Origin of the sequence: Paenibacillus sp. tmac-D7, assembly GCF_006519665.1 — a bacterium.
GTDB classification, from domain to species: domain Bacteria; phylum Bacillota; class Bacilli; order Paenibacillales; family NBRC-103111; genus Paenibacillus_G; species Paenibacillus_G validus.
On the sequence record NZ_VIDW01000035.1, the window covers coordinates 1 to 48,256 of the forward strand.

Sequence of the window (48,256 nt, forward strand, 5' to 3'; positions counted from 1 at the left end):
CGACATGGACGGCGACGGACGCGCCGACCTCGTCGTCGGCGGCCTGGAAGGCGACCTGCGCGTCTACGTGCAGCAGACGGACGCCGCAGGCGCCATGACGTGGCGCGATGCCGGCGTCGTGGAAGGCGCGACCGTGAATCAGCTGGGCAACCATGCGCTTGTCGGCGGCCATAACGCCGTTCCGCTGTGGGCGGATCTGAACGGCGACGGCTTGGACGACCTGGTCGTCGGGCAGCTCGAATTCAGCGCCCCTTATCCCATCGACGAGCCCGGCTTTCCTTACAAGGAACAGCTCGCCGAGTTTATTCACTATAGTGCGGAACATCGACTGGAGTTGTACCCGCATCTTTTCTTTCACCAATATACAAGCGACGCGCAGGAGAAGCAGGAAATCGCCCTGCACCGGCAGGCGTTCGACAAGCTCGGCATCCCGTGGAAACAGACCGGCACGAACCAGCATACGTGGCGCATCAACAACCCGGCGCGAACGCAGACGTTTACGAACGAACGGGAAGCGGACATTTGGTTTAACTTCGGCTTCAAGCCTTCGTTCATCAAAGCCGATCCGCGGCTCGGCGTCGAATACAACTGGGGGCTGCCCTTCCTGATGACCGACTCCGGCGGCGCGCCGGATCTGAAGCAGCCGATGATGCTCTACACGCCGGCGCCCGTGCTGCGGACAGACCCGAACACGTCGACGAAAGACTTGTTCGAAGCCTATGTCGCGAACGACATGCCGATCGATTATTTCGAGCATATCGAGTACCATTTTCCGCTGCGCGTGAACGAGCTGCTGGAATTCGTTCAATATTTGGACGAGCTGCGCACAGCGCATAACTATAATTTTATGACGGAACCGCAAATGGCCCGTACGTTCATGAACGCGATGACGACCGATGTGAAACTGCACCGCTCCTGGATGGACGCCGTGACCCTGCGGTTGAACAGGATGCTCGGCCTGCCGGCCGACCCGCGGTTCACGGCTACGCCGGACACAGCTTCCGTACCTGAACAGGCGGCGGAATACCGCGGCACGCTCGGCCTCGTCGTCGAGCCGGGCAGCGCGTACACCGGCCGGCAGCCGACGACGCACGCCGACGTGCGCGATCTGCGCGGCGGCAAACTCTACTTCGGCGCGCCGGGGCCGACGGAAGTGCGCTTCGTCAAGCCGGACACGGCCGCGGCGGACACCGCGCCTCTGCACATGCAGCGCGTGAACGTGCCGTACGTGCTGAAAGCGGCCCCGGGCCGCTGGACGCTGCGGCTCGACGCGGCAGGCATGCAGCAGGTGAAGCTGCAAAGCGCGAAGCCGCTTGTCATCGAAGGGCCGGATGCGGACGTTCGGCATGACGCAGCAGACGGCACATACACGGTCACGCATTACGGCGACCCTGTAGAGCTGACGATTACTTGGAGCGAGCCGTAGTCCGGCGCTTGATCGGTCGCCCGCTCCAAGGACCGGTAAATCGGCGCATCCATAGCGCATCATGGTTCGATCATTCAACAATCGACTGTTGACGTTCCAACGTTCCAACGTCCCTGTTTCGTTAAAGCTACAATTCTTGAGGAGGCTTCCCCATGCAAGAACTGCTTGAAGAGCTGGAATCGCATATCAAAAGCCGCTACGACATCGCCGATGACGACGACGACTTCACGGTTGACGTTCATCTGTTCGACTACGGCTTTATCGATTCCATCGGCGCGACCGCGTTGATCGCGCATATTGAGAAGACGTACGGCATCCAAGTGACGCCGCAAGATCTCATGCTGCATCCTATGAACACTGTTCGGGAAATCGCATCGTTCATTCATCTCAAGAAGGCGAGGTAACTCAAGGTGGAATGTATCGTATCCCTGGAGGGCCTTGCCCCCAGCCAACACGGACAAGTGAAATACGCTGCTTCGTTCATTGACGAGACGATCTCGGACATTCGGCTCGAAGGCACGACCCTTCGCATCGTACACGAATCTCCGAAAGGCAACGGCGCGATCGAAGATCGCGTCCGCAAGCTGATCGACCGTTTCTCTCAAGGGGACTTCGGCTTTAAGGAAAATATTCTTTTCGAACACAAAACCGTTACCCCGTACGAGCAGGATATTATCGCCGAGCTCGCCGCCAAGAAGATCATCAAGGTGCTGGAGCCGGGCCTGTTCATCTTCCGCGAGCCGTTCTCGAGCTTGATGCGCTTCTTCGACTACAGCTTCGTGTCCAAGATCGCCAGCCGCTTCGAAGGCGTCACCACGGAAGAATATCCGGCCGTCATTCACGCCGACTCGCTGAACAAAACGAACCATTTCACTTCGTTCCCGGAGCACATTCATTTTCTGACTCACCTGCGGGAGGATTTGGACATCATCGAAGCGTTCTCCCAAGCGGTCCGCGACAACGGCGGTTGGCAGCACGACGCGCCGCTGGATCTGAACGCCAACATGCCGAAGCCGAAGTTTACAATGAACCCTTCGACATGCTACCACTGCTACGAAGGGCTGCAGAACGAGACGCTCGATGGCGATGGCGTCGTGGTCACGGCAATCTCCAAATGCCATCGCTTCGAATCGCGCAACCATACCGATTTCGGGCGTTTGCTCGACTTCAGCATGCGCGAGATCATCTTCGTCGGCAAACCGGAGTTCGTGAAGGAGAACCGACTTCGCGCTATCGAATATTTGAAAGAGCTGGCCGTCGAATGGAACGTGGACAGCGTGATGGAAATCGCCAACGACCCGTTCTTCACGAACGATTTCCAGGTAAAGGCTTCGTTCCAACGCAATCAAGAGATGAAATACGAGCTCAGACTGACCATTCCGCATATTAAGAAATCGATCGCCTGCAGCTCGGTCAATTTCCACAGCAATACGTTCGGCAACGCCTTTAATATCAAAACGGGCAAGCGTCCCGCCGTCACCGGCTGCGTCGGCTTCGGTATCGAGCGGTGGACGTTCGCTTTCCTGGCCCAATACGGACTGGACGAGTCTGAGTGGCCGGCTGCGTTCCGCGAGCAATATCACGCTTGGCAGCTAAAATCGGTCTAACGCGTTATGATGTCAAAGACATTCGCCCTGTTACGCAAAAACAGCTTCGTGCTGCTGCTGCTCGCCGCTTTCGTGCTGTCGGATCTCCTGATCTCGTATTGGGATCCGATGGTGACGTCGCGGCGTTTTTACAAAAACGACTTTACCAAGACTTTATATCATCACGGGTGGCAGAATCACGGACCGGTCTTCTACGGCAATTCGGCGGTCACCGGCGCTTACATCGAGCAAGATTCCAGATCCAAGCTGATCGAGATGGGCTTGTCCTATGGCAAGCTGACCGATCTGAAGGCGATTCTCGAGCAAGGACGCTTTCACGTCGAAGACCAGCTTGTCATCGGGATTGACGTTCATACGATGCTCGATATTTTGGAGACGGACCCGACCTACCCGTGGTTCAAACCGTGGTACCAGCCGTACGTCTACGCATACCGCGATTACTTCCGCGACTCGGGCACGGAGGCCGTCCGGCAGCTCTACAAGGGCATCACCCGGCTCGACGCCGCCGAACTGACCCGCTACGAGCCCCGCTGGATTGACAAAGAGCTGTACTTCGGCCGCATCGAAGCGGACAAGCTGAAGGCCAAGGAGGCCGATTACGACCGCCGGTTCGGCTGGGTCTCGCAGCACGAGTACAAGGACAATCTGGCGGCGCTCGATTGGATCATCCGGTATGCCCAATCCCAAAGCTTGCCGCTGCGGGTCGTCTGGATGCCTTGGAATCGCGATTACGCGCTGCCCCGTTACATGCCGGGACTGCAGCAGGACGTTAACGCCCGCTTGCAGGCGGCCGGCGTTCCGACGCTCGATCTGCTGACCGCGTACGATCCGAAATATATGCACGACTTGGTTCACTTGAGCCGTCAAGAAGGCGCGCCCGTGTTTACGAAGGAGGTGGACGCGTGGCTCGATTCGCTCGCCAAATCATCGAAGTGATTGTGTACTTGGCCATGCTCGTCTTGGTGCTCGTTTATTTTACCGGCAAAGGGCTGTTCATCTACGAAGGTTTCTAACCGAGGGGGCGGCAGTCCAAGCTTCCGGTCTGCAACCAGCGCCTTCCCGAAATGCACGCAGCCGCGCCCCGCGCGCTTGGAGGATTATACATGTGGTACTTGAATATGAACGCCGTGATCGCCATCATCGGCATGGTGCTGGTGCTTGCGCTCACCCGCCGCTGGCCGGGCAACAAGCGATACTTGCTGCTGGCGTTCAATCTATGCTTTCTGTTCGTTTTTAGCCAGAAGCTGTTCGTCTTCTATCTCGTTTACACCGCCTTGAATTACTTGGCGTTTCTTTGGCTGTGCCGGACCACGAGATGGCGTCGTACCATGTTCGTGCTGCTCATCGCAGCCAACGTAGCAGCCGTCTGCTCGCTCCGGCTGTTCGGCATGGAGCTGTTCACGCATCCGCTGTTCGACGCCGTCATAGCCCTCGGACTGATTTACAACGTGCTGAAGGTGGTCGACGCCCTTTACTTTGCGTACTTCATCGGGAAAGAAGCCCGTACTAAGGCGCTGGACTATTTTAACTATATTTTGTTCATTCCGACCTTCACGTCCGGCCCGATCTTGAAATTCCGCGATTTCATGGCCGATACGAAACAGCCCTATCAGGTGGACGCAGCGCAAACCGAGGAGAACGTCAAGCGCATCATCTTGGGGATGTTCAAAAAGATCGTGCTGGTCACCTGGATGACTGACGTGTTCAATCACGTGTCGGCGCAGGAGCTGCACACACACCAATCGCTGTTCTTGATGGTGTGGTTCTACGCGCTCATCTTCTTCGACTTCTCGGGGTACTCGGATATCGCCGTCGGCTTCGGGCGACTGATGGGCTACAACATCCCGGAGAACTTCAAGAAGCCGTTCCAATCGCCTACGCTCACGCAGTATTGGCGCAACTGGCACGCCACGCTGGGCGACTGGTTCCGTGATCACATCTTCATGTTCGTCTCGCGCCAAACGCCGACCAAATGGACCGCAGCCGGTCTCTCCCTGCTCGTCATGGTGCTGATCGGCCTGTGGCACGGGTTCAGCTGGCTGTACGTACTGTGGGGCGTCTACCACGGGCTGCTGCTGGGGCTGGAAAACTTGCTCGGCTACACGACCGTCAACAAACGCAAAGTATCGCGCGCCTACTTCTACGGTCGCTGTGCGTTGACGCAGCTGTTCGTGACGGCCGCCGTCATCGTCTACAGCGGCAATAGCGAAGCCGTCTATAAGATTTACCGCGGCTTGGCAAACTGGCCGTGGTAACCCCGTCCAGGCACGATACGCCAATAAAAAGCAGCGTCTTCCGGAACCGTCAACCGCGCGCTGCTTTTTATTCTTTTTTCCCTACTCTTATATTTAATCCCCGTTTAACTGGCGTCGGACTGCCGCACTTGGCGCTCCTGCCGCTCTTGCCGCTCCGGTCTTTCAATTAAGTCTAACCCGGCAGATTGCACCGCGCATTGAACTTGATTTCCATTCAATTGAAGCATCAGTTCGCCAACCGGCTGGTATACGCTATTGCCATCCATCTTATGAATATGTACGCTGCCGGACTTGAGATTAATGTTCAACGACAGCTGGTCGGGCAGCTCCACTAAACAATGAAACTTTTTAAAGCTGTTTGGGAAACGTAGCCACGTGCCTGTAACAGTTTCTACGATTTGTGTGTCCTTCATTCTTATTATACGAACCACCCTCTCTTTAAAAAGTGTGATGATCTAAGCTGCCCTTTGCGAAGACATTTTCCATTATAAGTCAAAGCTGTTACAAAGTAACGGGAACACTGTCGAGCGTTTTGTCGAAACCGAAAATCTTTCGAAAAAGTTTTCGATAGCGGTTTTGAAGCCTGTCTTCCTTCACTTTCTTCATTTGTTGAAGATCATCATTTGATGCTGGCAGGAGGGATTCACTTCCGTAAGATCCATTTAAGAATGATTTTCATTCTCTTTTAGACAAAATTTTCACCATTCATCGACATGTAGGCGGTCTGTTTGTGTTTAGTCACTTTTACAGCACCTTAACAGCTTCCAAAACTACGTGCTGTTCTGGCAATCCGTTTCCGTTGCAGGTATCGTCATGGCGCTGATCGGCGGACAAAGACCGATAGCCGTTCTTACTTTTGGGTACACTGTTAGGGATAATCGCCATCCTGTCTGATAGAACCGGATGGCTTGCCTTGTTCACGAAAACTGACACTTTAAGACCAGGCCGACTAATGGTATAATTCTGGTTGAATTGTTGTTTGTACACGCGTACATTTAGATTTCCATCATTCGGAGGTGTCTTATGAAGTTAGGGGTTTTTACGGTCTTGTTTCAACAAAAACCGCTGGAGGAAGCGCTCGATCTGATCGCCGCGCAAGGACTTGAAGCGGTCGAAATCGGCACCGGCGCTTGGCCGGGCAATTCACACTGCGATCCGGACGTTCTGCTCTCGGACGATAGCAAGCTGAAAGCATTCAAGCATGCAGTTGAGTCCCGCGGACTAACGATTAGCGCGCTGAGCTGTCACGGAAACCCGCTGCACCCGCAGAAAGCCGTCGCCAAAGATTACCATGATACGATTATCAAAACGGTCGACCTCGCGCAGCGGCTCGAAGTGCCGGTCGTCAACACATTCTCCGGTTGTCCCGGCGACTCCGAGGACGCGAAATATCCGAACTGGCCGGTCGCCCCTTGGCCGCCTGAATTTCAAGAGATTTTGGATTGGCAATGGACCAACAAGGTGATTCCGTACTGGACGGAAACGGGGAAATACGCTTCCGACCGCGGCATCAAATTCGGCTTGGAGCTGCACGGAGGCTTTTCCGTACATACACCGGCTACCTTGCTTCGTCTGCGTGAAGCGGCAGGCGACGTCATCGGCGCCAACCTTGATCCGAGCCATATGTGGTGGCAGGGTATAGATCCGGTACAGGCGGTGCAAATTCTCGGCCGCGCCGGAGCGATTCACCACTTCCATGCGAAAGATACGACGATTGATCCGATCAACGTTAATCGCTACGGCTTAACTGATATGCAGCCTTACACGAATATGCTCGACCGCGCTTGGCAGTTCCGCACCGTCGGGTATGGCCATGATATCAAAACCTGGGCTGACATCATCAGCGCTTTGCGCCTCGTCGGTTACGACTATGTCGTCAGCATCGAGCATGAAGACGGCCTGATGTCCGTTGAAGAAGGCTTCACCAAAGCGGTCCAAAACTTGCAGCAAGTGCTGATCAAAGAACCGCTCGGCCAAATGTGGTGGGTGTAAGCAGCAGAAAACAAGGGGCTGTCCCAAAGCCATGAACATGGCTGAGGGATACCCCTTGTTTTACTTTTTAAACAAATAGCCAAGCTCCAAGAGAAGCCGAGTCAGCCTTGGCTGTGTTTGAAATTTTCGAGGATGCCTACAAGAAAGAGGCTGCCCTTAAGCAGATTTCTGCTTTTGGGACAGCCTCTTGTTGGGTTTCGCGCTTATTTGAATGGAATCGGGGGCCTTACATCCCCATCCAGCCTTTGATCATGATAAAATCCATGAATCCAAAGACTAGCAGCGCCACTACTCCGAAACCGATGGCAAATAGATTTTTCTTAGGGGCTGCCAGCTGCCGGAGCACACCGATGGCGATAATGATCGTAATCAGAAGTACGAACGGATCGAACCAAGTAAATGTGCTTGCGGTTTTTGCTGCCTCTTCAGCCAAAAACATGGAGAGACCTCCTTCTATATACAGAAATGCTTATACTAATCTTAGCTTGACTCGCTGCGAGTTGCAAGCGAATTATCCGGAACGATATTTCCAAAGCTGCGAATTCCATAGATATGTAACAAGATTGTCAACATTTTCTGAAGGCCCGCCGGGTCGATCAAAGTATAATACAAACCCGCATTAATTATAATAAATCGTTATAGCGTTGTTCATCGCAAACGATTTACTCGACCTCTTAAAAGTGTTACTATAAGTGTAGTTTATTTTTCACACCAGTTTGATCGGAATTATTTCCACACGTCAAGGAGGAGCATACACCATGGCCTATGAAGCTATTTGGGCGGCCGATACGTCCAAATTAAACAAAATGGAACTCGTAAAGTTGGAGAAAGACGGTCTTGACGTCATCCGCACTATCATCGAAAAATACGCTCACGAGGGTTACAGCTCGATTACCCCGGATGATATGAATCTGTTTAAATGGGCTGGCGTCTATGAGCAAAAGCCGAAAGACGGTCACTTCATGATGCGTGTCCGCGTGCCTTCCGGTATCATGACAACCGCTCAAGCACGTGCTATGGCGGACATCGCCAGAGATTACGGCCGCAACCTGGTGGACGTTACGACTCGTCAAGCCATTCAATTCCACTGGCTGACTGTCGAGCAGCTGCCGGACATTTTCAACCGTCTGGAAAAAGTCGGCCTCTATTCTTATGAAGCATGCGGTGACTGCCCGCGTACCATTGTCGGCAACCCGCTGGCCGGTATCGACAAAGACGAGCTGTTCGACACAACGGCGCTGGTTAACGAAGTCAACGATTTCTTCTTGTTGAACCGTGATTTCTCAAATCTGCCGCGCAAATATAAAATGTCCATTTCTTCTAATATTTATAACTCCGGCCATGCCGAAATTCAATGCTTGGCATTTACACCGGCATCCAAAGTGATTGACGGTCAAGAAGTGCTTGGCTTCCATGCATGGGTTGGCGGCGGTTTGTCCGCGAAGCCTCACCTTGCGAAAAAACTTGACTTGTTCGTTCGTCCAGAGGAAGTATTGAAAGTCGCGATCGGCGTCACAACGATCTTCCGTGATTACGGTTACCGCGAGAAGCGCCATCATGCCCGTCTGAAATTCCTCGTAGCCGATTGGGGTCCAGAGAAATTCAAAGAAAAGCTGGTTGAAGTCATCGGCGAAATGCCTTCGCTTGGCGAAGATCGAGTCGTTGGCTGGACAGCAGCCTATTTCGATGGCGTGCACAAGCAAAAACAAGAAGGCTTGAACTATATCGGCCTTAGCGTTCCGGTTGGCCGCTTGAGCGGCGATGAGTTATCCGAATTGGCCGAAATCGCCGATACTTACGGCGACGGACATATCCGGACAACCGTATCGCAAAACATCATTATTTCAGGAGTTAAGGACGAGAACGTCGATAAAGCGTTGGCTGCCAAAGTTCTGGAGCGCTTGACGCCGAACCCGAAACACTTCATGAGCCGCACGGTATCCTGTACGGGCAACGAGTTCTGTAATTTGGCCGTCGTTGAGACGAAAGAGCGGGCTCGTGCCGTTGCCGAATATTTGGACAAAAATGTTGAACTCGATGAAGAAGTGCGCATTCACTTCATCGGCTGCCCGAACGCATGCGGTCAGAAGCACATCGCCGATATCGGTTTGCAGGGCGCTTTGGTGAAGACGCCGGAAGGCATGGTCGATGCATTCGATCTATCGGTTGGCGGTATTCTTGGACCTGGCGCAAAATTCAACGAGACGTTGAAAGGCCGCGTGAAAGGCGATCAAGTAGGTCCGGTTCTGGAACAATTAATCCTGTTCTTCAAAGAAAACCGCGGTCCGGAAGAATCGTTCCATCAATTCGTCGGTCGTGTCGGCGTTCAAGCCTTCCAAGAAAAATTGACTTCGATTCTTGCCGAAATCGCATACGTATAATACCGTTAGTTAAAAAGCACGGGTTTGCTTCTTAGGAAGCGAGCCCGTGCTTTTTCTTAAGATGTGGATACCTTGTCCAGACGATCTCCGTCCGCGCGGAACAACCATGTTCCAGCCTTCGAGAGAAGCGAATAAAGGACGGATCGCCCGGCTGTTGCCGTTCAATCCGTCCCTTCCACAGACAGGTGGCTTTGCTAAACCGCTGCATCCTCCAACGCCTTCAGACGTTTGAAGTAATCCTCGGATCGGGCCTTATCCCGCTCAAGGATCGGCTTTAAGTACTTGCCGGTATAAGAGCCCTCTACTTTCACGATATCCTCCGGCGTTCCCGTAGCGACAATCATGCCGCCGCGGCTTCCGCCTTCCGGTCCCAAGTCAATGATGTAGTCGGCGGTCTTGATCACATCCAGGTTATGTTCGATGACCAATACGGAGTCTCCGTTCTCTACCAACCGGTGCAGCACTTTCAACAAACGGTCGATATCGTCGATATGCAGGCCGGTCGTCGGTTCATCCAAGATGTAGATCGTCTTCCCTGTGCTGCGGCGATACAGTTCCGCCGCCAGCTTGACGCGCTGTGCTTCACCGCCGGAGAGTGTCGTCGCCGGTTGTCCCAAGTTCATATAGCCGAGACCCACATCAAGCAGCGTCTGCAGCTTGCGATGAATGCGCGGGATGTTTTTGAAAAACTCGCAGGCGTCTTCAATGGTCATCTCGAGCACTTCCGCAATGCTCTTCCCTTTATATTTCACTTCGAGCGTCTCGCGGTTGTAACGTTTGCCCTTACAAATCTCGCAAGGCACGTATACATCCGGCAGGAAGTGCATCTCGATTTTGATGATGCCGTCGCCTCGACAAGCTTCGCAGCGCCCGCCCTTCACGTTAAAGCTGAAACGGCCCTTCTTATAACCCCGCACCTTCGCTTCGGTTGTATTCGAGTACACATCGCGAATATCGTCGAATACGCCCGTATACGTGGCCGGGTTAGAACGTGGAGTACGCCCGATCGGCGATTGATCGATGTCGATGACTTTGTCGACATGCTCCAGGCCTCTAAATTCCTTATATTCGCCGGGCTTTACCTTTGCCCCGTTCAGTTCTTTGGCAAGCGTCTTATACAGGAGCTCGTTAATTAGTGTACTCTTGCCCGAGCCGGAAACTCCCGTCACACAGCTGAACACGCCGAGCGGAAATTTCACGTTCACGCCGCGCAGGTTGTTCTCTTTGGCTCCGCGGATTTCGAGCCACTTGTCGCCCGGCTTACGGCGCTCTGCCGCGATCGGGATGAACTTACGACCGCTCAAGTATTGACCGGTGAGCGAATTCGCATCTTCCATAACTTCCTGCGGCGTGCCTTGGGCGATCACCATCCCGCCGTGTATACCCGCGCCAGGACCGATATCGATGATATAATCAGCCGCCAGCATCGTATCCTCGTCATGCTCGACGACGATCAACGTATTGCCGAGGTCGCGCATATGCTCGAGCGTCTGAATCAGGCGGTCATTGTCGCGCTGGTGAAGCCCGATGCTCGGCTCATCCAGAATGTATAGTACACCCATCAGGCTGGAACCGATTTGCGTCGCCAGCCTGATCCGCTGCGCCTCGCCTCCTGACAACGTGCCCGCCGCCCGGTTCATGGCTAAATAATCCAACCCTACGTTAACCAGAAACCCGAGACGCGATTTAATTTCTTTGAGAATCAAATGCGCGATCGTCATCTCCCGTTCGTTCAAGGTCAGCGAATCGAACCATTCATGCGCCTCCCCGATCGACAACGAAGTGACGTGCGCGATGTTCTTGCCGTTGATCGTTACGGCGAGCGTCTCCGGCTTTAAACGGTGCCCTTTACACTTGGCACAAGGCTTGGCGCTCATATACTGCTCGATGTGCTCGCGAATGCCTTCGGAGAACGTCTCGCGATAACGGCGCTCCAAGTTATTCACGATGCCTTCGAAGGCGACCATCGCTTCCTTCTTATGCCCGAAGTCGTTCTCGTATTTGAACTTCACTTTCTCGCCGCCCGTACCGTTCAGCAGCTTCTGCATCTGCTCTTTCGTCAGCTCCGATACCGGCACGTTCTGCGGGATGTTATAGTGCTCGCATACCGCGGCCAGAAACTGAGGGTAGTAGTTCGACGTGCTGCCCGCCCAAGCTTCGAATGCACCGTCTTCAATCGTGAGCTTCGGGTTCGGAACGAGCAGGTCCGGGTCAACGATCATCTTCTGTCCGAGACCGTCGCACTCCGGACAAGCCCCGAACGGACTGTTGAAGGAAAACATCCGCGGCGCCAGCTCCTCGATGCTGAATCCGCATTCGGGGCAAGCCAGGTTTTGGCTGAACAACAGTTCTTCCTTCTCCATGACGTCTACGATCACTCGACCGTCCGCCAGCTTCAACGCGGTCTCCAGCGAGTCCGCCAAGCGCGTCTGAACGTCGTCCTTCACGACGATCCGGTCGACAACCACTTCAATGTTATGCTTTTTGTTCTTCTCAAGCTCGATCGTTTCGGACAAGTCGCGAATTTCGCCATTCACGCGGACCCGGACAAAGCCCTGCTTCTGAATGTCGGCGAGCAGCTTCGAATGCTCGCCCTTCCGGCCCGACACGAGCGGCGCCAAAATTTGCAGTCTCGTCCGCTCCGGGTACTCCATAATCCGGTCAACCATCTGCTCAACGGTTTGCGACGTAATCTCGATACCGTGCTGCGGACAATGCGGACGCCCTACACGTGCGAACAGCAAGCGCAGGTAATCATAAATTTCCGTCACCGTACCGACGGTTGAACGAGGGTTGCGGCTCGTCGTCTTCTGATCGATCGATATTGCCGGCGACAAGCCTTCGATCGAATCGACATCCGGTTTATCCATTTGACCAAGAAACTGCCGCGCATAGGCCGAGAGCGATTCGACATACCGCCGCTGCCCTTCGGCGTAGATCGTATCGAAGGCCAAGGACGATTTGCCGGAACCGCTCAAGCCCGTCAGCACGACGAATTTGTCGCGCGGGATGGTGACATCGATATTTTTCAAATTGTGGGCTCTGGCGCCCTTGATGACGATATTGTCTCTGGCCACTCGTTCTCCCATCCTCTCTTTCGTTACAGCTCGGCCTTCATCTCCAGAATGGCGTCGCGCAGCTCTGCGGCACGTTCAAACTGCAGGTTTTTGGCGGCTTCCTTCATCTCTTGCTCCAATCTTTCGATCAACGACATACGGTCTTTCTTCGACATCTTGGCTCCCTTGACGTCCGCCAAGTAGTCGGCCTTCTGCTCCGCAACCTTTGTCGCTTCGATGACGTCGCGCACTTTCTTCTGTATCGTCTGCGGCGTAATGCCGTGTTTTTCGTTGTAAGCCATTTGAATGGCGCGGCGCCGGTTCGTCTCGGTAATCGCTTTGTTCATCGAATCGGTCATTTTGTCGCCGTACATGATGACCCGGCCGTTCGCATTACGAGCCGCGCGCCCGATCGTCTGGATGAGCGAGCGCTCCGCGCGCAAGAAACCTTCCTTGTCGGCGTCGAGAATCGCCACCAACGAGACTTCGGGCAAGTCGAGACCTTCCCGCAGCAGGTTGATCCCGACCAGCACATGGAAGACGCCTAAACGCAGGTCGCGCAAAATTTGCATTCGTTCGAACGTCTTGATTTCCGAGTGCAAATACCGCACTTTGACGCCGATCTCTTTAAAATAGTCCGTCAAATCCTCGGACATCTTCTTCGTCAGCGTCGTCACGAGCACCCGCTCGTCCTTCTTGATGCGATCCTGGATTTCTCCGAGCAGATCGTCGATTTGTCCCTTCGTCGGCCGCACCTCGATGATCGGATCGAGCAATCCAGTCGGGCGAATGATTTGTTCCACCATCTGTGGACACTTCTCGATCTCATACGGGCCTGGCGTCGCGGAGATATACACGATCTGGTTGATTTTCTTCTCGAATTCCTCAAAGCGCAGCGGACGGTTATCCAGCGCCGACGGCAGACGGAAGCCGTGCTCGACCAGCACTTCTTTCCTGGCGCGGTCGCCGTTGTACATCGCCCGGATTTGCGGCAGCGTCACATGCGACTCGTCGATCATGATCAGCATGTCGTCCGGGAAATAGTCGAACAGCGTGTAAGGAGTCGCTCCGCGTTCGCGGAACGTCAGCGGTCCGGAGTAGTTCTCGATCCCCGAACAGAAGCCCATCTCCTGCATCATCTCGATATCATAACGGGTGCGTTGTTCCAACCGCTGCGCCTCCAGGAGCTTGCCCTGTCCGCGCAGCTCGGCCAGCCGCTCCTCCAGCTCCCGCTCAATGTTCACGAGCGCCACCTTCATCGTATCCTCGTGGGTCACGAAGTGGGAGGCCGGGAAAATCGCAATATGGTCGCGTTCGCCAATGATTTCGCCGGTCAGCACATCGATTTCCGTAATCCGTTCGATCTCGTCGCCGAACAGCTCGACGCGCACCGCCTGTTCCCCCCGCGAAGCCGGGAAGATTTCGATCACGTCGCCGCGGACGCGGAACGTGCCGCGGATAAAGTTCATATCGTTGCGCTGGTACTGGATGTCGATCAGCCGGTGCAAAATGTCGTTGCGCGAACGCTCCATTCCGACCCGCAGCGACAGCAGCAAATTGCGGTACTCCATCGGCGATCCGAGGCCGTAGATGCACGACACGCTCGCCACTACGATGACGTCGCGGCGTTCGAACAACGAGCTGGTCGCCGAGTGGCGGAGCTTATCGATCTCGTCGTTAATGCTCGAATCCTTCTCGATGAACGTATCCGAGGAAGGAATGTACGCTTCCGGCTGGTAATAATCGTAATAGCTTACGAAATATTCCACCGCATTATGTGGAAAAAACTCCTTCAGCTCACTGCACAACTGCGCGGCCAAGGTTTTGTTATGCGCGATCAGCAGCGTCGGACGGTTCAGTTGAGCAATGACATGCGCGGCTGTAAACGTCTTCCCCGTTCCCGTCGCACCTAGCAGCGTCTGGTGCTTCTGTCCCGAGCGGATGCTCGATACCAGCATCTCGATCGCGTTCGGCTGATCCCCTTGAGGCGTATAGTCCGATACGAGCTGGAACTTCTTATCGCTTATGGTTACTTCGCTCATCTCATCACCCATTCATGAAAAGAGTGGAAATCTTCTAAAGTTTCGGTTACCGGATTCCGATAAAAAGGTAGGCCATCTATGTGCGTAGCTTCGACTCCGTTCGACTGCGTTCCTGTAATAGGAATATTTGTTCCCATACATTATACCTTTTTTCCGTTTCTGTTGCAAACGAACCCATTCGTCTTCCGTTCATTCCGAACGGATATTCCAATGACAAGCGACAGGTGACTGCCGTTATTCATATTTGAATCTCTAGGGGTGTAACGAAAGTGGATTTGATGACAATCATCGGGATCATCATCGGTATTGGAGGATTAATTGGCGGTTATATGATGGATGGCGGACATATTTCCGCGCTCTTCGTCCCAAGCTCCATGCTGATTATAGCGGGCGGCACGATCGGCGCCGTGCTTGTCAGCTTTCCGTTAAAACAAATTAAAGATATTGGCAAGGCGCTGAACATGGCCTTTCGCGAGAAGAAACAAGACCCGGGGCAAGTTATCGAGGAGCTCGTCGATATGGCGACCGTAGCCAGACGCGAAGGCGTCCTCGCTCTGGAGCAGCGTGCTCAAGAGAATGAGAATCCGTTCCTGCGGGACGGCTTGATGATGGTGGTCGACGGGACCGATCCCGAACTGACCCGCCAAATTTTGGAGCTGGAGATCGACGCTCTTGAAAATCACCACGAAGGCTGGGCCAAAATGTTCGAAGCCGCCGGCGGTTACGCCCCTACTATGGGGATCATCGGTACGGTAATGGGCTTGATTCATGTGCTCGGCAATTTGGATGACCCGGGAAGCTTGGGACCGGCAATCGCAGTCGCCTTTACGGCCACCTTGTACGGCGTAGGTTCCGCCAACCTCATTTTGCTGCCAATTGCAAACAAAATCAAAGTTCGCAGCGCGGAGCAGGTCGCCGAAATGGAATTGATGCTGGAAGGGATACTAGCTCTGCAAGCGGGTGAAAATCCGCAATTGATTAAGAAAAAGTTGAGTTCTTTCCTCCTTCAAGATCACATTAAAGGCGAGAGCGCAGGTGAACCCGGTGGCGAGGAATAGGAGAAAGAAGCAGGCCGCGCCTCCCAATCACGAGCGCTGGCTGCTCAGCTACGCGGACTTTATTACACTCGTCCTGATTTTCTTCATCATCATGTATGCCATGAGCAAGATCGATGTTCAGAAATACGAAGTGCTGGCGAAAGCGTTGAAAATGGAATTCATGAAAGCCGATACGATTATGCCGCAGGGCCAAGGCATCATGGGTGCCGCAAACCCGTCCACGGGCGGCGAGGACAACAAGACAGAGCAGGAACAGAATGATAACGCGGAGACCGGGAAGGAAGAACAGCAGCAGCGGGAAAAACAGCTGGAAGACCTGCTTCAGAAAGTGCAGGCCTACATTCAGGAAAACAGCCTGCAAGCGCAAATATCCGCGGCAAATACGCCTCGCGGCGTAGCGGTCACCTTGAACAACTTGTTCCTATTCGATCTCGGGAAAGCCGACCTGAAGCCGGGAGCCTTGCCGATCTTGAACCAATTGGCAAGCTTGTTTCCTACTCTGCACGCGGTCATCAGTATTGAAGGACATACGGATGATTTGCCGCTGTCGACCGGCTCCGTGTATAAAGACAACTGGGGATTATCGCAAGCGCGTTCGTTGTCTGTCCTGCGCTACTTCGTCTATACCGCGCAGCTAGATCCGAAGAAGTTCGTCTCGACGTCTTATGCCGATACCCGGCCGGTGGCCGAAAACAACAGCGATGAGAATCGCGCGAAAAACCGCCGCGTTGAGATCGTTGTTCTAAGGTAACGCCATCTATGCAACGAGCCTGGGGCTTTCGCCTCAGGCTCGTTGTGCAACCCGACGTTCGGGCGTTGGGCTGGTATCCGCATGGGCCGATCACGAAATCCCTATTCCGTGCCGAAATGTCCGGATTGTCGTGACGCCTGCCCCTTACATGCTCTTCGAATTTTTTTCATTGCGGAGTAATCCGATCAAACGGCGGCTCAAGTATGCCCAAATCGATACCTGCTTCTCCTCCACATAGTACAGCACATCTTGGTCGGGAGCGAGTATAATGCCGAGCTGATGATGCTCCCCCGAGTAAAGCGCCCGTTTCAAGAAGCGGTTCTCCAGCGCCCCATCGAGCACTTCCAATCGGCAGAACGCCGGATTCAACTGCATCGCCTGATGCAGCGCCTGCTTGCTGCGAACCGGAACCCCGTTCACCTTGCTGACGATCTCACCGGCTTTAAGGCCGAGCTCCTCGGCCGGACTGCCCGGCAGCACGGCTAATATTTTCAGCCCTTTGTCCGTGTGTACATAAATCGGGCGGCGGCGGCCTTCATCCCAACGGCTATACACAATCATCGCCTCATGGAGCAAAATCGCAAATAAGCTTGCCGTGAACGTTAGCACCGGCAGCCATGCGCTTAAAGCGGCCAGCCCCAGTAAAATTAGCGCATACAAGATCAGTAAATTGGAACCGATCCTCGCCTTGTCCTTCGGCAATCGCGAGATTGTCATCTCCGTAAATCCGATCATGACGGGAAACCCCACAATCGTCCAGCCGTTCTGCCACAGCTCGCCCCCAAGCAGCGGCGTCCACGGAAGCAAAGGCCCGCCCGCCGCTTGCTGCAGCGGGACGACGAGAAACAGCGCCATCGGCCAAAAGCCCTGCAGCTGGTAACCGCCGACGATTCTTCCGCGCTTCCCCTCGACAAACATCGGCATGCCGAGCCGCGTTCCTTGCTTCCTTACGTAGATCGCCTCGGCCAAATGCAAGATAGCAACGAGCGCCAGCATGGCCGGTATGTCCAGCGCGAAGAGCGGTTTCGTCAGCCAAGCCCAGTCATCCGACTGCCTCACACCCGGGATCGCCGACAGCACCACCTGAAGCATTCCGATGACACCGACCGCATACGCCCAGCATAAGTATCTGACGCGCACGATAACGAGCAGCAGCGAGACGATCCATAACAGCAAGACCGCCTCCTGTTGAACCGTTGCTCCGATACCTGCCATCAATACCGAGACGCATAACCCCCCGACCCATCCCCATAACACGATTCGCCACGTCTCCGGCAGGAGAGCGTGCAGCTTCGTAGAGAACAGCCTGCGTTCCATCGCGATTTGTCTGCGGTATTGCAAAATAATAAAGAGGATGCCCACATAATAAAAAGGATGCAGGAATAGCTGTACGATCGCTTGCAGCCCCTGCCACCCTAAAGCCTGAACCCAATCCATGGCGCGCTCCTTTGATCTGAATCAGAATAGTCCCTGGTCAAAAAAGAAAGAAGGTCGAATTCCGAGCGACTCGGAACCGCCTTCTTAATCATTTCGACGCAGGGCCGGCTATTTCCTGCCGCCCTCCTGAAATTGGCAGACAATCCGGTTATTTCACCGCTTGCTGCATCGCCTCGACCGCCGCCTTCAGCTGCAGATCGTTCTTCGGATCGCGGATAGCTGCAAGAATCGCTTTCTCCAGCTTGTTCGCCGTCTCCTTATCAACCTCGCCGGTTACCGGCAAGCCGTTTGACCGCTGGAACGTTTTGACCGCTTGCGCCGTCTTGTCGCTGTAGTACCCGTCCGTTCGTTCCGGATTCAAGCCGAGCCCCTGCAGCATGACCTGCAAGTTTTTCACGTCTTCGTTGTTCGAATCAGGCTTCAACGTTTCTTTTTTCGTCAGAGGGGCCGCTTTGAAGTAAGCCGGCTGCTCGACGGCCAGATCGGGAGCAATACCCTTCTTGTGAATCCATGTGCCGTTCGGCGTCAACCATTTGTACACGGTCATCTTAATGTTACTGCCGTCGCCCATCTCCTGCTCGAACGTAACCTGCACCGTGCCTTTGCCGAACGTCGTTTCGCCGATCAGCTTGCTGCCGACGGAATCGTGCAAAGCGCCGGCCAATATTTCCGAGGCGCTCGCACTGCCTTTATTAATCAGCACGGAAACCGGATAATTTTTGCCTGTGCCGTTCTCCGATTTCGTTTCTTCCCGAACACCCTTACGGTTCTCGATTTGTACAATCGTCTTGCCTTTCGGTATGAACGGCTCCACGATTTCGACGACGGCCGATAGCAGACCGCCCGGATCGTTGCGCACGTCGATGATCAGGCCCTTCATTCCCTTGCTCTCCAGGGCGGCCAGCTCTTCCTTAAAGCGCGCCGACGTATTGCTCGAGAACTGCCGGATCTCGATCTTCCCGATATTGCCCGGCAGCATCTCGCCGAATACCGTCTCCACATCGATATCATCACGCACCACGATCACCTGGATCGGGTCGCTCACGCCCGCACGAGCGACTTCCAGCTTTGCCTGCGTACCTTTCGGACCGCGGATTTTCATGATCGCCTGATTCAACGTCAAGCCGTCCAACTTCTCGCCGTTGACCGAAACGATCACGTCATTGGCGTGTAAGCCCGCCTTCTCGGCCGGCGAACCTTTGATCGGAGTCACGATCGTCACTTTGCCGTCTTCCGAGGTCACCTCCGCTCCAATCCCCTGGAAGGAAGAGGTGATATTCTCGTCGAATTGCTTCGCTTCGTTCTGATCCATGTACACCGTGAACGGGTCTTCCAGCGTTGCCAGCATGCCGTTGATGGCGCCATTCACGATTTTCTCGTGATCGACCTCGTTCAAGTACTTGCCGTTGATCAGCTGATACGTCGTCGCCAGTTTGTTAATATCCTTGCTGGTTAAGCCGGACTTCGCATCCGCAGCAGCCGCTCCGTTCCCGTTCTTCACCGCGGCGAAGATCGACGGGTTCACAATTGTCAGCGTCATGATGCTGCTTGCGAACATCGACAATAGTACAAAAGCCAATACCGTACGTCCCTTAAAAACCATGCCTCTCCCCACACCGCCTTTGCTGATCCCTAGTGCAACCGTTGCTTTGCCAGTCAAAGCCGGTTGTCCATTCACACTTCTTACATAACTTGTCTTTCTAGTTTATGACAAGCCCTGCCGAATTATGAACAGCGTCCGTTATCTTAAATAAGGTTTAGGATCGACGGGAGATTCATTAATCCGCACTTCAAAGTGAAGGTGATTCCCCGTCGAACGTCCGGTCGAACCGACCTCGGCGATCTTCTGGCCCCGCTTGACCGTGTCGCCCTTCTCCACGACGATGCCGTCGTTACGGATATGACCATACAGCGTCCATACTCCTTTGCCGTGGTCAATGATCACCGTATTTCCGTATCCGCTCCACCAGGAAGCGACGATGACGACGCCATCCTCGGCTGCCAGAATGCTCGTTCCTGCCGGAGAAGGAAAATCGATACCGTTATGCGTAGAAGAACTGCCTGTAAAGGGATCCTTGCGGGTTCCGAAATCTGATGACATATTGACGACTTTAGGAAGCGGATAGCCAAACTTCCCTCCGCTGTACGTATACACCGGCCCCGCCGCCTTCGCGCCCTTCGACTTAGCCGCCTCCGCCGCTTTGGCCTCTTGGAGCGCCCGCTGCTTGGCCGCCTCCTGGCTGGCCACCTTAACAAGCTGTGCCTCCACTTCCTCGCTGATATCCTCGAGCTCCTTCTCCTTCTGAGCCAGGCTAGCGATCTTCACTTCTTTCTCCTTCTCCTTGACCAGAAGATCGGCCTTGACCGCCGAAGTCTCCGCATACAAATTTTTAACCTCGGCGAGCTGTTTCTCAATCGCGATCCGTTTCTCGTCAATCGTGGCGCGGTCGCGCTTGTTCGCTTCCAGAATCTTTTTGTCCTGATTTACGATAGAACGCAAAGCTTCAAGCCTGTCCAAAAAATCGCTGAAATTGGTCGAGCTCAGCAGCACATCCGTGTACGAAACGACCCCGTTCATATACATCAGACGAAGCCGCGACCGGAGCATCTGATCGCGGGAGGTCACCCGCGTCTCGGCTTCTTCGAGTTGTTTCGCGTTTTCTTTCAGCGTTGCCGAAACTTCGGCCACTTTATCGTTCAATACGTTCAAGCTTTTATTCGTTTTGTCGATTTGGTCGAGAAGCGCGTTGATGTCGTTTGACGTTTGCTGCTTTTCCCTCGTAACTTGCGTTATTTGCTTCTCCGTCTCGTTCACCTTCTGCTGAACGGCGGATTTCGTTTTCTTCAGCTGGTTAAGCTCCTGCTCAATGCGCTGCGAAGCGGTCAATGCAAACCCGGCCTGGGGCACAATCGTAGCTCCGATAAGGCTTAAGGACAAGACAAGCGGCAGAAAAGACTTTTTCAACACCCGTTCCTCCCCAACAGTTGGTCTTTCAAGCTTACACTCTCAAAAACTTACGCACCGACAACACGCTTCCCCAAATGCCGATCATAACGCCAATGCCGATCAGCAGCACGGACGTCTTCCATGCGATATCATCGAAGGGCAGCAGCTTGATCAGAAGCAGATTCAAGTCCAACTGGATGGACCGCATCATCTGCCAGTAGCCGTACAACAGGATGCCGACCGGAATGACCGAACCGATAATGCCGAGCAGCGCTCCTTCGATAAAGAACGGCCAGCGAATGAACGAGTTCGTCGCCCCGACCAGCTTCATGATGGATATTTCGCGGCGCCGTGCGACAATTGTTATTTTAATTGTATTGGAAATTAAGAACATCGCCGTCAACGCCAAAGCCGCGACAAGCACAAGACCGACATTACGAACGATCGTGGTTACCTTGAACATCGTTTCGACGGTGCCTTGGCCGTAGCTGACGCGGTAGATCGGCTTGGCCGGCTTGCCTTCGTTCAATTTGTTAATTTCGCCGGCAACCGCAGCTACTTCTCGCGGTTCCGACACCTCGACGGTAAACGAATCGTTCAACGGATTGTTGTCGCCATTGAAGCCTTCAAGCAGCTGTTTGCCGCTCTCCCCAAGCTTCTCGCGCAAATACTCGAGTCCTTCTTCCTTCGACACGAATTTCACTTTATTGACCTTCGGCATGGCAGCAATTTCATTCTGCAGAAGTGCAATTTGATCCTGCGGCGTATTTACTTCCAAATACACGCGAATTTCGACCTGCTGCTCGATTTGTTGCGCCAAAAAATTCACGTTGAGCGACAGCAGCAGAAATACGCCTAATATAAACAAGGAGATCGTAATCGAGCTGATCGACGCGAACGACATCCAGCCGTTACGCAGCACATTCTTGGTCCCTTCGCGAAGGTGGCGTCCGGCCGTGCTAATCTTCATAGCCGTACTCACCTCTCACTTCATCGCGCGCGATTTTCCCCGATTCGATGGCAATGACGCGCTTGCGCATCGTGTTTACGATTTCTTTGTTATGTGTAGCCATGACGATCGTCGTGCCGCGAAAGTTAATTTCTTCCATCAGCTTCATAATGCCCCATGACGTTTCCGGGTCCAGGTTCCCGGTTGGCTCGTCCGCAATAATGACGGACGGATTATTGACTATTGCCCGGGCAATAGCGACGCGCTGCTGTTCGCCGCCGGACAGCTGTGTCGGCAAGGAGTTTACTTTGTCCTTGAGTCGGACAAGCTCCAGCACTTCGAGCGTCCGTTTCTTAATAATTTTCTTCGGCGCTTCGATCACTTCCATCGCGAAGGCGATATTCTCGTACACCGTAAGCTTGGGCAGCAGGCGAAAGTCCTGAAAAATAACGCCGATATTGCGGCGAACAAACGGAATTTTACGCTGCTTCAGCTTCTCCAGATTAAAACCGTTAACGAAGATCGCGCCCTTGCTCGGACGCTCTTCTCTATAAATTAATTTCATGAAAGTCGATTTTCCCGCACCTGACGGACCGACGACATAGACGAATTCGCTTTGATCCACCTTGACGTTAATGCCTCGAAGGGCATGGGTGCCGTCAGGATACGTCTTCCAAACGTCCTGCATTTCGATCACGGTATCACATCCTGATTTTTTTAGCTGATCGCCATGTAAGTTTTAGTCTTAAACGCGCATCAGCTTTGACAAACGGGCAATTCCTTGCAAGACAAGGACGACGCAGCCGTTTATCTTGGCATCACTTATCGACAATTTACTTCTAGCCTTTAATAGTTCGACACAAACGCCTAAAATCCTTTAGTCTGTTGTGAATTTCTACATATTGCCACAATTCATTTCGCATTCGGAGCAGCGCTTGCCTTTACGATCGGTCAAAGCGCATCGATTCAGCGGGGAACTGTCGGCTCCCGATCCAGGCACTGGCAAGTTTCGTCCGACACTCGCATACATTTGAAACTATTAAGTACGAGCTTATTTGGACAAAGGAGACCCGCTTATGCATACCTGGAACCGAATACTCGGTCCTGTTGCCATTGGCGTCTTAGCCACGGCCTTGGTCGGCTGCGCGGCTTTCGCCGCTTACGGCTCCTCTTCCCGCATCCCTGCTGGCGTTCATCTCGGAAACTGGCCTGTCGGCGGAATCACGTACGCCGAGTTCGATGCGCAAGTGAGCCAGCGCAAAGCCGCTTTCCTCGGCCAGTCCGTGAAACTGTCAGTACCACCGGCAGACGGGACCGGAGGCGGCAGCGCGCAGCTCACGCTCGGGCAGCTGGGGATCGAGCTGGACGAACAACCGCTGCGGCAGCGGATCGCAAGCCTGCGGGAAGGCTCGCTGTTTCACCGCGCCTGGGCGCGCTGGCAAGCAAGGGGGAGCGACTGGGCGATTCGCCCGGTCCTTGCGCCAGAGAAGCTTGGAGCTGCGCTGCAGGAAGCGTTCGCGCCCGTGTACCGCGAACAGCCGAAAGACGCCGTCCGGATCATCCGCCCGGACGATACGATCGACTATGCGCCGGAAAAACCGGCCCGGCGCATCGATGAGCCGCAGCTTGGGGAACGGCTCGCTGCCGCGCTGCCCGCATGGGAGGTGCAGGTGGCCGACGCGGCCTCCGCGCCGCCCCTCGCGCTGGACGTGCCGATGCGCACGGTGAACCCGGCGGTGACGGTCCAGTCGCTGCAGCAGCAGGGCATTGTGCGCAAAATCGGCGAATTCGCCACCCGCTACCCGCCGGCTGCCGGTTCCGCCGCAGGCTCGGCAGGTAGGCTGCATAACGTGCAAGCGACAGCCGCCTCGCTGCAAGACGTCCTGCTCGCGCCCGGCGCCGTCTTCGATTACGCTCCCTTTATCGAACAAACGGAGAAAACAGCCGGCTACCGCGAGGCGCCGGTCATCGTCAACGGCAAGCTCGTCCCCGGCATCGGCGGAGGCATCTGCCAGGTCTCGTCGACGCTGTACAACGCCGTGCTCCGCGCCGGACTCACGATTGTTGAGCGGCGGAACCATTCGCTGCCCGTCAGCTACGTGCCGCTAGGTCAAGACGCGACGTTCGCCAGCGGCCATATCAACTTCAAGTTCCGTAACAGCACGAACTTCTATATGTTGATCCGCACCTATGCGGACGGAAGCGAGCTGAAGGTCAAGCTGTTCGGGCAGACACCTCCCGATACGACCTTTGATGTCGAATCCGTAACGGTCGACACCTTGCAGCCTTCGACAAAATATGTGCACAACCCGTCGCTGCGCAAAGGCAAAAGCGAAATCGTCGTCAAAGGAAAGCCCGGCTACATTGTCGAAACTTACCGTATTCAGAAGAAGAACGGGAACATTATCGGCCGGGAGAAAATATCGAGAGACACCTATGCCGCACAGCCGACCGTCATTGCGATCAATACGGGTTCCGGCTCCGGAGCGGATCGCTCGTCCCCGCATCCTGCCGGAGATTCGCCCGTCCCTTATGTCGAGGACGGCGTAAAGGGGCCCAGCTTCCGTTAATGCATACGGCAGCCGTTAGCCTGTAAACCGATCAATAAAAAAACCTGCGGAAGCGGTTCCGCTCTCTTTCGAGAGACCCGAACCGCTTCCGCAGGTTTTCTGCGCTTTATAACTTCAGGCGCGACTTATCTGCTTTTCGCGTAAAACTCATCAAACCAAGCGGTCGAGACCGCAAGCGCCGCTTCCGCCCGTTCGACAGCCGCGCTCACCTGCGCCGTAGCCGTTCCGCCGTACACGTTGCGCGCATTCACGACACTCTCCGGTTGGAGCACCTGGTAGATGTCTTGATCGAACAGCTTGGAGAACTGGTGATACTCCTCCAGCTTCAGGTCGAGCAAATACTTGTGGTTTTGGATGCAGTAGAGCACCGTTTTCCCGATCACTTCATGCGCTTGACGGAATGGCATGCCTTTGTTAACCAAATAGTCCGCAATGTCGGTCGCATTGGAGAAATCCTGGTTCACGGCTTGTCTCATCCGGTCCTTATTCACCTTCATCGTCGCAATCATCGGCGCATACAGCTGCAGCGCGCCCTGGAGCGTGCGAACGGTGTCGAACATGCCTTCTTTGTCTTCCTGCATGTCCTTGTTATACGCGAGCGGCAGCGACTTCAGCACGGTCAGCAGTCCGAACAGGTTGCCGTACACACGACCGGTTTTGCCCCGCACGAGCTCGGCAACGTCCGGATTTTTCTTCTGCGGCATGATGCTGCTGCCCGTACAGAAGGCGTCGTCCAATTCGACAAACCGGAACTCCGTGCTGGACCACATGACAAATTCCTCGCTCAGCCGCGACAAGTGCATCATAATCATCGAAGCGTTCGACAGGAACTCCAGTATAAAATCCCGGTCGCTCACCGCATCGAGCGAGTTCTCGTACACGCGATCGAACCCAAGCTGCTCGGCGACAAAATGGCGGTCGATCGGGAACGTCGTCCCGGCCAGCGCCCCGGCTCCGAGCGGCAGGACGTTGACGCGCTTGTAGCTGTCCTGCAAACGCTCGGCGTCGCGCTGGAACATCGACACGTAGGCGAGCAGATGGTGCGCGAACAAAATCGGCTGCGCCCGCTGCAGGTGGGTATACCCCGGTACGATCGTATCCAGGTTATTCTTCGCCTGCTCGATCAGCGCTTCCTGCACTTTGTTCAACAGTCCGACGAATTCCACGACCCGCTTGCGCAGCCACAGGTGCATATCGGTAGCCACTTGGTCGTTCCGGCTCCGGCCCGTATGCAGCTTGCCGCCGACCGAACCGACTTCGTCGATCAGCGCTTTCTCGATATTCATATGAATGTCTTCATCGCTGACCGAGAATTCGAGCTCGCCGCGGCGAATCATCCCTTGCACCTTGAGAAGCCCGTCTTTGATTTTCTCGACATCGTCCGCCGGCAGAATTCCGCATTTGCCGAGCATGGTGACGTGCGCCATGCTGCCCTGCACGTCCTCCTCGGCCAACTCCTTGTCAAACAAAATAGAAGCCGTATATTCTTCGACCAATTGGTCGGTTTTCTTCGTAAATCGTCCGCCCCAAAGCTTCGACACGTATTATTGCCCCCTATTTCCCGTCGTTCTGATGGACGCCAGCCGCTACGCGCAAACGGAGCGCATTGAGGCGAATAAAGCCTGTGGCATCGCCTTGGTCGTACGCTTTCGTCGGATCGGCTTCCATCGTCGCGATGTGCGGGTTGTACAAGCTGACCGGGCTTTTCACGCCGGCGCCGATGACGTTGCCCTTGAACAGCTTCAAGCGAACCGTACCCGTTACATTCTTCTGGCTCTCGGTCACCAGCGCTTGAATGGCCAGACGCTCCGGTGCGTACCAGAAGCCGTTGTACACGAGCGAAGCATATTTCGGAATCAAGGAGTCGCGCAAGTGCATCACTTCGCGGTCCATCGTGATCGACTCGATCTTACGGTGAGCGGTGAACAGGATCGTCCCGCCCGGCGTCTCGTACACGCCGCGGCTCTTCATGCCGACGAAGCGGTTTTCGACCATGTCGACGCGGCCCACGCCGTGCTTGCCGCCGAGTTCGTTCAGCTTCTCCATGATGTGCAGCGGAATCATCCGCTCGCCGTTGATCGCAACGCAGTTGCCTTGCTCGAACTCAAGCTCGATGTATTCCGCTTCGTCCGGCGCATCCGCAGGATCGACGCTGAGCAGGAACATGTCCTTGTTCTCCGGCGCGCTCGGATCGAACCAAGGATCCTCCAGCACGCCGCTCTCGTAGCTAATGTGCAGCAGGTTGCGGTCCATCGAATACGGCTTCGCGGCGGAAGCCGTCACGTTAATGCCGTGCTTCTCGGCGAAGGCGATCATTTCGGCGCGCCCCGGGAACTCTTCGCGGAAATTTTCCAGCCGCCATGGCGCGATGACTTCGACATCCGGCGTCAAAGCCGCGGCTGTCAATTCGAAGCGCACTTGGTCGTTGCCTTTGCCCGTCGCCCCGTGCGCGATGGCGGTAGCGCCTTCCGCGCGTGCGATCTCGACCATCCGCTTCGCGATCAATGGACGCGCAATGCTCGTGCCAAGCAAGTACTGCCCTTCATACAGGGCGCCCGCCTGGAACATCGGGAAAATGAAGTCGCGCGCGAACTCTTCGCGCAGGTCGTCGATGTATACTTTAGACGCGCCGGTGTTCAGCGCTTTTTCCTCAAGACCGTCGAGCTCATCCTTCTGTCCGATATCGGCGGTGAAGGCGATAATTTCTGCGTCGTACGTTTCCTTCAACCATTTCAAGATGATGGACGTATCCAACCCGCCCGAATACGCCAATACGATTTTTTGCTTTGCCATGTCGTTCCCGCTCTCCTTCTGATTTATCCTCACGCTTTCGCTTATACCTTACGCGCCTGGCTTCCGGCGATGATTACATAATAGCGGCCATAACCGCTTTCTGGGCATGCAGCCGGTTCTCCGCTTGATCGAAAATGACCGAGTTTTTGCCGTCAATGACACCTTCCGACACTTCTTCCCCACGGTGCGCCGGCAGGCAGTGCATGAACAAGTAATCCGGTTTCGCGTATTTCACGAGCGCCTCGTTCACCTGGTAATCCTTGAACGCGATTTCCCGCTCCTTCTGCTCGGCTTCAAAGCCCATGCTCGCCCACACGTCCGTATACACGACGTCCGCGTTCGCCACCGCTTCTTTCGCATCGGTGCCTACATAAATGCCGGCGCCCGTCTTAGCCGCCATTTCGCGCGAAAGCTCCAGCACTTCGTTGTCCGGCTCGTAGCCTTTCGGCGTCGCTACGGCAAAGTTGATACCCAGCTTGGCTGCGCCCATCAAGAGCGAGTGCACCATGTTGTTACCGTCTCCGATATAAGCCACTTTGAGGCCTTCGAGGCGGCCCTTTTTTTCGAGCACGGTTTGGTAGTCCGCCAGCGCCTGACAAGGGTGGGACAGATCCGTCAGCCCGTTGATGACCGGGACCGTGGCGTTGCGCGCCAGCTCGATGACCGTCCGGTGCGCATAGGTCCGGATCATGATGCCGTCGAGGTACCGGGACATTGTCTGCGCCGTATCGTGAATCGTTTCGCCGCGGCCGATCTGCAGGTCGTTCCTGCTCAGAAACAGTGCATGGCCGCCCAGCTGGTACATGCCCACTTCAAAAGACACCCGCGTCCGCGTCGAAGACTTCTCGAAAATCATCCCCAGCGTCTTGCCCTTCAACGGCTGGTACGTCTCTCCCGCTTTCTGCTTCCGCTTCAGCTCAATCGCCAAATCGATCAAATACCGGATTTCCTCCGACGTATAGTCCACCAACCCGATAAAATCGCGGCCCTTCAATTGTACCGCCATATCTTCCTGCTCTGCCGTTTCCGTCATGGATGCAGCTCCCTTCACTTTCACAAAGTAATCGCCAATTCTGCTTTGCTTGAAACGTTCAGGCTCCTCTATACCGCTGCCGCCGCCGCTTTCGCCAACGTCTGGCAGATCGTGTCCAGTCCGCGGTCGATGTCTTCCTTGGAGATCAGCAGGCTCGGGGCCAAACGAATGACGTTCGGTCCGGCCGGCACGACAAGCACGCCTTGCTCGTGAATCGACTTGATCAGCTCCGCGCCCGATCCCGTCAATTGGATGCCGATCAGCATGCCCAGTCCGCGGATCGTCTCGACGAGCGGATTGCCGGCGAGCCTGCTTTTCAACTCGCTCATGATATAACTGCCCATCTCAGCCGCACGCTCCGACACGTTCTCCTGCAGCATCGTCTCCAGCGTCGCCAATCCGGCCGCCGTGGACAAGTAGTTGCCGCCGAACGTCGTCCCGTGGGAGCCGGCCGCGAAAGCGGTACGCAGCTTCTCTTTCCCGAGTAGCGCCCCGATCGGCATGCCGCTGCCCAGCCCTTTCGCCAAGGTCACGAGGTCCGGCTCGATGCCGAAGTGCTCGTAAGCGAACAGCTTGCCCGTCCGGCCGATGCCGGTTTGGATTTCATCCAGAATGAGGAGCAGGCCGTGCCGCTCGCACAGGTTCGCTACAGCCTTCACGAAGTCCGGATCGGCTGGGATAACGCCGCCCTCGCCTTGGACGAGTTCCAGCATGATGGCGCACGTTTTCCCCGTGATGAGCTTCTCCACCGCATCCGCGGCGTTGTACGGCGCATATACGAAACCCTCCGGCAGCGGGGAGAAGCCTTCCTTCACCTTATCCTGCCCGGTTGCCGTCAACGTAGCCAAGGTCCGTCCGTGGAACGACATGTTGAAGGTGATGATCTCGTAGCGCTCCGGCTGGTTAATGACCTTCTGATAGTATCTGCGGGCGATCTTGATCGCCGCTTCGTTCGCCTCCGCTCCGCTGTTGCAGAAGAAGACGGCGTCTGTGCAGCTGTTCTCCACAAGCAGCTGGGCCAGCCTCTCCTGCCCCGGGATGTGGAACAGGTTGCTCGTGTGCCAGAGCGTATCCACCTGCTCCTTCAAGCGCTCGGTCACCTGCTTCGGCGCATGCCCGAGGTTCGTGACGGCTAAGCCGCACATCAGGTCCAGGTACTCCTTGCCGTTCTCATCCCACAACCGGCTGCCTTCCCCCTTCACAAACGTAAAAGGATATCTGGCGTAATTCGGAAACAATGCGCTTTGAGCCTCTCCCATGTCGTTCACTCCTTTATATGTGAAAATAATTTCTCTACGCTTTGACGATGCGGGTGCCGATGCCTTCGCCCTTCAGCACTTTGCTTAACACTTGCGGCTCCGATCCGTTCACGATCACAACCTCGCGCACCTCGCCTTGAATGCACTGCACGGCTGCACGCACTTTCGGGATCATCCCGCCGTAAATATCGCCGCTTGCGATCATCTCGTCGATTTCCCGCACGGTGACGGAAGGCAGCACCCGCTTCTCGCCATCCACCGTCTTCAGGATGCCCGGCACGTCGGTGACGACGATCATCCGCTCCACGCCGAGATGCGATGCGACCGCTCCGGCCGCCGTGTCGGCGTTGATGTTGTACCGCTGTCCGCCGTCGGCTCCGATGCCAACCGGCGCAATAACCGGCATGTAGCCCATGCCGACAATGCCTTGAATGAGCTCGGCGTTAACACGCGTCACGTCGCCGACGAGTCCGACTTCGTGCGCGTTCGCCACAGGCTGCGCCTGAATGAGATGGCCGTCCACGCCGGACAGGCCGACCGCGTTCGCGCCGGAGCGCTGAATGTTGCGCACGATCTGTTTATTAATTTGCCCGGCCAGCACCATCTCGACGACGTCGAGCACTGCCTCGTTCGTTTTGCGCAGCCCGTTCACGAACTCCGTCTCGATGCCCAGCTTGCCCAGCGTGTCCGAGATCGCCGGACCGCCGCCATGCACGATGACGGGAATTTCGCCTTCGGCCTGCAGCCGGGTCAAGTCTTCGAAAAAGACGTCCGGCAGCGCCGCTAATGTGCTGCCGCCGCATTTCATTACAAACATGTTCGCATCCCCCTCTTTCCCCCTTCCCGAAGGCGGAGGACCCTGCGCGCTTCGCCCCAAGCCCCCGAAAGAGTACGTGACTACCACGTGGCCGCCGTTGATGAGACGTCGGTGTGTGGGATCGCTTCTCGCACCGTGCCGGTGCACGCTTACCAGTCGGCGTTCTTCCGGTACGTGGGCCTGGGAGCTATGCGCTACTTCTTGTGTATCGTTCGGGCGGCCTGCAAGGAGCCGCGTTATGCCTTCGTTATGAAGCTTTAGTTCGAGCACGGGGTTGCTTATCATTGGACGGATTCGCCGCGTCCTCGATAAGCACAGTCCTTCCACGGCCGCGATAAGCCGCAGCCCCCACATGCTCAAACGAGTACATCCAACAACCTAAGTCCGATAAGCGGCGTTAATCCGCACATAGTCGTACGTGAGGTCGCAGCCCCAGGCTGTCGCCGAGGCGTCGCCCATGTTCAGGTCGACGTAAATTTGGACGAGCTCGCCTTTGAGATACTCGGCCGCGCGCTCCTCATCGAATTTCACCGGGCGGGATTGCTCCAGCACCGGAATATCGCCGAGGCGGATATCGACCGTCTCGGTTTGGACGGGATAGCCCGCGCGCCCGACGGCTGCGATGATGCGGCCCCAGTTGGCATCCGCGCCAAAGCATGCCGATTTCACGAGGCTTGAGCCGATGACGGTCTTCGCGATGGCACGGGCCGCTTCACGGGATTCGGCATGCGCCACCGTCACTTCGATCAGCTTCGTTGCGCCTTCACCGTCGCGTGCGATCGCTTTGGCGAGGTATTCACCGACGTAGTTGAAGCCGGCGGCGAATGCCGCCCAGTCCGGATGGTCCGGCGTCAAGCTATCGTTGCCCGCCAAGCCGCTGGCCATCGCTACGACCATATCGTTCGTGCTCGTGTCCCCGTCGACCGTAATCATATTGAAGGTAGAATCCGTAATATCATTCAGCAGCTTCTGGAGATGCGCGCTTTCGATGTTCGCATCGGTCGTCATGAACCCCAGCATCGTCGCCATGTTCGGATGAATCATGCCCGAGCCCTTGGCCGCTCCGGCGATATGTACCGTTTGCCCGCCGACGGTGAGCTGCACGCACAATTCTTTCTTCACCAGATCCGTCGTCAAGATCGCTTGACAGAAATCGTCTCCGCCGTCAGCCTTCACCTGCGCCCGCAGCTTCTCGATGCCGCCCAGCACTTTGTCCATCGGCAGCAGCTCGCCGATGACGCCGGTCGACGTTACGCCGACCAGATGCTCGGCAACGCCGAACGCCTTCGCGCCCGCAGCCCGCATCGCCCGGGCGTCGTCTTCACCCTGCTGGCCGGTGCACGCGTTCGCGTTCCCGCTATTGACCAGCATCGCTTGCAGCTTGCCTCCCTGCGCGATGCTCTCCTGCGTCACGCGCAGCGGAGCCGCTTGGAACTGGTTGAGCGTGTACACGCCCGCCGCGCTCGCCGGCACCTCGCAATAAATCGCGCCCAGATCATGGCGCTCCGTCTTTTTCAAACCGCAGTGCAGTCCGCCTGCTTGAAACCCTTTCGGTGTCGTCACCGAACCTTCAGGCACCACCACAAAATTATGTTGCGCTGTCGACATGTCCTTCCCCCGTCCTCCGCGTTTATGGATATACCGGGGTGAACGTCAGACCCGTCGTTTCATCCCAGCCCATCATCAAGTTCAAGTTTTGAATCGCCTGTCCGGCTGCCCCTTTAACCATGTTGTCTATGACGGAAATGATCGTCAAGCGACCTGTACGCGAATCGAGCGAAAGCCCGATATCACAATAGTTGGAGCCGAACACTTCTTTCGTCCCCGGGTACTTGCCCTTGTCGCGAATTCGCACGAACGAGCGTCCCTCGTAATAACTCCGGAACAAGTCGAAAATTTCGTCCTCGCTGCGCGCTTGCTTCAAGTTCACGTAGATCGTCGACATAATGCCGCGCGTCATCGGCACCAAATGCGTCGTGAACGTAATCGTCGCTTCTTCGCCGGCCAAACGTCCGATCGCTTGCTCGATTTCCGGCGTATGCTGATGACGGTTCACCTTATAAGCCAGAAAATTTTCATTAATTTCCGCGTAATGCACAACTTGGCTGAGTCCGCGCCCCGCGCCCGACACCCCCGACTTCGCGTCGACAATGATCGACTTCAAGTCAATCCAACGCTTGGCTGCAAGCGGAGCAAGCCCAAGAATGGTCGCCGTCGGGTAGCAACCCGGGTTGGAGATGAACTGCGCCCCGGGCACGTCTGCACCGAACAGCTCGCACAAGCCGTATACCGCTCTATCTAAATACGACGCATCCGCCGGTTTATGCTTATACCATTGCTCGTACACCTGACCGTCCTTCAAACGGAAATCGCCCGACAAGTCGATGACCTTCAGCCCTGCATCCAGCAGCTTCGGCGACAAGTCGATGCTGACGCCGTGCGGCGTTGCGAGAAACACAACGTCTGCTTTACCGCGGATGAGCTCAATGTCGATACCGTCCAGGCGCTCGGTCACGATCTGATTCAAATGCGGATATCCGTCCGCAATCGGCGCCCCGGAGGCAGACGACGAGATTACGGAAGTGATTTCCACATAAGGATGCGCAAGTAAAAAGCGAATGAGTTCCACACCGCCGTAACCGGTCGAACCGACGATAGCCGCTCTTAATTTCGTAGACATAGCCGTCCCTCCACTTAAAAAACTATGTATTATTATACATTCGAAGGTATAAAAATTCAATTTCTTTTTTCCCAACTTTTTTCATCGTAACCCAATGTCCGGCAGGGCGCAAGCCACTCTTACCCATGGCCGCCTCATTCATTCGTTAAGCCTGCCCCGCGATTTTGAACCCTTCGCCGAGCACCTCGTTTGTATCGCTCAAGATGACGAAGGCGCCGGGATCGACCGCCCGTACAAGCTCCTTCAACCGGGTCACTTCCGTTTGGCCGACAACGACCATAAGTACCGTACGCGCCTCCCCGGTGTATCCGCCGGTTGCATGCAATTTCGTCAAACCGCGGTCCAGCTCGTATAAAATCACCTCGCGAATGTCCTCGGCCGCCTCCGAAATAATAAACGCCACTTTCGAATAACTTAGCCCCAACTGCACGACATTGATCGTTTTGCTGGTGACGAACAAGCCAATTAACGCATACATCGCATTCTCTGGCGAAATGAAGATGCCTGCCGCGACGATGACCGCCCCGTCGAGCAGCGCCACGCACAGCCCGAATCCGATTCCCGTATACTTATGTAAAACTTGCGCCGCCACCGAAAAACCGCCCGTCGAGCCGCGTCCCCGATAAACAAGCCCAATGCCTACCCCGAGCAGAATCCCCCCATATATACTGGCCAGCAGCACATTGCTTGTGAGGGAAGGCACGTTCCGCGTGACAAGGACCAGCAGCGGCAGAAGGACGGAGCCGATTGCCGTTTTGATCCCGAAGTTTCGCCCCAGCAGCAGCACCCCTATAAGAAACAAGGGAATATTCAGTCCCCACTGCGTAAATGCCGGCTCGACGCCAAACAGCTTTTGGACGATAATGCTTATGCCCGTTACGCCGCCCGAAGCCAACTGATTGGGATAAAAAAACAGATTGAAGCTTAGAGCGATCATGGAAGAACCGATCGCCAGCAGCATAAATTCCCAAGCCCTCCGCCACCCGCCCCGAAGCGCTTGGCGTCCTTTACGGCGATTTCGCCGCAAACGATCCGCTCTGGGTCCGAGCGGTTGGGCTGGAGCCGCCTGTGCATCCGCTTCCAGCTCCGGATTGGCCGAGAGCTCTTCCCACGGCCGGTTGTTCGACTCGTCCTTCTTCGCTTTCTTGCTTTTCTTCCGTTCGCTTCGTTTTTCCAAGGTCGTCACCCCGTTCCACGCGAAAAATCCTACACGTCAGCATCCGCCCCGTCGGCTTTATCCTTCCTCGGAGGCCGGACGACATCGCCCATTCCAAGCGGTTGCTTTCATGTAGGATCAGCTGGGTATCCCGAAATTATGTTGCGCTTAGCTATCTTTCGAAGGTTTCGCGATCTGCTGGCGCAAGTAGGCGTCGATGAACATATCCAGCTCGCCGTCCATAACAGCGCCCACGTTGCCCGTCTCCGCTTGCGTCCGATGGTCTTTCACCATGCTGTACGGGTGGAAGACATACGAACGAATTTGGCTGCCCCACGCGATATCGGACACTTCGCCGCGAATCTCCGCAAGATGCTTTTGCTGCTCCTCGATCTTCTTCTCGTACAGCTTCGAGCGCAGCATCTTCATCGCGCGTTCGCGGTTCTTGATCTGCGAACGCTCCGTCTGGCAGCTGACGACGACCCCCGTCGGTATGTGCGTAATCCGCACCGCCGAATCGGTCGTGTTGATGTGCTGTCCGCCCGCACCGGAGGAACGGTACGTATCCACCTTAAGGTCCTCGGTTCGGATCTCGACCTCGACATCGTCGTCAATCTCCGGCATGACATCGCAGGACACGAACGACGTATGACGCCTGCCTGAAGCGTCGAACGGCGAAATCCTTACGAGCCTGTGCACGCCCTTCTCCGCCTTCAAGTAACCGTAGGCGTTGTAACCTTTAATCAGCAGCGTCACGCTCTTGACCCCCGCTTCATCACCGGGCAAATAATCAAGCACTTCCACCTTGAAGTCCCGCTTCTCCGCCCAGCGACGGTACATCCGCAGCAGCATCTCCGCCCAGTCCTGCGACTCGGTGCCACCCGCGCCCGGATGCAGCTCCAGAATCGCATCGAGCTTGTCGTAAGGCTGGCTCAGCAGCAGCTGCAGCTCGAACGCTTCAAGCTTCTTCACCAGCGCGGCGATTCCCGACGTGATGTCGCCAACCATGCTCTCATCCTGCTCTTCCTGCAGCAGCTCGACCAGCACTTCGAGATCCTCATATTCGCTGGCAAGCGCCTGGAACTGATCGACACCGCCCTTGACGGCGTTCATCTCGGCAATCAGCTTCTGCGCCTTTTCGTTGTCATCCCAGAAATCAGGCGCCGACATCTTCTCTTCGTAATCGGCAATTTGCTCCAGCTTCAGATCTAAGTCAAAGAGACCCCCTAAGCTCAGCCAATCGTTTGGCCGTTTCTTGTAAATCCCGCTTCACATCTGCTTCTAACATATCTCATCGCACCTCTTATGCTTAATTTTGTTTGTCCTCGTGGAAAAAGGAGACCGGAGCCACGGCCCGACCTCCCCTTTCTATTCGCTGCATCAATCGCGGCTTATACGCCGTGACACTGCTTATATTTCTTCCCGCTGCCGCACGGACACAAATCGTTGCGGCCAATAACGTCCTTGTTGACGATCGGCTTCTTGACCGCAGGCTCGGCATTCGTCGCAATCTCATGCTCATCGATGACCGCTTCGCGTACCAGGTTCGTCTCCACGTGCGCCTTCATAACGTACGTCGCAACTTCTTCCTGGATGCTCTGAACCATCTCCTGGAACATCTCGTAGCCTTCGAACTGGTATTCACGCAGCGGGTCCGTACCGCCGTATGCACGGAGATGGATGCCTTGACGCAGTTGATCCATCGCATCGATATGGTCCATCCACTTGCTGTCTACGGCGCGAAGCACCACGACCTTCTCGAATTCACGGAAAAACTCCTCGCCGATCTGCTTCTCCCGCTCTTCATACAGACGCGTAACCAAATCCTTGATGTATTGAATAATATCTTCCTTCTCTTTGCCCCACAGCTCATCAGCCGTCAGTTGGCCTTCATGAAGGAACGTACCGTTGCCGAAGTCGACAATCGCTTGCAAATCCCACTCTTCCGGCACCAGATCGTCCGGGCAATGCGCTTCCACGATCCGGTCGATGACCGGCAGCATCATGCCGAGCACGATGTCGCGGATATTTTCCGATTCAATGACCTCGCGGCGCTGCTTGTAAATAATTTCCCGCTGCTGATTCATCACGTCGTCATACTGCAGGACCACTTTCCGCACATCGAAGTTGTTGCCTTCCACCCGCTTCTGCGCGGATTCGATCGCCCTGGAGATCAGCTTGCTCTCGATCGGCTGATCTTCCTCGAAGCCAAGGCGATCCATCATGCCCATGATGTTCTCGGCTCCGAAGCGGCGCATCAGCTCATCCTCCAGCGACAAGTAAAACTGGGAAGAACCCGGGTCGCCTTGCCGTCCGGCACGACCGCGCAGCTGGTTGTCGATCCGTCGGCTTTCATGACGTTCCGTACCTATAATATGCAGACCGCCGAGCTCCGCCACTCCTTCGCCGAGCGTGATGTCCGTACCGCGGCCGGCCATGTTGGTGGCGATCGTTACGGCGCCCGGTTGACCGGCGCGGGAGACGATCTCCGCTTCTTCAGCGTGATACTTGGCGTTCAAAACTTTATGCGGCACGCCTTTTTTCTTCAGCATCTCGGACAAGCGTTCGGAGTTCTCGATCGAAATCGTACCGACCAGCACCGGCTGCTTTTTTTTGTGACGTTCCACGATCTCGTTCACAACCGCACGAAATTTGCTGGCTACCGACTTGTATACAACGTCCGGCAAATCCTGACGGATCATCGGCCGGTTCGTCGGCACGACAATGACATCGAGGCCGTAAATTTTCTTCAGCTCTTCTTCTTCCGTCTTCGCCGTACCGGTCATCCCCGACAGCTTGCGGTACATCCGGAAGTAATTCTGCAGTGTGATCGTTGCCAGCGTCATCGACTCGTTCTGTACCTGCAGCTTCTCCTTCGCTTCGATCGCCTGATGCAAACCTTCGCTATAGCGACGGCCGACCATGAGGCGGCCCGTAAATTCGTCAACGATGACGATCTCGCCTTCCTGCACGACGTAATCGACGTCCAGCCGCATAATTGCGTGGGCTTTCAACGCTTGTTGAATATGGTGGTTCAAGGTTACATGCTCATGATCGAACAAGTTTTCGATGCCGAACGCTTTCTCCGCCTTCGCCACGCCTTCTTCGGTCAGCGACACACTGCGCAGCTTCACGTCGATGATATAATCCTCTTCTTCCTTCAGCTTGCTGACGAAGTGATCGGCCATGTAGTACAAGTCCGTCGACTTGGCGGCTTGTCCGGAAATAATGAGAGGTGTCCGGGCTTCGTCGACGAGGATCGAGTCCACCTCGTCAATGACCGCATAATAAAGCGGCCGCTGCACCATCTGCTCTTTATACACGACCATGTTGTCGCGCAAGTAGTCGAAGCCGAATTCATTGTTCGTTCCGTACGTAACGTCGCATGCATAAGCATGCTGCTTTTCCGCATGCGAAAGCTGCGGCAGGTTAACCCCGACGGTCATCCCGAGAAATTCGTATATTTTGCCCATCTCGGCGCTATCGCGCGTCGCCAAGTAGTCATTGACGGTGACTACATGCACGCCTTTGCCCAGCAGGGCATTCAAATAAACCGGCAGGGTGCCTACCAGCGTTTTACCTTCCCCTGTCCGCATCTCCGCAATGCGCCCTTCGTGCAGCGTCATGCCCCCGATCAGCTGCACATCGTAATGACGCTTGCCGAGTACGCGTTTGGACGCCTCCCTAACAACGGCGAATGCCTCCGGCAGCAAGTCGTCGAGTTCCTCGCCCTTTTCCAGCCGTGCGCGAAACTCTACCGTTTTGTGCCGTAGCTCCTGGTCCGATAACACCTCAATGCTAGGCTCCAGCGAGTTGATATACTCAACGGCTTTCCACATCCGTTTCAATTCACGTTCATTCGAATCCCCAAAAATCTTCTTCACGAGTCCTAGCATGCTGCTAATCCCCTTCCTTTATCGAACCGTAATCCATAGACTAAATTGTAGCAGTTTGCGCCAGCCATCGCAACAAAACACTGGAATTAACACCATTGGATTAGTATCCCACATCCCGCCCAATTTACTTACGACGTCTTTATCGCCCAAGCATAGAACGGCTCTTAAAGTTCTGGCATGGAAGTCACACCCTTTAAACGCATGCGGCCCGAAAAAGTTTCAGTACGCCTCGATGCTGGAGCTTCCCGAACTTTCCAAGATAAAAAAGAGCCCGCCTGAACGGGAGCGGCATCCAGGGATGCACGCTTCAGCGATCAGGCAAGCTCGGTTGTTTGCATGGGGTTAGAACGGCATTAAAGCGCCGGTTCGATGAGCCCGTATTTGCCATCGTTGCGCTTGTACACAACATTGACTTGAGATGTGTCGGAATTTGCAAAAACAAAGAAATTATGGCCAACCATGTTCATTTGGAGAATCGCTTCGTCAATATCCATGGGCTTTAACGTAAACCTCTTCGTTCGGACAAGTTCGAATTCTTCCTCTTCATCAAGGACCGCCGCCGCACTCTGCTCGGAGCCGGAGCGGAACAGATCCTTCAGTCCTCCAGCTTGACGCACCTTGCGGTTCGCCTTCGTTTTCGCTTTGCGGATTTGACGTTCCAGCTTGTCAACGACCAGATCGACTGCCGCATACAGATCGGCGTGCTTCTCCTCCGCCCGCAGCATAAACCCGGTGAGCGGCACCGTGACCTCCACGGTTTGCATGCCTTTAACGACGCTTAACGTTACATGAACTTCAGATGTAGGGGGAGCTTCAATGTACCTTTCCAGCCTGCTCAGCTTTTTCTCAACATGGTCTCTTAATGCTTCCGTTACCTCGATGTTTTCACCACGAATGTTGAATTTCATGTACTACTCCTCCTTTCATTCCTACGCTATACTATATTCCCCTTCGCCCATTAAAAATCCTGCAAAATCTCGATTAAAGTTTACAAAATATTTAAATAATTTTATGTGCATACTAAAAGTATAAGTAAAACCCTTCATTAAAGCCCTTTCAAAAAAAAGAACACCCCGAATTTCTTCAGAGTGTTCTTCTTATCGCTGCTACATTCCCCCAAAACCATAACCATCTATGCTAGCGGCCTTGCGGACCGCGGATGATTACAACTTGACGACGTTAGCTGCTTGAGGACCACGTGCGCCCTCTACGATATCAAACTCAACGGATTGGCCTTCTTCCAATGTTTTGAATCCATCAGTTTGGATAGCGGAGAAGTGTACGAATACGTCGCCACCGTCTTCACGCTCGATGAAACCGTAACCTTTTTCTGCGTTGAACCATTTAACTTTACCTTGCATGCCAAACATTCCCTTCATCATCAAATAACTGCAAGCTTTAGCCTACATTTCGAATATATCACTCCCTCAACATCCATGTCAATCCAAGTTCCACCATGTTAGCAAAATATTTAGAAAATTCGTGTATTAACATGAGGTTAACAAATTTCTACAATTTATTCACAACGAAAAACCTTGTCCTGTCGCGGTTTTCCGACATTTTCCGCAAAGTTATCAACAGAGTTATGCACATTGTCCACAGGGGTCGGTGAATGAAAGCAACAAAGAAGCGACCTTTCACTTAAACAATGAATAGTCGCTCCTGTAACAAGTAGGGATTACTTGCGCTTATCAATAAAGACGCTATCGATCGTATAGCTGGCTTCATAACCGTTTTTTTGGATCTTACCCGACATAACTTTATTCATTCCTGCCTGTGCTTTTTCTTTTATTTCTAAAAACTTAGACATTACAAGCTCGTCATATTGTAATATACGGTCTATGGAGTTCCTATAGTTTTCTTTTTCCGCCAAAGACAACTTCTCATTTAAAATACAACGAATGAGTGTCTCCCTTCTAGACAGAAAGGCCTCTACCACACTCGTATCGTCAACATCCATTTTCGAAATAAATGAAACAGTCTCTTGTTCAAGAGCCTGGATTAATTTATCCAAGCTTGCCATGATTATTTGCCCCTGCCTTTGCCACTTGGGCCCAGGTTTCCTTTAGATCCACCAAATAACTTAACACTTCTTCAGCAGGTAACTGATCTTTTTTTATGTTAGCTTGAATCAATAGATGGTTAAAATACTCGTATAATCTGAGCAGGCTCTCAGATATCGATGAATTTCTGTCGAGAGTAATAATGAATTCATTAATGATATCTTGCACTTTACCGAGCGCGTAGTTGGCTAACTCATAATCCTTTTGCGCAATTGCATCAATTCCTTGTTTACAGAATCGTATGGCTCCGTCACAAAGCATAAGCAATAATTGTGCAGGTGTTGCCGTTTGTACGGTGGTTTCTAAATATTTGTTTCTCTGTGTTTGCAGCATACGAACACCTCCAAAATTTATCCCGCACTAAAAGCATTTGATAATTGAGTTGATTGAGCATTATATCGTTGCATAGCTGTTTCCATCGCAGTAAATTTACGGTAATAGTTTTTCTCCACCTCAACAAGCCTTTGATTACCTGCATCTAATTCTTTGTTTAGCCTTTCCATCTGCAACCCCAAAATGCTGCTATCACTTAATAGGGAAGACGTACCCGCTTTCTGTTTTATTTCCTTCATAGCATCATCAATTGCCGTGTAGATTCTTTCAGCAACACCGATGTCATTGCCTTTAGGGTCTCCATTGCCATTGGCTGAGATCAAACCTATGAAAGCCTGGGGATCCTTCTCAATAGCTTCTTTCAGTTTCTCCTCATTCTCGAGATAAAGTTTTCCATTTTCCTGATAATTTCCTGTAACTATACCTATCGAAGACAACGTATTATATTTTGATGATCCATTATCTACTCTAGCGATAATGGCAGATCTCATCTTGCTTATCAACTTGGTTAGAATTGAATCATCCTTAAGCGTGCCACTCTGTGCCTTTTCTTCCCAAAGCTCGATTTCTTTGTCCTTCATATCTTTTTTCTGTTCATCGGTCAATGGAGGGAAATCACGATATCGTTTCTCAGAGACTTTGTCTTGCAAGGTTTTTAACATCTCGTTGTAATCCTTGATAAACCCTTTTACCGTTTCCAAAATTTTATCAGTATTTGTCGAAGTCGATATAGTGGTACCCGTATAAGTAGCTGGATTGTCAGCATCTGTTCGGTTACTAGCCTTCTTTACGGTAATATCTAACCCGTTGATACGGAACGTATTACTAGTCCGTTTAATCAGCATATCATTAACATATACTTCAGCATCGACGGCAGACTTTTCTTGAGGATTTGCGTCCGGAGTTCCATTTCCATCGGTATCATAAGGACCCGTTTTTAATTTCAAGGAATCTTCCAACAAACTACCGTCAAACGTGATCTTGTCCTCTGCTCCTGATGCGCCGTTTACTTTGCCTGTTTGTTTGGCTACCAAAGATACTTTTCCGGTGCTTGCGTCGTAAAAAGCGGATACGTTCGTTTCCCTACTAATTCGTGACAATATAGCATTTAATGAATCTTTGCTCGGATCAAAAGCGACTGTTTTTCCATTTATAACTACCGTATTATTCGTGAAGGGAGAAAATAATTTTGTTTTTTGACTATCAAGCGTCGCGTTAGGATCAAATGTAGTGTCTATGGTTATTTCAGACGAACTATAATTGCTGGCTGCCGTCGCCACCGTTTTTACTTTGACAGTCATTTCTCCCGGTTGAGCATCCCCCGTTGGAACTACAGAAATTGCCTCAGTATCACCGCCAAGATCAGCTTTTCGAGCAGACAAATTCCCTTCCAGCTTACTATTAAATAACTTGTTATTACGGTAATCGTATAGCTTTGTATTCATATCGAGCAAAGACTGCCTCTGCCACTCTACCGTTTTTTTCTTTTGAAATATTTTGTCGACGGGAGCTCGCTGAGCAGTCATTAATTGTTTAATCACCGTATCTGTATCTAAACCAGACGCTAGCCCCGATAATCTCATAACCATTTTATTTTCTCCTCCCTATATCCAATAATTATCTCTTTTCGTCAATAAGTATGCCTGCCATCTCCCAAATTTTCGCAATAAAATCCAGACTTTTTTCCGGGGGAATTTCCCTTATTACTGTACCCGTTTCTTTGTCTAATACTTTTACCATGATTTGTTTCGTTTTATCATGAACATTAAATTCGAGAGTTGTGTATGGACCTCGTACCGCCTTAACAGCTTTTTCTATAGCCTTAACCAGTTGCTCATCACTGATGGATACATGCTCACCCTTAAGCTCTAAACTCTTGATCTCTTCTATTGAATTCACAGAATGAATAACTGCCGATCCATCACCAGAACTGGAAGCTTTCTTGACACGCGGATAGTTAGTTGTGTTATCACTACGAGAATTTATTGCATCCACTTTCTCCCACCCCCGCATTTGAAAAAGTATATTAATTTATATATCGGCGTCAGATACTAAATGCTTTATAGCCATTTGTTATATTAGTCAAGTTGTTTATATAGAAAAAGAGACCCTATAACATGAGGCCACTGAAGAACTTGTGTTTTTTTCAAATGGCCGGAAAGATCCAATCAAAAAGAAGACATTCCACCCAGATATTGGGTTTAATGTCTTCTTTTTTTGTCGTTATTCGATTATGTTCCCCTTTATCTTTACTCAGCTATCTTCAATATTCGTTTTAGGTTCACGGCAAATATGGCCATCGCACCTTGCAACTGCATTCCAAGCAGACCCGAGGATGTGGCGACATCATACCCGTGTCCATGTTTGAGTTCACTGTTCTTCGCTTCAATTTTGTAGCGTTCCTTGGATTTTGCCTTGAAATACTCCGTTTCCTGGAATAACATTTGTTCCGAGTGTTCTTCGGATTTAATGGTCACGGAGTAGGTCTTGGTTTTGGCTCCCTCTTTGTAGCAGCCTTCTTTAAGCGGGCAATGCTTGCATTTCTCTACATCAAAATAGTAGGTATCTTGCTGGTTCTTACCTTCGCCCTTCTTCCCCTGACGGGCTTTTCGGATAGCCATATGACCCGCCTTACACACGTACATGCCTGCATCCTTGTTGAATAGAAATTCGTCTTCTTTCTTCCGGTTGCCTTGCGTAATGAGTGGGTTGAGTTTCGCTACAAGCTCAATTTCATTCTTTTTCGCGTATGCGAGATTATCTTTTTCGGAATAGGCGGTATCGCCGATGACTGTTTGGACTTGCATGCCGGCCGCCTGGCTTTTCTCGATTAGAGTCTGCAATTGCTTGCCGTCATTTTTCTCACCTGTGGGATCACGGCTGCCGTTATGATACGTTCCTCGGTCATGGCCAGATGCGTCTTGTATCCAAAGAAGGCAGAGTCTGCACTTTTGTGTCCTAGTTGTGCATCCGGATCGGCCGTTAAACGAAGCTGCTCGACGTCATCCTCGACCGTTTCCTTCAGCAGGTTAAGCGGCTCCAATACTTTCGGCACTTGTGCGATTCCGGACTCCGTCTCGATGAATGCGATGAGCTTCTGGCAATACGTGATCTCGTCCTCGAGCGTGTCGTTTGTGTTCTTTGCCAGCATTTTAGCTTTGACCGTTTCGTTTATGGAGTAAACGGCTTTCCGCAGTTTACGCGCTTGATCTTGCAGGATCTCTCGCGGCGACTTCTGGTTGTAACGTGCTTTCGTATGCGTGGCATCCACAATAATGGATGTGCTCTTCAAGATGTTCTTTTCGATGGCGAGTTCCACCGTCTTGCCAATAAGCATGTCCAATAGGCTAATGTCCTTTAACCGAAGCTTACGGAATTTCGTCAGGGAACTCGGATCGATTACCGGATCTTCCGGCGCCATGCCGAGGAAATATTCAAACGACAAGTCGTACTTAGAACGCTCGACAATATCTGCGTCAGATAGCTCAAAAATGGCCTTCAGCAACAAATACTTAAACATGCGAACTGGGTCAATTGCGTTCCGTCCATTGTTCAAACAATATTTTGCTTCCAGTTCCTCGTATATGAAGGTGAAATCCACCAGATCGTTAATTTGACGGAGCATATTGTTCTTCGGCACGACAATGTCATACAGCGCCGCATAAGGACTCAGAACTAAAGTTTGTTGTTGTCGAATCATCCGCACTCACCTGCTTTTCGTGATGACTCCATTATACGGCAAAAAAGGCACAGCCTCTTCAATTTTCTTGAAGGTCTGTACCCTTTTCTAAAAGATGGACTTTTTCAGTGGCCTCGTAAATCTAAGGTCTCTCTTTGTTTGATTAGAATTAACGGAGAAGTTGAAGAACGCCTTGTGGTTGTTGGTTAGCTTGAGCCAACATAGCTTGTGCTGCTTGTGCAAGAATGTTGTTCTTCGTTTGTTCCATCATTTCTTTGGCCATATCCACGTCACGTACACGAGATTCAGCAGCAGTCAAGTTCTCGGAAGAAGTGTTCAGGTTGTTGATTGTGTGTTCCAAACGGTTTTGGTAAGCACCAAGTTTAGAGCGTTCGCCAGAAACTTTTTCAATAGCGGTGTTAATTGTTGTAATTGCAAGGTTAGCATTGGCTTGATTGGAAACATCTACACCAGCTACTCCCAGTGCATTTGCACGCATGTCGTTAATACCAATGCTCATATTTTGGTCTTGGTTAGCACCGATTTGCATTTTTAAAGCATTGTTAGTACCAACTGTAATGGATGTGTCTTGGTCAGCAGCAACAGTAAACTCTAGACCTTGTTGGTTACCAGAAGTGACAGTAATTTTATTTCCAGAAGCAGTATAAGAACCACCAAGTTCAGCTACGCTTAAAACAGCATTTGCACCATTGGAAGTTGTCCCAGGAGTTGAAGAGAATACAGTTCCATCTTGACCACTAGTTGTAATTTGATGATTAGCATCCGCAATGGTGGAAGTAAATGTAAAACCTGTAGTAGTTGCCCAAGTTGCAGATACCCCTGTTGTAGCACTCTTACTATTGAATGCATCCAGTGCATTTTGTACAGTATCTGCTGCTGTAAAGGAGAAAGAAGTTCCATTGATTGTAATAGTACCAGCATTACCTAATGCATTAGTAGTAGCTGTTAAGGAACCAGTACCACTATCTGCTACGTTAGCAGCTACTGCCATAGTAGTGTTAGCTGCAGTAATGTTAAGAGTACCAGCTTGAGTAGATGCGGTACCAGTCAAATTAGTTACAGCATTGTTACTAGCAGTTACAGCAACTCCAGCGCTACCATTTAAAAGTTTTTTAGTGTTGAACTCAGTTGTATTACCAATTCGATCAATTTCTTGAGTCAATTGGTTCATTTCTTTTTGAAGTTCACCACGGTCTGTGTCTGTATTTGAATCGTTTGCAGATTGTACTGCAAGTTCGCGCATACGTTGTAGGATGCTATGAGTTTCGTTCAATGCACCTTCAGCTGTTTGAATCAAAGAGATACCGTCTTGAGCATTCTTAGCACCCATATCCAAACCACGAATCTGACCACGCATTTTTTCGGAGATGGCAAGACCTGCTGCATCGTCACCTGCACGGTTGATGCGAAGACCGGAAGACAATTTCTCGATAGATTTGTTCGTGTTAGCAGCGTTGTTGCTCAACTGACGATACGTGTACCCCTCTACGATATCTCAGAGAGTTCTGGAGGGGGCTACCCAGTGCCGAATGAATTACTTCCTTTGGACTTCTCCCCTATTACCCCCACGATACCAATGAACTAAATTTGTAAGAATGTTGTACGCACATAAATTACGCTTGAAAGTTTTAGCTGTTTACTATTTGCTCCCTCTCCGTTAAATCCCAAAAATTGCGAGTTACCTTCATTATCCTTCTCAAAAAGTATACCTTCCCTTTGTTTGGCATTTCCTAATTTTCAATTCATAATTCCTTTCCGCAACTATTCCAGAAGATACATCCACTATGAATAGTGTAAGAAGTTTTAAAAGAATAAAAAGAACCTATCTCGTTATTTTATCGCGACTACCCCCACCCTTATGCGATAAATCGGGAAAGCTATCTGGTAACGTGCCAGTTGACATATATATTAAGAAAGGTCACGTGTTAAGGCTAGCCACCTTCTTATCAGCTTTACTGCCACTTGTGGCGAAAAATTTTGACGAAAGAAGGTCTTAAACGTGAATAATAACGAATTTAGGTATAACAGGGAAGCAGCAAATAATTACATGGATAAGGTAGCACAAGAAAGCACCTATACTAACTTTCACAATGGCTACACGAAAGTTCCTCATAAACTTCATAGGTGCTTTGGTTTGAGTCAGTATGAAAAGCTAATACTGGTGGATTTAATCGCTTATATGAGCAACAAACACAAGTGCTATCCGACCATTGAAAACATCGCTAGGAACGTTGGTTGCAGTTCCAAATCGGTGGAAAGACACATGCGAGCACTGCAGGAGAAGAAGTTGGTTTTAGTCGGTCAAAGTAGAAAGAACAATGAGTATTACTTACCAGAAAATTTCTACCGCCATCCTTACTTTCTAATGTCTGAGAAGACACATGAATTTGTAGACGGATTAGTAGTCAACGAACGTGAACTAACTAATTGGATTCAAGGTATAGTGGATGGGGAGGAATATGAAGGTTTTATCAAAGAATTAGAGTTCCTAAATAAGCGGCGACTCCCAATCATGAAAAATGAAGAAGCCATACACCTTACGAATTATGCACAATTCCTCCAGAAAGAGTTCAAAAAGAGGTTTCCTTCTATCCAAATTGTGTCGTAATTGTCGGTAAAGTTTTTTTAACAGACTCTCTGACTCAATAACAGTCATAAAGTCTGTGTAGGGGTAAAAAATGAGTGCTCTAGACAATGTGTCCACCCCACTTCCCTTATAGTCTGTTATCAGGTCAAATAGTCTGTTTTTTAGACATAAAGTCTGATATCAAGCGTCTGAGAGTCTCACTAATAATAATCATAAATAATATTCATTAAAACAACCATATAGAAGAGTCATTATAAATAAGAATCAGCAGACCTGCCTGCGGCGGTCAGCATTTTAAAAGAGATTTATTATTCATCGTTTATAAAGGTAGGTGAACTAAGAACATTTTACTTGAAAGTAAAGAGATTCCGCCGCTCCTGCGCACTACGGCGCATAGGTCACGAAAGTTCAATTAGTTCTTCAAGACGTATGTTTAACGTCTTGCAGATAGTTTCTAATGTATCAAAATAAATGCTTGTTGCAGTATTTGAACAAAGGTGACTAATAGTATTGGGACGAAGACCAGTCAAACGAGCCAGTTCTCGTTGTGACAAACCTTTTTCCTCTAATATTTCCTTTAATCGAACTCTAATTGGCATTAATATCCCTCACTTAATAATCCTTCTTATACAACTATATCACTTTATTTACTTACATGTATTGATTGTATCGGAGTAGCGATATATAATTTGTATATAGTTGTATCGGAATAGCGTTACATTAATCAAAATTAACGTAACGGAGGGGGATTTTCAATGAATGTCATCGGTTATATTCGTGTTTCTACTCAAGGACAAGCCAAAGACGGCTATAGTCTCTCTTATCAGCAAGACGAGATTGAAGCATACTGCAAGACACAAGGTTGGAATCTACTTTACGTCTTCAAGGACGAAGGTATCAGTGGGGCTAAGATTGACGAAGACGCTTTAGAAGTGGATAGGGAAGGCTTTCAAGACATGTTAGCCGCCCTCTCTACTCATACCATTGACTATGTTTTAGTCCTCAATACAAGCCGTTTATGGCGGTCAGATATCGTAAATATCGTAAAAGTTCTTGTTCACCGTGAATTTAAGAAGCACGGAGTAGACATTAGAAGTATCGAGCAACCCACATATAGTATCTATAAGAAAGACCCTAACGATTTTCTTATCAATGGTCTTATGGAACTGTTAGACCAATATCAGCGGTTGGAAATCGCCATGAAGCTAGCAAGAGGTAGACGCAAGAAAGCCCAACAGGGCGGCTATTCTGGGGGGAAAGCTGCATTTGGGTATCAAGTAGAGAAGGGAAGCAAAGCCCTTTCTATCTCTCCTACAACCGCTAAAACCGTTCAGAAAGTATTTGAACTACGTACCCAATACCCAACATGGTCTCTTCAACAAATCGCTTCACAACTCAATTTAGAGGGCTACAAAACGGCTCACAACAAAGATTTTACAAAGGTTCAGGTCAAAAGAATTTTGGACCG

General features: G+C 52.5%; 39 protein-coding genes and 1 pseudogene. 12 read left to right on the top strand and 28 right to left on the bottom strand.

Annotation, left to right across the window (positions count from 1 at the left end; translation table 11 throughout):
- From FKP33_RS20010 to FKP33_RS20030, 5 genes are all read left to right on the top strand, one after another.
- A partial coding sequence (locus tag FKP33_RS20010) for an FG-GAP-like repeat-containing protein (RefSeq protein WP_141336192.1) occupies window positions 1-1,426 on the top strand: 1,426 nt, incomplete at its 5' end.
- 152 nt (window positions 1,427-1,578) lie between these two features.
- Window positions 1,579-1,830, top strand: a complete 252-nt coding sequence (locus tag FKP33_RS20015) for an acyl carrier protein (protein WP_054798620.1) — start codon at window positions 1,579-1,581, stop codon at window positions 1,828-1,830.
- A gap of 6 nt (window positions 1,831-1,836) precedes the next feature.
- On the top strand, window positions 1,837-3,033 hold the full coding sequence (locus FKP33_RS20020) for a class-II aminoacyl-tRNA synthetase family protein (RefSeq protein WP_127608694.1): 1,197 nt from the start codon (window positions 1,837-1,839) through the stop codon (window positions 3,031-3,033).
- 6 nt (window positions 3,034-3,039) lie between these two features.
- Window positions 3,040-3,969 carry a hypothetical protein gene (locus FKP33_RS20025; RefSeq protein ID WP_236595744.1) on the top strand — a complete coding sequence of 310 codons (930 nt, stop codon included), beginning with the start codon at window positions 3,040-3,042 and terminating at the stop codon, window positions 3,967-3,969.
- Between the two features lie 167 nt (window positions 3,970-4,136).
- On the top strand, window positions 4,137-5,288 hold the full coding sequence (locus FKP33_RS20030; protein ID WP_141336193.1) for an MBOAT family O-acyltransferase: 1,152 nt from the start codon (window positions 4,137-4,139) through the stop codon (window positions 5,286-5,288).
- Between the two features lie 104 nt (window positions 5,289-5,392).
- Here FKP33_RS20030 and FKP33_RS20035 read toward each other — a convergent pair whose 3' ends face one another.
- Window positions 5,393-5,701, bottom strand: a complete 309-nt coding sequence (locus FKP33_RS20035) for a hypothetical protein (RefSeq protein ID WP_258313499.1) — start codon at window positions 5,699-5,701, stop codon at window positions 5,393-5,395.
- Between the two features lie 610 nt (window positions 5,702-6,311).
- Here FKP33_RS20035 and FKP33_RS20040 point away from each other — a divergent pair.
- The gene (locus FKP33_RS20040) at window positions 6,312-7,280 is read left to right on the top strand and encodes a sugar phosphate isomerase/epimerase family protein (RefSeq protein WP_127608692.1); all 969 of its coding nucleotides are present in this window, start codon (window positions 6,312-6,314) and stop codon (window positions 7,278-7,280) included.
- A gap of 226 nt (window positions 7,281-7,506) precedes the next feature.
- Here the strand turns inward: FKP33_RS20040 and FKP33_RS20045 are convergent, their stop codons facing one another.
- Window positions 7,507-7,719 carry a DUF2759 family protein gene (locus FKP33_RS20045; protein ID WP_127608691.1) on the bottom strand — a complete coding sequence of 71 codons (213 nt, stop codon included), beginning with the start codon at window positions 7,717-7,719 and terminating at the stop codon, window positions 7,507-7,509.
- Between the two features lie 319 nt (window positions 7,720-8,038).
- On the opposite strand from FKP33_RS20045, the gene FKP33_RS20050 reads away from it, so the two are divergent.
- Window positions 8,039-9,661 carry a nitrite/sulfite reductase gene (locus tag FKP33_RS20050; RefSeq protein ID WP_127608690.1) on the top strand — a complete coding sequence of 541 codons (1,623 nt, stop codon included), beginning with the start codon at window positions 8,039-8,041 and terminating at the stop codon, window positions 9,659-9,661.
- A 194-nt stretch (window positions 9,662-9,855) separates the two neighbouring features.
- Here FKP33_RS20050 and uvrA read toward each other — a convergent pair whose 3' ends face one another.
- Both uvrA and uvrB read right to left on the bottom strand, forming a co-directional pair.
- On the bottom strand, window positions 9,856-12,738 hold the full coding sequence (gene uvrA, locus FKP33_RS20055; RefSeq protein ID WP_141336210.1) for an excinuclease ABC subunit UvrA: 2,883 nt from the start codon (window positions 12,736-12,738) through the stop codon (window positions 9,856-9,858).
- 23 nt (window positions 12,739-12,761) lie between these two features.
- The gene (uvrB, locus tag FKP33_RS20060; RefSeq protein ID WP_127608688.1) at window positions 12,762-14,759 is read right to left on the bottom strand and encodes an excinuclease ABC subunit UvrB; all 1,998 of its coding nucleotides are present in this window, start codon (window positions 14,757-14,759) and stop codon (window positions 12,762-12,764) included.
- Between the two features lie 269 nt (window positions 14,760-15,028).
- Here uvrB and FKP33_RS20065 point away from each other — a divergent pair, with 269 nt between their 5' ends.
- Both FKP33_RS20065 and FKP33_RS20070 read left to right on the top strand, forming a co-directional pair.
- The gene (locus FKP33_RS20065) at window positions 15,029-15,817 is read left to right on the top strand and encodes a flagellar motor protein (protein ID WP_141336194.1); all 789 of its coding nucleotides are present in this window, start codon (window positions 15,029-15,031) and stop codon (window positions 15,815-15,817) included.
- Complete coding sequence (locus tag FKP33_RS20070; protein ID WP_141336195.1) at window positions 15,804-16,568, top strand: flagellar motor protein MotB; 765 nt, start codon at window positions 15,804-15,806, stop codon at window positions 16,566-16,568. The genes FKP33_RS20065 and FKP33_RS20070 overlap by 14 nt, the downstream gene beginning before the upstream one ends.
- A 144-nt stretch (window positions 16,569-16,712) precedes the next feature.
- On the opposite strand, the gene FKP33_RS20075 is transcribed toward FKP33_RS20070, so the two are convergent.
- The 5 genes from FKP33_RS20075 to ftsE all read right to left on the bottom strand — a co-directional run bounded on the left by FKP33_RS20075 (window position 16,713) and on the right by ftsE (window position 22,598).
- The gene (locus tag FKP33_RS20075) at window positions 16,713-18,005 is read right to left on the bottom strand and encodes a PDZ domain-containing protein (RefSeq protein ID WP_127608686.1); all 1,293 of its coding nucleotides are present in this window, start codon (window positions 18,003-18,005) and stop codon (window positions 16,713-16,715) included.
- Window positions 18,006-18,153: 148 nt separating this feature from the next.
- Window positions 18,154-19,608, bottom strand: coding sequence for a S41 family peptidase (locus FKP33_RS20080; protein WP_141336211.1), 1,455 nt, complete (start codon window positions 19,606-19,608; stop codon window positions 18,154-18,156).
- 138 nt (window positions 19,609-19,746) lie between these two features.
- Window positions 19,747-20,973, bottom strand: coding sequence for a murein hydrolase activator EnvC family protein (locus FKP33_RS20085; RefSeq protein ID WP_141336196.1), 1,227 nt, complete (start codon window positions 20,971-20,973; stop codon window positions 19,747-19,749).
- A gap of 31 nt (window positions 20,974-21,004) precedes the next feature.
- Entirely contained in the window at window positions 21,005-21,922 is a 918-nt protein-coding gene (ftsX, locus tag FKP33_RS20090; RefSeq protein WP_127608684.1) for a permease-like cell division protein FtsX, read from the bottom strand.
- The gene (gene ftsE, locus FKP33_RS20095; RefSeq protein ID WP_054798385.1) at window positions 21,912-22,598 is read right to left on the bottom strand and encodes a cell division ATP-binding protein FtsE; all 687 of its coding nucleotides are present in this window, start codon (window positions 22,596-22,598) and stop codon (window positions 21,912-21,914) included. The genes ftsX and ftsE overlap by 11 nt, the downstream gene beginning before the upstream one ends.
- Before the next feature lie 379 nt (window positions 22,599-22,977).
- Between ftsE and FKP33_RS20100 the strand changes: the two genes are divergently transcribed.
- On the top strand, window positions 22,978-24,471 hold the full coding sequence (locus FKP33_RS20100; RefSeq protein ID WP_141336197.1) for a VanW family protein: 1,494 nt from the start codon (window positions 22,978-22,980) through the stop codon (window positions 24,469-24,471).
- 125 nt (window positions 24,472-24,596) lie between these two features.
- Here the strand turns inward: FKP33_RS20100 and argH are convergent, their stop codons facing one another.
- The 18 genes and pseudogenes from argH to FKP33_RS20190 form a co-directional block, all read right to left on the bottom strand.
- Window positions 24,597-26,012, bottom strand: a complete 1,416-nt coding sequence (gene argH, locus FKP33_RS20105) for an argininosuccinate lyase (protein WP_127608682.1) — start codon at window positions 26,010-26,012, stop codon at window positions 24,597-24,599.
- Window positions 26,013-26,025: 13 nt separating this feature from the next.
- Window positions 26,026-27,264, bottom strand: coding sequence for an argininosuccinate synthase (locus FKP33_RS20110; RefSeq protein ID WP_127608681.1), 1,239 nt, complete (start codon window positions 27,262-27,264; stop codon window positions 26,026-26,028).
- 73 nt (window positions 27,265-27,337) lie between these two features.
- A complete protein-coding gene (gene argF / locus FKP33_RS20115; RefSeq protein WP_127608680.1) occupies window positions 27,338-28,297 on the bottom strand; it encodes an ornithine carbamoyltransferase in 960 nt (319 codons plus the stop codon).
- A 68-nt stretch (window positions 28,298-28,365) separates the two neighbouring features.
- Entirely contained in the window at window positions 28,366-29,556 is a 1,191-nt protein-coding gene (locus FKP33_RS20120; RefSeq protein ID WP_141336198.1) for an acetylornithine transaminase, read from the bottom strand.
- A 34-nt stretch (window positions 29,557-29,590) separates the two neighbouring features.
- Window positions 29,591-30,373, bottom strand: a complete 783-nt coding sequence (gene argB, locus FKP33_RS20125; protein WP_127608678.1) for an acetylglutamate kinase — start codon at window positions 30,371-30,373, stop codon at window positions 29,591-29,593.
- A 378-nt stretch (window positions 30,374-30,751) separates the two neighbouring features.
- Entirely contained in the window at window positions 30,752-31,981 is a 1,230-nt protein-coding gene (gene argJ, locus FKP33_RS20130; RefSeq protein WP_054797843.1) for a bifunctional glutamate N-acetyltransferase/amino-acid acetyltransferase ArgJ, read from the bottom strand.
- Between the two features lie 22 nt (window positions 31,982-32,003).
- Window positions 32,004-33,053 carry an N-acetyl-gamma-glutamyl-phosphate reductase gene (gene argC / locus FKP33_RS20135; protein ID WP_141336199.1) on the bottom strand — a complete coding sequence of 350 codons (1,050 nt, stop codon included), beginning with the start codon at window positions 33,051-33,053 and terminating at the stop codon, window positions 32,004-32,006.
- A gap of 145 nt (window positions 33,054-33,198) precedes the next feature.
- Window positions 33,199-34,080: a YitT family protein gene (locus FKP33_RS20140; protein WP_230876240.1), complete on the bottom strand. Its 882-nt coding sequence runs from the start codon at window positions 34,078-34,080 to the stop codon at window positions 33,199-33,201.
- A gap of 297 nt (window positions 34,081-34,377) precedes the next feature.
- Window positions 34,378-35,497, bottom strand: a protein-coding gene (gene prfB, locus FKP33_RS20145) for a peptide chain release factor 2 (protein ID WP_141336200.1) whose coding sequence is annotated in 2 segments (ribosomal slippage) — window positions 34,378-35,424 and window positions 35,426-35,497 — 1,119 coding nt in all. Because the reading frame shifts where the segments join, the coding sequence is not laid out codon by codon here.
- 103 nt (window positions 35,498-35,600) lie between these two features.
- On the bottom strand, window positions 35,601-38,105 hold the full coding sequence (gene secA, locus FKP33_RS20150; RefSeq protein WP_141336201.1) for a preprotein translocase subunit SecA: 2,505 nt from the start codon (window positions 38,103-38,105) through the stop codon (window positions 35,601-35,603).
- A 353-nt stretch (window positions 38,106-38,458) separates the two neighbouring features.
- On the bottom strand, window positions 38,459-39,013 hold the full coding sequence (gene hpf / locus FKP33_RS20155; RefSeq protein ID WP_054800137.1) for a ribosome hibernation-promoting factor, HPF/YfiA family: 555 nt from the start codon (window positions 39,011-39,013) through the stop codon (window positions 38,459-38,461).
- A 255-nt stretch (window positions 39,014-39,268) separates the two neighbouring features.
- Complete coding sequence (locus FKP33_RS20160; RefSeq protein ID WP_010496818.1) at window positions 39,269-39,466, bottom strand: cold shock domain-containing protein; 198 nt, start codon at window positions 39,464-39,466, stop codon at window positions 39,269-39,271.
- A 317-nt stretch (window positions 39,467-39,783) separates the two neighbouring features.
- Window positions 39,784-40,128 carry a hypothetical protein gene (locus FKP33_RS20165; RefSeq protein ID WP_141336202.1) on the bottom strand — a complete coding sequence of 115 codons (345 nt, stop codon included), beginning with the start codon at window positions 40,126-40,128 and terminating at the stop codon, window positions 39,784-39,786.
- Window positions 40,112-40,501 carry a flagellar export chaperone FliS gene (gene fliS, locus FKP33_RS20170; protein ID WP_141336203.1) on the bottom strand — a complete coding sequence of 130 codons (390 nt, stop codon included), beginning with the start codon at window positions 40,499-40,501 and terminating at the stop codon, window positions 40,112-40,114. The genes FKP33_RS20165 and fliS overlap by 17 nt, the downstream gene beginning before the upstream one ends.
- A gap of 17 nt (window positions 40,502-40,518) precedes the next feature.
- Complete coding sequence (gene fliD / locus FKP33_RS20175) at window positions 40,519-42,090, bottom strand: flagellar filament capping protein FliD (protein ID WP_141336204.1); 1,572 nt, start codon at window positions 42,088-42,090, stop codon at window positions 40,519-40,521.
- A 28-nt stretch (window positions 42,091-42,118) separates the two neighbouring features.
- Entirely contained in the window at window positions 42,119-42,496 is a 378-nt protein-coding gene (locus FKP33_RS20180; protein WP_258313500.1) for a flagellar protein FlaG, read from the bottom strand.
- Window positions 42,497-42,750: 254 nt separating this feature from the next.
- Window positions 42,751-44,201, bottom strand: a pseudogene (locus tag FKP33_RS20185) (IS1182 family transposase).
- A gap of 148 nt (window positions 44,202-44,349) precedes the next feature.
- Window positions 44,350-45,666, bottom strand: coding sequence for a flagellin N-terminal helical domain-containing protein (locus FKP33_RS20190; protein WP_258313501.1), 1,317 nt, complete (start codon window positions 45,664-45,666; stop codon window positions 44,350-44,352).
- Between the two features lie 534 nt (window positions 45,667-46,200).
- Here FKP33_RS20190 and FKP33_RS20195 point away from each other — a divergent pair.
- Window positions 46,201-46,809 carry a helix-turn-helix domain-containing protein gene (locus FKP33_RS20195; protein ID WP_258313502.1) on the top strand — a complete coding sequence of 203 codons (609 nt, stop codon included), beginning with the start codon at window positions 46,201-46,203 and terminating at the stop codon, window positions 46,807-46,809.
- Window positions 46,810-47,186: 377 nt separating this feature from the next.
- On the opposite strand, the gene FKP33_RS20200 is transcribed toward FKP33_RS20195, so the two are convergent.
- Entirely contained in the window at window positions 47,187-47,387 is a 201-nt protein-coding gene (locus FKP33_RS20200; RefSeq protein ID WP_141336207.1) for a helix-turn-helix domain-containing protein, read from the bottom strand.
- 156 nt (window positions 47,388-47,543) lie between these two features.
- Here FKP33_RS20200 and FKP33_RS20205 point away from each other — a divergent pair.
- Window positions 47,544-48,256 (top strand): recombinase family protein (locus FKP33_RS20205; RefSeq protein WP_141336208.1); only part of this gene is annotated, 713 nt, incomplete at its 3' end.

What these genes read in the sequence shown, in the direction of transcription:
- argC (WP_141336199.1), bottom strand. Translation starts at nt 33,053, where the DNA reads ATGTCTACGAAATTAAGAGCGGCTATCGTCGGTTCGACCGGTTACGGC.
- uvrB (WP_127608688.1), bottom strand. Translation starts at nt 14,759, where the DNA reads ATGAGCGAAGTAACCATAAGCGATAAGAAGTTCCAGCTCGTATCGGAC.
- FKP33_RS20015 (WP_054798620.1), top strand. Translation starts at nt 1,579, where the DNA reads ATGCAAGAACTGCTTGAAGAGCTGGAATCGCATATCAAAAGCCGCTAC.
- FKP33_RS20035 (WP_258313499.1), bottom strand. Translation starts at nt 5,701, where the DNA reads ATGAAGGACACACAAATCGTAGAAACTGTTACAGGCACGTGGCTACGT.
- hpf (WP_054800137.1), bottom strand. Translation starts at nt 39,013, where the DNA reads ATGAAATTCAACATTCGTGGTGAAAACATCGAGGTAACGGAAGCATTA.
- FKP33_RS20030 (WP_141336193.1), top strand. Translation starts at nt 4,137, where the DNA reads ATGTGGTACTTGAATATGAACGCCGTGATCGCCATCATCGGCATGGTG.
- FKP33_RS20045 (WP_127608691.1), bottom strand. Translation starts at nt 7,719, where the DNA reads ATGTTTTTGGCTGAAGAGGCAGCAAAAACCGCAAGCACATTTACTTGG.
- FKP33_RS20100 (WP_141336197.1), top strand. Translation starts at nt 22,978, where the DNA reads ATGCATACCTGGAACCGAATACTCGGTCCTGTTGCCATTGGCGTCTTA.
- argF (WP_127608680.1), bottom strand. Translation starts at nt 28,297, where the DNA reads ATGACGGAAACGGCAGAGCAGGAAGATATGGCGGTACAATTGAAGGGC.
- FKP33_RS20025 (WP_236595744.1), top strand. Translation starts at nt 3,040, where the DNA reads ATGATGTCAAAGACATTCGCCCTGTTACGCAAAAACAGCTTCGTGCTG.
- ftsX (WP_127608684.1), bottom strand. Translation starts at nt 21,922, where the DNA reads ATGAAGATTAGCACGGCCGGACGCCACCTTCGCGAAGGGACCAAGAAT.
- FKP33_RS20160 (WP_010496818.1), bottom strand. Translation starts at nt 39,466, where the DNA reads ATGCAAGGTAAAGTTAAATGGTTCAACGCAGAAAAAGGTTACGGTTTC.
- argB (WP_127608678.1), bottom strand. Translation starts at nt 30,373, where the DNA reads ATGTTTGTAATGAAATGCGGCGGCAGCACATTAGCGGCGCTGCCGGAC.
- secA (WP_141336201.1), bottom strand. Translation starts at nt 38,105, where the DNA reads ATGCTAGGACTCGTGAAGAAGATTTTTGGGGATTCGAATGAACGTGAA.
- FKP33_RS20110 (WP_127608681.1), bottom strand. Translation starts at nt 27,264, where the DNA reads ATGGCAAAGCAAAAAATCGTATTGGCGTATTCGGGCGGGTTGGATACG.
- FKP33_RS20080 (WP_141336211.1), bottom strand. Translation starts at nt 19,608, where the DNA reads ATGGTTTTTAAGGGACGTACGGTATTGGCTTTTGTACTATTGTCGATG.
- FKP33_RS20200 (WP_141336207.1), bottom strand. Translation starts at nt 47,387, where the DNA reads ATGCCAATTAGAGTTCGATTAAAGGAAATATTAGAGGAAAAAGGTTTG.
- fliD (WP_141336204.1), bottom strand. Translation starts at nt 42,090, where the DNA reads ATGGTTATGAGATTATCGGGGCTAGCGTCTGGTTTAGATACAGATACG.
- FKP33_RS20050 (WP_127608690.1), top strand. Translation starts at nt 8,039, where the DNA reads ATGGCCTATGAAGCTATTTGGGCGGCCGATACGTCCAAATTAAACAAA.
- FKP33_RS20120 (WP_141336198.1), bottom strand. Translation starts at nt 29,556, where the DNA reads ATGGGAGAGGCTCAAAGCGCATTGTTTCCGAATTACGCCAGATATCCT.
- FKP33_RS20075 (WP_127608686.1), bottom strand. Translation starts at nt 18,005, where the DNA reads ATGGATTGGGTTCAGGCTTTAGGGTGGCAGGGGCTGCAAGCGATCGTA.
- argJ (WP_054797843.1), bottom strand. Translation starts at nt 31,981, where the DNA reads ATGTCGACAGCGCAACATAATTTTGTGGTGGTGCCTGAAGGTTCGGTG.
- FKP33_RS20040 (WP_127608692.1), top strand. Translation starts at nt 6,312, where the DNA reads ATGAAGTTAGGGGTTTTTACGGTCTTGTTTCAACAAAAACCGCTGGAG.
- FKP33_RS20165 (WP_141336202.1), bottom strand. Translation starts at nt 40,128, where the DNA reads ATGGCAAGCTTGGATAAATTAATCCAGGCTCTTGAACAAGAGACTGTT.
- fliS (WP_141336203.1), bottom strand. Translation starts at nt 40,501, where the DNA reads ATGCTGCAAACACAGAGAAACAAATATTTAGAAACCACCGTACAAACG.